At 72.8% G+C, this 57671-nt stretch carries 40 protein-coding genes (1 of these 40 running past the window's edge); 17 read left to right on the top strand and 23 right to left on the bottom strand.

Going from position 1 to position 57671, the window contains the following annotated elements; translation table 11 throughout:
• Both AB0I15_RS46330 and AB0I15_RS46325 read right to left on the bottom strand, forming a co-directional pair.
• On the bottom strand, positions 1-498 hold the 5' portion of the coding sequence (locus AB0I15_RS46330) for a response regulator transcription factor (RefSeq protein ID WP_358111585.1). 159 nt of this gene lie to the left of the window's left edge; 498 of the gene's 657 nt are visible here — the first part of the coding sequence; it begins with the start codon at positions 496-498; its stop codon lies beyond the left edge, outside the window.
• A 37-nt stretch (positions 499-535) separates the two neighbouring features.
• The gene (locus AB0I15_RS46325) at positions 536-1717 is read right to left on the bottom strand and encodes a HAMP domain-containing sensor histidine kinase (RefSeq protein ID WP_358111582.1); all 1182 of its coding nucleotides are present in this window, start codon (positions 1715-1717) and stop codon (positions 536-538) included.
• Between the two features lie 87 nt (positions 1718-1804).
• Between AB0I15_RS46325 and AB0I15_RS46320 the strand changes: the two genes are divergently transcribed.
• The 7 genes from AB0I15_RS46320 to AB0I15_RS46290 all read left to right on the top strand — a co-directional run bounded on the left by AB0I15_RS46320 (position 1805) and on the right by AB0I15_RS46290 (position 15780).
• Entirely contained in the window at positions 1805-2722 is a 918-nt protein-coding gene (locus AB0I15_RS46320; RefSeq protein ID WP_358111579.1) for an ATP-binding cassette domain-containing protein, read from the top strand.
• The gene (locus AB0I15_RS46315) at positions 2719-4233 is read left to right on the top strand and encodes an ABC transporter permease subunit (RefSeq protein WP_358111577.1); all 1515 of its coding nucleotides are present in this window, start codon (positions 2719-2721) and stop codon (positions 4231-4233) included. Before AB0I15_RS46320 ends, AB0I15_RS46315 begins: the two co-directional genes overlap by 4 nt.
• 34 nt (positions 4234-4267) lie before the next feature.
• Positions 4268-5032 carry an ABC transporter permease gene (locus tag AB0I15_RS46310; protein WP_358111574.1) on the top strand — a complete coding sequence of 255 codons (765 nt, stop codon included), beginning with the start codon at positions 4268-4270 and terminating at the stop codon, positions 5030-5032.
• A 79-nt stretch (positions 5033-5111) separates the two neighbouring features.
• Positions 5112-10550, top strand: a complete 5439-nt coding sequence (locus tag AB0I15_RS46305; protein ID WP_358111571.1) for a hypothetical protein — start codon at positions 5112-5114, stop codon at positions 10548-10550.
• A gap of 7 nt (positions 10551-10557) precedes the next feature.
• The gene (locus AB0I15_RS46300; RefSeq protein WP_358111568.1) at positions 10558-10881 is read left to right on the top strand and encodes a hypothetical protein; all 324 of its coding nucleotides are present in this window, start codon (positions 10558-10560) and stop codon (positions 10879-10881) included.
• A 14-nt stretch (positions 10882-10895) separates the two neighbouring features.
• The gene (locus tag AB0I15_RS46295) at positions 10896-14951 is read left to right on the top strand and encodes a papain-like cysteine protease family protein (RefSeq protein ID WP_358111565.1); all 4056 of its coding nucleotides are present in this window, start codon (positions 10896-10898) and stop codon (positions 14949-14951) included.
• A 28-nt stretch (positions 14952-14979) separates the two neighbouring features.
• Positions 14980-15780 (top strand): hypothetical protein, encoded by an 801-nt coding sequence (locus AB0I15_RS46290; protein WP_358111562.1) that lies wholly within the window; start codon positions 14980-14982, stop codon positions 15778-15780.
• A gap of 230 nt (positions 15781-16010) precedes the next feature.
• On the opposite strand, the gene AB0I15_RS46285 is transcribed toward AB0I15_RS46290, so the two are convergent.
• The 6 genes from AB0I15_RS46285 to AB0I15_RS46260 are packed head-to-tail and all read right to left on the bottom strand — an operon-like array spanning position 16011 to position 20802.
• A complete protein-coding gene (locus AB0I15_RS46285) occupies positions 16011-16931 on the bottom strand; it encodes a hypothetical protein (protein WP_358111559.1) in 921 nt (306 codons plus the stop codon).
• Positions 16928-18022 (bottom strand): hypothetical protein, encoded by a 1095-nt coding sequence (locus AB0I15_RS46280; RefSeq protein ID WP_358111556.1) that lies wholly within the window; start codon positions 18020-18022, stop codon positions 16928-16930. Before AB0I15_RS46280 ends, AB0I15_RS46285 begins: the two co-directional genes overlap by 4 nt.
• Positions 18023-18062: 40 nt before the next feature.
• On the bottom strand, positions 18063-18881 hold the full coding sequence (locus AB0I15_RS46275; protein WP_358111553.1) for a hypothetical protein: 819 nt from the start codon (positions 18879-18881) through the stop codon (positions 18063-18065).
• Positions 18878-19087 carry a hypothetical protein gene (locus AB0I15_RS46270; RefSeq protein ID WP_358111550.1) on the bottom strand — a complete coding sequence of 70 codons (210 nt, stop codon included), beginning with the start codon at positions 19085-19087 and terminating at the stop codon, positions 18878-18880. The genes AB0I15_RS46275 and AB0I15_RS46270 overlap by 4 nt, the downstream gene beginning before the upstream one ends.
• On the bottom strand, positions 19042-20292 hold the full coding sequence (locus AB0I15_RS46265) for a hypothetical protein (protein WP_358111547.1): 1251 nt from the start codon (positions 20290-20292) through the stop codon (positions 19042-19044). The genes AB0I15_RS46270 and AB0I15_RS46265 overlap by 46 nt, the downstream gene beginning before the upstream one ends.
• Positions 20293-20802 (bottom strand): hypothetical protein, encoded by a 510-nt coding sequence (locus AB0I15_RS46260; protein ID WP_358111544.1) that lies wholly within the window; start codon positions 20800-20802, stop codon positions 20293-20295.
• Positions 20803-21244: 442 nt separating this feature from the next.
• Here AB0I15_RS46260 and AB0I15_RS46255 point away from each other — a divergent pair, with 442 nt between their 5' ends.
• Positions 21245-24043 (top strand): AAA family ATPase, encoded by a 2799-nt coding sequence (locus AB0I15_RS46255; protein WP_358111541.1) that lies wholly within the window; start codon positions 21245-21247, stop codon positions 24041-24043.
• A 41-nt stretch (positions 24044-24084) separates the two neighbouring features.
• On the opposite strand, the gene AB0I15_RS46250 is transcribed toward AB0I15_RS46255, so the two are convergent.
• The 6 genes from AB0I15_RS46250 to AB0I15_RS46225 form a co-directional block, all read right to left on the bottom strand.
• A complete protein-coding gene (locus AB0I15_RS46250) occupies positions 24085-25083 on the bottom strand; it encodes a Gfo/Idh/MocA family oxidoreductase (RefSeq protein ID WP_358111538.1) in 999 nt (332 codons plus the stop codon).
• Between the two features lie 13 nt (positions 25084-25096).
• Positions 25097-26500 (bottom strand): NDP-hexose 2,3-dehydratase family protein, encoded by a 1404-nt coding sequence (locus AB0I15_RS46245; protein ID WP_358111535.1) that lies wholly within the window; start codon positions 26498-26500, stop codon positions 25097-25099.
• 39 nt (positions 26501-26539) lie between these two features.
• Positions 26540-27850 (bottom strand): lipopolysaccharide biosynthesis protein RfbH, encoded by a 1311-nt coding sequence (gene rfbH, locus AB0I15_RS46240; RefSeq protein WP_358111532.1) that lies wholly within the window; start codon positions 27848-27850, stop codon positions 26540-26542.
• 98 nt (positions 27851-27948) lie between these two features.
• Positions 27949-29085: a DegT/DnrJ/EryC1/StrS family aminotransferase gene (locus AB0I15_RS46235; RefSeq protein WP_358111529.1), complete on the bottom strand. Its 1137-nt coding sequence runs from the start codon at positions 29083-29085 to the stop codon at positions 27949-27951.
• On the bottom strand, positions 29086-32223 hold the full coding sequence (locus AB0I15_RS46230) for an amino acid adenylation domain-containing protein (protein ID WP_358111526.1): 3138 nt from the start codon (positions 32221-32223) through the stop codon (positions 29086-29088). It lies immediately after the preceding gene.
• An 18-nt stretch (positions 32224-32241) separates the two neighbouring features.
• Entirely contained in the window at positions 32242-32889 is a 648-nt protein-coding gene (locus AB0I15_RS46225; protein ID WP_358111523.1) for a hypothetical protein, read from the bottom strand.
• A gap of 440 nt (positions 32890-33329) precedes the next feature.
• Between AB0I15_RS46225 and rfbA the strand changes: the two genes are divergently transcribed.
• The 3 genes from rfbA (at position 33330) to AB0I15_RS46210 (ending at position 36597) form a co-directional block, all read left to right on the top strand.
• Positions 33330-34202: a glucose-1-phosphate thymidylyltransferase RfbA gene (gene rfbA / locus AB0I15_RS46220; RefSeq protein WP_358111520.1), complete on the top strand. Its 873-nt coding sequence runs from the start codon at positions 33330-33332 to the stop codon at positions 34200-34202.
• Between the two features lie 128 nt (positions 34203-34330).
• Positions 34331-35080 (top strand): response regulator transcription factor, encoded by a 750-nt coding sequence (locus AB0I15_RS46215; RefSeq protein ID WP_358111517.1) that lies wholly within the window; start codon positions 34331-34333, stop codon positions 35078-35080.
• Positions 35077-36597 (top strand): HAMP domain-containing sensor histidine kinase, encoded by a 1521-nt coding sequence (locus tag AB0I15_RS46210; protein WP_358111513.1) that lies wholly within the window; start codon positions 35077-35079, stop codon positions 36595-36597. The genes AB0I15_RS46215 and AB0I15_RS46210 overlap by 4 nt, the downstream gene beginning before the upstream one ends.
• Positions 36598-36653: 56 nt before the next feature.
• On the opposite strand, the gene AB0I15_RS46205 is transcribed toward AB0I15_RS46210, so the two are convergent.
• Positions 36654-37829 (bottom strand): nucleotide disphospho-sugar-binding domain-containing protein, encoded by a 1176-nt coding sequence (locus AB0I15_RS46205; protein WP_358111510.1) that lies wholly within the window; start codon positions 37827-37829, stop codon positions 36654-36656.
• A 256-nt stretch (positions 37830-38085) separates the two neighbouring features.
• Here AB0I15_RS46205 and AB0I15_RS46200 point away from each other — a divergent pair, with 256 nt between their 5' ends.
• The 4 genes from AB0I15_RS46200 to rfbB all read left to right on the top strand — a co-directional run bounded on the left by AB0I15_RS46200 (position 38086) and on the right by rfbB (position 46563).
• Entirely contained in the window at positions 38086-41199 is a 3114-nt protein-coding gene (locus AB0I15_RS46200) for a BTAD domain-containing putative transcriptional regulator (protein ID WP_358111507.1), read from the top strand.
• A 30-nt stretch (positions 41200-41229) separates the two neighbouring features.
• Positions 41230-42837, top strand: coding sequence for an MFS transporter (locus AB0I15_RS46195; protein WP_358111504.1), 1608 nt, complete (start codon positions 41230-41232; stop codon positions 42835-42837).
• Positions 42834-45461, top strand: coding sequence for an AAA family ATPase (locus tag AB0I15_RS46190; RefSeq protein ID WP_358111502.1), 2628 nt, complete (start codon positions 42834-42836; stop codon positions 45459-45461). Before AB0I15_RS46195 ends, AB0I15_RS46190 begins: the two co-directional genes overlap by 4 nt.
• Positions 45462-45594: 133 nt before the next feature.
• Positions 45595-46563: a dTDP-glucose 4,6-dehydratase gene (gene rfbB, locus AB0I15_RS46185; protein WP_358111498.1), complete on the top strand. Its 969-nt coding sequence runs from the start codon at positions 45595-45597 to the stop codon at positions 46561-46563.
• Positions 46564-46600: 37 nt separating this feature from the next.
• On the opposite strand, the gene AB0I15_RS46180 is transcribed toward rfbB, so the two are convergent.
• The 6 genes from AB0I15_RS46180 to AB0I15_RS46155 are packed head-to-tail and all read right to left on the bottom strand — an operon-like array spanning position 46601 to position 51293.
• Positions 46601-47203, bottom strand: a complete 603-nt coding sequence (locus AB0I15_RS46180) for a dTDP-4-dehydrorhamnose 3,5-epimerase family protein (protein ID WP_358111495.1) — start codon at positions 47201-47203, stop codon at positions 46601-46603.
• 34 nt (positions 47204-47237) lie between these two features.
• Positions 47238-47930 carry a 4'-phosphopantetheinyl transferase superfamily protein gene (locus AB0I15_RS46175; protein ID WP_358111493.1) on the bottom strand — a complete coding sequence of 231 codons (693 nt, stop codon included), beginning with the start codon at positions 47928-47930 and terminating at the stop codon, positions 47238-47240.
• The gene (locus AB0I15_RS46170; protein WP_358111490.1) at positions 47927-48697 is read right to left on the bottom strand and encodes an AfsR/SARP family transcriptional regulator; all 771 of its coding nucleotides are present in this window, start codon (positions 48695-48697) and stop codon (positions 47927-47929) included. Before AB0I15_RS46170 ends, AB0I15_RS46175 begins: the two co-directional genes overlap by 4 nt.
• Positions 48694-49470, bottom strand: a complete 777-nt coding sequence (locus AB0I15_RS46165; protein ID WP_358111488.1) for an alpha/beta fold hydrolase — start codon at positions 49468-49470, stop codon at positions 48694-48696. The genes AB0I15_RS46170 and AB0I15_RS46165 overlap by 4 nt, the downstream gene beginning before the upstream one ends.
• Before the next feature lie 12 nt (positions 49471-49482).
• Positions 49483-51027 carry a carboxyl transferase domain-containing protein gene (locus AB0I15_RS46160; RefSeq protein WP_358111485.1) on the bottom strand — a complete coding sequence of 515 codons (1545 nt, stop codon included), beginning with the start codon at positions 51025-51027 and terminating at the stop codon, positions 49483-49485.
• Positions 51028-51050: 23 nt separating this feature from the next.
• Positions 51051-51293 (bottom strand): DUF5988 family protein, encoded by a 243-nt coding sequence (locus AB0I15_RS46155; protein ID WP_358111482.1) that lies wholly within the window; start codon positions 51291-51293, stop codon positions 51051-51053.
• A gap of 823 nt (positions 51294-52116) precedes the next feature.
• Between AB0I15_RS46155 and AB0I15_RS46150 the strand changes: the two genes are divergently transcribed.
• Both AB0I15_RS46150 and AB0I15_RS46145 read left to right on the top strand, forming a co-directional pair.
• Positions 52117-53034 (top strand): ABC transporter ATP-binding protein, encoded by a 918-nt coding sequence (locus AB0I15_RS46150; protein ID WP_358111479.1) that lies wholly within the window; start codon positions 52117-52119, stop codon positions 53032-53034.
• Entirely contained in the window at positions 53031-53870 is an 840-nt protein-coding gene (locus AB0I15_RS46145) for an ABC transporter permease (protein WP_358111476.1), read from the top strand. The genes AB0I15_RS46150 and AB0I15_RS46145 overlap by 4 nt, the downstream gene beginning before the upstream one ends.
• 175 nt (positions 53871-54045) lie before the next feature.
• On the opposite strand, the gene AB0I15_RS46140 is transcribed toward AB0I15_RS46145, so the two are convergent.
• Together AB0I15_RS46140 and AB0I15_RS46135 are read right to left on the bottom strand one after the other, a co-directional pair.
• Complete coding sequence (locus AB0I15_RS46140) at positions 54046-55530, bottom strand: FAD-dependent oxidoreductase (RefSeq protein ID WP_358111473.1); 1485 nt, start codon at positions 55528-55530, stop codon at positions 54046-54048.
• A 26-nt stretch (positions 55531-55556) separates the two neighbouring features.
• Positions 55557-57671: KR domain-containing protein (locus AB0I15_RS46135; RefSeq protein ID WP_358111470.1), on the bottom strand; the 2115-nt coding region annotated here is incomplete at its 5' end.

Raw genomic sequence — 57671 nt, 5'->3', positions numbered from 1 at the left:
GGGCGAGGCCCGCAGCAGGGCCTCCAGCAGGGCGAACTCCTTCACCGACAGCTCCAGGTGACGGCCGTCCCGGGTCGCGGTACGGCGGAGCGGGTCGAGCTCGACGCCCGCGGCGCGCAGCGTCCGGGGCCGGGCGGAGGGCTGCCTGCGGGCCAGGGCACGGATGCGCAGCACCAGCTCGGGGAAGTGGAAGGGCTTGGCCAGGTAGTCGTCGGCGCCCAGCGTCAGCCCGGCCACCCGGTCGCCGGGCGAGCCGGCGGCGGTCAGCATCAAGACCATGATCCGGTCGTCGCGTTCGGCGATCATCCGGCAGAGCATGTCGCCGTGGATGCCGGGCAGGTCGCGGTCGAGGACGACCACGTCGTACGCGTTGAGGTCGAGCTTGGCGGCGGCCTCCAGCCCGTCGTGGGCCACGTCAACCGCCATGCCCTGATCGCTCAGCCCCTCGGCCAGCACGGCGGCGAGCGCCCGCGCGTCCTCCACCACGAGCACCCTCACGCCCCCACCTCCACCGGAACGACACCGGCGAGCACTCTCACGCCCCCACTTCCACCGGCGAGGCCGCCAGCGGCAGGGTGACGATGACCAACAGGCCGCCCTCCGGCCGGGCGCGCAGGTCGAGGTCGCCGCCGTGCGCGGCGGCGACGGCCGCGACGATCGACAGGCCCAGCCCCGAGCCGTCGCCCGCCCCGGTACGGTCGGCGCCCAGCCGCTGGAACGGCCGCCCCAGCCGCTCCACCTGCTCCCGGTCCAGCACCGCCCCGCCGGTCTCGACGACGAGCCGGGCCGTGCCGCCGGTGCCGCCGGTGAGGTCGGCGCCGGCGGACAGCCGGATCCAGCCGCCGTGGACGTTGTGGGTGACGGCGTTGTCGATCACGTTGCCGACCATCTGGGCGAGGAGCGTCCCGTTGCCCCGTGTCCACGCGGTGTCGAGCACGGCGTCGGCGTGCACGGTGAGCCCCTTGGCCGCGATGCCGGCGGCGTGGCCGTCGAGCGCGACGCTCAGCAGCCGCCCGAGCGAGAGCGTGACACGGTCCGACAACGCGCCGTGCTCGGCCCTGGCCAGCAGCAGGAACCCTTCGAGCAGCCGGTCCACCTGATCGAGCTCGGTACGCAGCCGCCCCGCCAGCGCCGTGGTCTGCGCCGGCACGGGATCCGGCTTGGCCAAAGCCACGTCCAGGGAGGCCCGCATGGTGGCCAGCGGCGTACGCAGCTCGTGGGAGGCGTTGGCGACGAACCTGCGCTGCGCGGCGAACGAGCCCTCCAGCCGCTCCAGCAGCCCGTCGATGGTGTCGGCCAGATCCTTGACCTCGTCGGCGGGCCCCGCGGCGGCCAGCCGTTCGTGCAGGTTGTCGGCGGAGATCCGGCGGGTGGCCGCGGTGATCGTCCGCAGCGGGCGCAGCACCCGGCCGGCCACGATCCGGCCCAGGATCGCCGACACCACCGCCATGACGGCGAGCGCCACCGCCGAGCCGGCCAGCACCTGACGCGCCTGGGTCTCGTGCGCGCCGGCGAGCTGCGCCTGGAGCAGGGCGATCTGCTCGGCCGCGGCCGGCAACGTGCTCACCTGGCCCGGCCCGGGCGCGGACTGGGTGACCTGCTCGCCACCCAGGCCCACGAGATTGGTGATGGCCAGCAGCCCGACGCCGGACAGCAGGAACAGGGCACCGTACAGGACGGTGAAACGCATCCGGACGGTACGCCGCGGCTTCCTCATGCGTCCCAGCATGCCCTGCCCGGCCTAACAACGATGTGACAGCCTCCGTTCGGCCCGTGTTAGGGCCCGATCCGTAGAACCGACTGCATGCGAGCGACGATCGAAGTCAGCGGCCTGCGCAAACGGTACGGCCCCACCACCGCCCTGGACGGCATGACGTTCACGGTGCCACCCGGACGCGTCACCGGGTTCGTCGGCCCCAACGGGGCGGGCAAGTCCACCACGATGCGGGTGATCCTCGGCCTGGACGCGGCCGACGAAGGGCACGCGCTGGTGGGCGGGCGGGCGTACCGGAGCCTGCGCGACCCGCTCCGCCACGTCGGCGCGCTGCTCGACCCCGGGGCGCTGCAGCCCGGCCGCACCGGCCGCGACCACCTGCTGTGGCTGGCCCACTCCCAGGGACTGGGCGGCGGGCGGGTGGACGAGGTGCTCGAACTGGTCGGGATGCGGCCGGCGGCCAGACGCCGGGCGGGCGGCTACTCACTGGGCATGAAGCAGCGGCTCGGCATCGCGGCCGCGCTGCTCGGCGACCCGCCCGTGCTCCTGCTGGACGAGCCGGTCAACGGCCTGGACCCCGAGGGCATCGTGTGGATGCGCGGCCTGCTGCGCTCACTGGCCCGCGAAGGGCGGGCCGTGCTGATCTCCAGCCATCTCATGAGCGAGCTCGAGGACACCGCCGACCATCTCGTGGTGGTGGGCAGGGGCCGCGTCGTCGCCGACACCGGCGTGGCCGACCTGATCGCCTCCGCCTCGCGCGGCCGGGTCACGCTGCGCAGCACGGAGCCGTCGCGGGCGGCGGGGGCCCTGCACGCGGCCGGAGCCGCCGTGAGCGCCGGCGGCGGGGGCGCGCTCACGGTCTCGGGGCTGCCGCCCGAGCGGGTCGTGGCCGTGCTCAACGCGGGCGCCGTGCCGTTCCACGAGGTGACGGCGCACCGGGTCTCGCTGGAAGAGGCGTACATGGAGCTGACCGGTGACGCGGTCGAGTACCGGGGGGCGGCCCGATGAACCTCCTGCGCGCGGAACTGACCAAGTTCAGGACGGTACGCGGCTGGGTGCTCGCCATGGCCGCATCGGCGCTGATCACCGTGCTGCTCGGGCTCATGTCGGCGGCCGGCAGCCACGCGTCCTGCGGAGCCGGCCCCGTCGAGAGCGCCTGCCCGGGCCCGCTGGTGGGGCCGGGCGGCGAAGCGGTGGACGACAAGTTCTTCTTCGTGCACCGGCGCCTGGCCGGGGACGGCGCCGTCACCGCCCGCCTGACCTCGCTGACCGGGCGGATCCGCAAGCCCGACGTCACCCCCGGCGTGCGGAACGAGGTCGCCGGCGTGGTGCCGTGGGCGAAGGCCGGCGTCATGATCAAGAACGGCACGAAGCAGGGCTCGTCCTACGCGGCCGTGATGATGACCGGCGCGCACGGCGTGCGGATGCAGCACGACTTCACCCACGACGTGGCCGGCCGACCCGGCGGCGTCTCCGGGCGGTCGCCGCGCTGGCTGCGGCTGACCCGCGCGGGCGACACCCTCACCGGGTACGAGTCCGCCGACGGCGCGACCTGGACCCCCGTCGGCGCCGCGACCCTGCCGGACCTGCCGGCGACGGTCGAGATCGGCCTGTTCGCGGCCTCGCCCGGCGACCTCACCGTGACCCAGGGGGACCTCGGCGGATCGGTCTCCGCGGTCCGCTTCACCGAGGCCACCGGCACGTTCGACCAGGTCGAGCTGGACGGCGCGGCCTCCGGCGACTGGCGCAACGACGACATCGGCGCCACCACCGGCCCCGACGGGGCCACCCACCACCCGGGCCGCGCCGCCCGGGCCGGCGAGGGGTTCAGCGTGACCGGCGTCGGCGACATCGCGCCGGCCCTGGACGGCCAGACCCCCGAGGCCCCCCTCAGCGGCGCGCTGACCGGCCTGATCCTGGTCATCGTGGTGTCGGTGCTGTTCATCACCGCCGAGTACCGGCGTGGCCTGATCCGCACCACCCTGCTCGCCGGCCCGCGCCGCGGCCGGACGCTGGCGGCCAAGGCCCTCGCGCTCGGCCTGGTCACCTTCGCCGCCGCCCTGCCCGCCATGGCGATCACGTACACGGCCGGCGGGGCGATCCTGCGCGCCAACGGCAACATGGTCCTCCCGGTGCCCGTGCTCACCGAGGTGCGCGTCGTGGCCGGCATGGCGGCGCTGTTCGCGCTGGCCGCGGTGCTCGCCCTCGCCCTCGGTGCGCTGCTCCGGCGCGGCGTGGCGGCGGTCATCACGGCCGTCGTGCTGATCGTGGTCCCGCACGTCCTCGCGACCACCTCGGTCCTGCCCGACGAGGCCGCCCGATGGCTGCTGCGCCTCACCCCGGCCGCCGGCTTCGCCGTACGGCAGAGCCTGCCCGAGTACGCCCACGTGCTCGGCCACTACGCCCCCATCGGCGGGTACTACCCGCTGCCGCCCTGGGCCGGGCTCGCCGTCCTGGCCGCCTACGCCGCGCTCGCGCTCGGCCTGGCCGCCGTCCTGCTCCGCAGGAGGGACGCGTGAGCCGATCCGCCCCGCCGCTCCCCGGGAGGGACGCATGAGAGAGCTCCTGCACGCGGAGTGGACGAAGCTCCGCACACTGCCGGGCACCGCCTGGCTGCTGCTCACGATCGTCGCGCTCACCGTCGGCGGCGGCGTCGCGGCGGCGTCCGTGGTGTCCTGCGCCCCGGCGGGCTGCGGCTACGACCCCGCCCGGATCGGCCTGTTCGGCGTCCAGGTGAGCCAGGCGGTCGTCGCCGTGCTGGCCGTCCTGACGATCGGCGGCGAATACGGCACCGGCATGATCCGCACCACGTTCACGGCCATGCCGCGCCGGGCCGCCGTCCTGGGCGCCAAGGCGATCCTCCTCGCCGCGCTGACCCTGGCCGCCGGGGGGCTGGCCGTGGCCGCCTCCGTCCCGGTCGCGGGGGCCACCCTGCTCGGCAACGGTTTCCCCGCCGGCGCGCTCGCCCTCACCAGCGGGCCCGTGCTGCGCGCCGCCGTCGGCTCGGTGCTCTACCTGGCGCTGATCGCGCTGCTCAGCCTGGGCATCGCCGTCGCCGTACGCGACTCCGCCGCCGCCGTCGGGACCGTGCTCGGCCTGCTCTACCTCTTCCCCGCCCTCATCCTCATGATCGCCGACGCCGACTGGCAGCGGCTGCTCTGGCGACTGTCCCCGATGAACGCCGGGCTGGCCGTCCAGGCCACCACCGGCCTGGCCGAACTGCCCCTCGATCCATGGGCCGGCCTGGGCGTGGCGGCCGCTTGGGCAGGGGCGGCGCTGCTGGGCGGAGGGGCGCTGCTGCGGGCCAGGGACGCCTGAGCGAGGCCATGCATGTGTGGCTGTCTCGGTGTGGTCGGTGGTGGTAGGAACGTTTTGTCTCGTGGGGATGGGGGCGGACATGCACGCTGTCCATGGGCACGTACGCGCGGCGGGGGAAGCCGACTGGAGCGGTCACCGGGTCGAGCTGTCCTACGGGGAGACCGTGAGCGTCGACCGGGGGCCGGGCCTGCCACCGGAGAAGCTGACCGTGCCGCGCACCACCGGGGCCGTCCTGGCCCCCGACGGCGTCTTCGAACTGCGCGTCGCGGTCCTGGCGAACGTGGTGCCGCCGGTGCGGATCTCGGTGTCCGGGCCGGACGGCGCGTCGCTGGCGGACCGCGACCTGACGGTCAAGGAGCTGGAGGACGAGATCCTGCTCGACGCCGTGCCGCTGCCGCCGCGCGCCATCCGGCCCAGCGGGGTGCCCGCCCTCGGGCGCCGGATCCGGCTGTCCGGCCGGGTGTTCGACGACCTGGGCCGTACGGTGCCCGCCGGGCTGCCGATCCTCATCTCCGGCGTGCCCAAGGGCAAGGACGCGCTGGTGCCGCTGATCGTGACCGAGACCCAGCCGAGCGGCTACTTCGGCGCGGACTGGACCGCCGACGAGCTCGAACGCGCGCAGGCCACGATCGCGGGCGGCACCGAGCTGCCCGTGCGCCTGGACACCGGGCGGCTGCCCGCCAAGCTGATCCTCGTGACCCGGCTGGCGGACACGGCGCTGGACGAGGGCTCCTGCGAGTGCGAGGTCGCCCCGCCGCTCGGCGCGGCGGCCGACGACGTGGCCAACAACCCGCTGGCCTACTCCCAGGACCTGGGCGGCACCTGCCAGGGCCTCACGACGCCGAACCGGGTCGTGGAGGAGTTCTCCTACCACCTCGTCGTACGCACCACCGAACCGCAGATCAGGGGCACCACGCTGGGCGAGCGGCGGGCCGTGCCCGAACGCGTGCTGAGCGACCTGGCCAAGGTCACGGGCGCGGCCCGCGTGGACCTGGCCCTGCCCCCGGGCGACCGGACCGCCACGAACGGCGACTCCGCGCCCAACGGCGACCGCGCGTCCCACGGCGACGACGGCGACGCGGGGACCGGCGGCGAGTCCGCCCACGACGGCGAGTCCGGCTCCCAGACCGGCGGCAACGGCGGCGGTAGTGGTGCTGCCGGTACCGGCAGGGGCGGTGGCGCCGGGATCGCGGCCGCGATCGCGCCGATGGTCGACGCCGCCACCGTGCGCGACCTGCTGCGCCGCCCCGCCGCCCTCACCGTCGACGCCGTCGAGCTGGCCGTGCTCAACAAGGAGCTGCGCCACGTCGTCGACGTGGTGGACGTCGCCCGCCGGGCCGCCCCCGCCCGCGTACCGCTCGACGCCACCACCCCCGTGGACTGGGACGACACCCCGACCCTCTACCAGGCCACCTCCGTCGCCCACGGCCACGTGCTGGGCTTTCGCCAGGTGTGGCGCGCCGACGGATACTCCCTGGGCGACCTGCTGCACTCGGTGCCGCTGGCGCCCGGCCAGCAGCGCCGCATGGCGGTGCTCGACTGGGAGCGCCGCGAGGAGAGCCGCCGCGACGAGACGCTCGAGTTCGAGGAGCAGCTCGAGGCCGTGCTCGACCGCGACCGCGACATCACCGAGATCGCCGGCTCGCGCCTGGCCGAGGAGTCGGCCGGCGGGTCGAGGGCCTCGCAGTGGGGCGTGGCGGGCGGCATCGGCGGCGGGTTCATCGGCAACGGCTGGGGGATCTTCGGCGGCGTGGCCGGCGGGGCGGGCGGCGCGGACGCCGACGCCTGGCAGAACTCCTCGCGCACGCTCAGCGCCAACAGCCTGCAGGCGCTGCGCGACCGCACCACGCAGCGCGCCTCGGCCGTACGCGATCAGCGCTCCACCGTCATCCAGACCGTCGCGCAGGGCGAGAGCGTGCGCGCCGAGACGGAGTTCGTGGCCAACTTCAACCACTGCCACGCCATCACCATCCAGCACTTCGAGGTGCTGCGGCACTTCCTGGTGGACCACGAGCTGGCCGACGTGCGCGAATGCCTGTTCGTGCCGCTGCCCATCACCCTGTTCGACCTGGACAAGGCCAGGCGCTGGCGTGAGTCGCTGCAGCGCCACCTGCGCGACCGTACGCTGCGGGACGCGTTCGACGCGGTCGAGCGGGTCCTGGACGACTGGCAGGGCCACAACCTGCCCCCGCGCCGCTTCTCCGAGGAGGCCCCCGAGGATCTGCTCGGCGAACTGCGGGTCTCGTTCGTCATCCCGCGCCCGCGCGACGCCGAGGACGGCGGCTTCCAGCTCGAGAACTGGCGCCTGCTGCGCCCGCTCCTGAACGTCGACGCGCTCGAACTGTGGACGGCCAGGCTCAACGCCCGCGCCCAGGCCGAGCGCGACCGCGTCTTCCGCGCCGAGGTCGCGCCCGGGCTCGCCGAGCGGCTGGCGCAGCACCTGCGCTTCGCCTACGTGACCCGCTCCGGCGGCGAGGTGCCGATCCCGCTGGACGCCACCCTCGTCTCCCGCTACGCGGAAGGCGTCCCCCTGTACGTCAGCCTCCGCCCGGCCGGCCCGCTGCCGCCGATCCCGCGCGAGGAGATCACCCGCTTCATGATCTCCTACCCCGACGGCGACCTCCCGCCGGACGCCCAGGTGATCGTCCACAGCGGACGCGTCCGCTACCACACCGAGCACCTGCGGCATCTGCTGTTCGACCAGCCCCGGCTGCTCAACGACCTCGGCGGCGCCGACCGCGTGGTCGTGCCCACCCCGCTGTCGCGCATGGAGCTGCGCGACCCGCGCGCCGAGGACCGCAGGCTGGCCGAGCGGCTGATCGCCCACCTCAACGAGCAGATCGAGTGGTACCACCAGGCGATCTGGTCCGGCATGAGCGCCGCCCGCCGCTACCTGCTGCTCGACGGCGTCATCGCCCCCAACGCCGGCGGCCGCAGCGTGGCCGGCGTGGTGGAGAACCGGCTGATCGGGATCTCCGGAAACTGCCTCATCCTGCCCGTCGCGCCCGGCATCCACCTCGACCCCACGCTCGTCCGCGACGACGAGCGCGTCAGCCTCCAGAACGCCTACGCCGCCGCCGCTCCGCCGCCGTTACGCGTGAGCGTGCCCACGCGCGGCGTGTTCGCCGAGGCCGTGGCCGGCAGTTGCAACTCCTGCGAGGTGCCCGACGACACGCGCTTCTGGCGCTGGGACGAGTCGCCGCTGCCGGAGACGCTGACCGCCATCGAGCCGCTCTCCACCGCCAGCCGCGCCGAGCCGCAGGCCGCGCTGACGCCGACCCCGCTGCCCCAGCCGCTGGTCGCCATCCAGAACGCGCCCGAACTGCCCGACCCGCTCGGGCTGCAGGAGGCGCTGAAGGTGCTGGCCCAGGGCAACCTGTTCAAGGACATCACCGGCCTCACCGAGACGCAGAAGAACGCGCTGGCCGCGTTCAAGGGCGCGCTCGACACCGCCCAGTTCTTCGGCAAGCAGGCCGCCGACCTGGCCAAGCAGCACAACCTCGGCCGCAGCGTGGACCGTACGCTGGCGCAGATCCAGCAGGCCCGCACCGACGGCCTGCTCAGCCCCGACCAGGCCCAGAACCTGGCGGTCTCCGCGCTGCGCGCCCTGGTCGGGCGCCCGCAGCAGGGCGACGCGCCGCCGGCCGACGACCCGGCGGTGAAGAAGGTCATCGACGCGGCGGCGCAGGCGGACCAGGCGCAGGTCGCGGTCCGCACGCCCGCGGAGACGGTGGAGGCGACGTTCCAGGGCGTGGTGGGCGCGCCCGGGGCGCTGCTGCCGCGCAGCGACTCGCGCGTGGAGTTCGTGGCCGTGCCGATCCAGCCCGACGACCGCCGGGCCGGCCCGCCGATCACGTTCACCTCCGGCCCTCCCGAGCGGAACATCCTCGCGGTGAAGGCGATGGCGCAGTCGCTGGGCACCGGCAGGGTCGGCCGGTTCGGCAAGGCGCTGTTCGACGCCGGCCTGCTCATCCCCGACCCCGCGGCGCCCGCCTCGTTCCTGGCGCAGATGCGGCTGCGGATCACCTGGCCCACCGACTCCACCGGCGCGGTGGCCGGCACCGCGCGGCTGCCCGTCGTCGTGCTGCTGCACGGCCACAGCGAGTCGTGGACGGTCGTGTGGAAGACCACGCCGACCGGGACCACCGGCGGCGTCGACGTCTTCGACGGAGACCACGTCACCCAGGCCGCCAGCCACGAGGGGTTCGCCTATCTGCAGGACGTGCTGGCCCGGCTGGGCATCGTGTCGGTCTCGGTGGACTGCAACTACGCCAACACGTTCGACTCGTGGGTGGAGACGCGGGCCGACCTGGCGATCGAGGCGCTGCACGCGCTGCGCAGGCTCGACGGCGACCCCGCGCACCGCTTCCACCAGCGGCTCGACTTCGACCGGGTCGGCCTGTTCGGCCACTCGCGCGGGGGTGACGCCGTGGTCCGCGCGGTCAAGAAGAACCGCGCCACGGCCGGGACACCGTACAAGATCGTCGCGGCGTGCTCGCTCGCGCCGACCGACATCACCGGCACCGCCCGCCCGCCGACCGGCGGCGAGATCGGCAGGCAGGACCTGACCGCCGCCGACCTGGGCTTCTACCTCGTCCTGTACGGCGCCCAGGACGGCGACGCGCACACCCTGAACGGCGTGTCCGACCGCATAGGCACCGGTTTCCGGCACTACGACCGGGCCCGCTGCCAGAAGGCGATGGTCTTCCTGGACGGCTGCAACCACAACAGGTTCAACACCACGTGGCCGGTCAACGACCCCTTCCGCGTCGCCGGCGAGATCGTCCGCCCCAACACCGACCACCGCGCGCTGGCCGGCGAATACGTCGGCGGCCTGTTCGCCTGGCAGCTCGCCGGCCGCACCCAGTTCCGCCCGCTGTTCAACGGCACGCAGGCCAACGGCAGGGGCGTGCCCGCCTCGATCCAGTGGGCCTTCGGCACGCAGGTCTCCCTGCTGGACGACTTCGAGGCCGCCACTCCGGCCGGCGCCACCAGGACCGTCGGCGCCGCGGCGGAGGTCAAGGCGTTCGGCGACATCTCCATCGGCGGCAGCCTCGGCCCGCGCGTCGGCCACCAGACCCGGGTCCTGCACGGCGACGTGACCGGCGGCGCGAGCAGGTGCCTCGAACTGGGCTTCGCCGCGGCGCGCGACCTGAGCGGGTTCACCGACCTGATGCTCTCCCTGACCGGCCACTTCGACCTCGCCACCAAGGCCACGATCGCGGCGGGCCCGCTGCCGAACCTGAAGGTCTCGCTGGTGGACGAGGCGGGCAAGTCCGCTTCGGTCACCCGGACGGCCTTCCGGCCGCGCTCGGTGCCCGGCCGGCCCGCCTTCCACGAGGTGGACGAGGGAGCCGGCAAGGTGTCGGTCACCGTGCTGCGCCTGGAGACGGCGAGCGTCGCGCTCGGCTCGTTCACCGGTGTGGACCTGAAGCGCGTGCGGAAGGTGATCGTCGAGTCCGTCGCGGGCACCGCCCCGCACGTGTTCGTGGACGACCTCCGGGTCAGCAGGATGTGAGGACGCCATGGAACCGCTGGTCACCGCTTCCGCCCTGTTCCTACGAGTCGCGGAGGGCATGCACCCGCAGTGGAAGGTGCAACTGCTCGTCTCCGGCTCCGGCTTCCGCGCGACCGGCCGGGGCCTGAGCGCCACGGTCGGCGGCCAGCCGGTCGAGGGCATCACCCTCGGCTCGGCGGGCTCGGGGTTCGCCGGATTCCTGCGGGCCGAGCCCGCCAGGGGCGACCGGCTCTCGGTGGGCTACGGCGGGCGGCCGACCGCCACCGACGTGACCTACCGGGGCCCGTTGCACGATCCGATCCAGTTGGACGATGAGGGCCCGGTCGCATAGGGGGAGTGGTGGCGATGGCAGCGCTGACGGGGAACCTGGTCGCGCCCGAGCCGGCGGATTTCACCGGCTGGCGGCTGAGCGCCGACTTCGAGGAGGTCACCGGCGCCGAACCGGCCGTCATCCCCGCCCACCGCTCGGCCGGTGTCGCGCCCGGCGGCGCCTTCACCCTGGAGCTGCCCGAGGGCTGGCGCGAGCCCGTGGCGGTGACCGCCTCGACGCCCAGCGGGTTCGTGGCGGGCCGGGCCAGGCTGAGCGCGCAGGAGGTCGGCCAGCCGGTGCGGCTGGAGGTGACGGCGGCCCCGCCGGTGCCCATCGAGGAGTCCGACGACCCCGCGCTCGGCCGCCGGCTCCGCTACACCGGCCGGGTGCTCGACACGTTCGGCACCGGGGCGCAGGCCGACCTGCTCGTGGTGCTGTGGGGGGTACCGCAGGGCGGCGGCGACGCCTACCCGCTGTCGGTCACCCGTACGGCCGTCGACGGCTACTTCTCCGACCTGTGGCCGGCGGATCTGCTGGACAGCGCGTACGGCGTCGTCCAGGGCGGCGCGCGGACGCCGATCCCGCTCGCCGCCGGGCGGCTGCCGGACCGGATCCTCCTGGTGCTGCCCGAACTGCCCGTCCCCGTGGCGGCCGAGTCGCCCGACGACTGTGCCTGCCTGCCGGCCCCGCCGCGCGTGCCGGACGCCGTCGATCTGGCCGCCAACCCGGCCGGCTACGCGGCCGACCTGGGCGGCTGCTCCGACGTCACCGTGCCCAACCGCACCGTCGAGGAGGTCACCTTCCACGCGGTCGTGCGCACCAGCGAGCCGGAGGTCAAGGGCGTCACCGCGCCTGACCCGGTGGAGCTGTCCAAGCCGCTGGCCGCGTACGTGGCCACGCTGGTCGTCGAGCGGGAGAAGCTCGCCGACGGGAAGCCCCGGCTCTCGGCCACCGCCGCGCGGCCGGTCACCGCGCAGGCGACCGAGCTGATGTCGGCGCGGCTGGCCGACGGCAACGGCCCCGACCTGCGGCTGGACCCGGCCATCCTGAGCGCGGTGGCGCGCCGCCCCGACCAGTTGCGCTCGCTCGACCTGATCCGCGCCGAGCACCTGACGCTCAGGAAGCAGATCGGCGAGGCCGTGCTCCCGCTGGCCCGGCCGCACCCCGGTCGCGTCACGCTGGACGCCGACCACGAGATCGACTGGGACGAGACGCCCACCACCTACCAGGCCACCACCATCGCCCACGGCCACCTGCTGACGCTCAAGCAGGTGTGGCGGGCCGACGGCTACTCCCTCGGCGACCTGCTGTACTCGCTGCCGCTGGCCCCCGGGCAGCGCAAGCGGGTGGCGATCGTGGACTGGCGGCGCGAGGAGGTCGCCTCCAGGAGCGCCCAGCGCAGGGAGAGCGAGCGGCTCGGCGCACAGCTCGTCCACGACCGCGACATCTCCCAGGTCGTCGACACGGCGCTGCGGGAGAACGTGCGCGGCCACTCGGAGTCGTCGGTCGGCGCGGTCGGCGGCGGCATCGCCGGGTTCATCGGCGCGGTCGTCTTCGGCGTCGGGGGCGGCTACGCCTCCAGCTCCTCCTCGGCCTGGCAGTCCTCGGCCCGCTCGGTCACGGCCACCTCGCTGAGCAACATGCGCGACCGCACCCTTCAGGCGGCCAGCGCCGTGCGCAGCCAGCGCGCCACGGTCGTGCAGGGAGCCCGGGTGGGCGAGTCCGTACGCGCCCAGACCGAGGTCCTGGCCAACCACAACCACTGCCACGCGATCACCGTCGAGTACTTCGAGGTGCTGCGCCACTTCCAGGTCACCAACGAGATCGCCGACGTCCAGGAGTGCCTGTTCATCCCGCTGGAGATCACGCCGTTCACGCCCGAGAAGGCGCTGCGCCACCGCCGGGTGCTGGAGGGCTCCCTGCGCCGCGCCGACCTGGCCGGCTCCTTCGCCGCCCTCGAACGCGTCGTCACCGGCTGGGAGCACGCCGGCGTCCCCGCCGGCCGTAACGCCGACCAGGTGATCACCGACCTCGACGGCGAGCTGTGGCTCTCCTTCACCCTGCTGCGCCCGCGCGACGCCGCCGACGACGGCTTCGACGGGACCGACTGGGACGCCTACGTCCCCTTCCTGCCCCAGACCCCGGGCGTGCCGCCCGGCGAGCTGGCCGAGCACGTCTGGCGCACCTACCTGGGCGTCGCCCGGCGCGCGGACCGCGACCGCTTCTGGAACACCCGCATCGCGCCGCGCGTGGCCCGCAGGATCGCCGACACGCTCACGCTCGAACTGCTCAAGGCCGACGGGACGGCCGTGGGCCCGATCACCATCGACCCCACGCTCGTCACGCCGTTCGCCCAGGACCGGCCGCTCCTGGTCACCCTCCGGCTGGACCAGGCGCCGCCCGGCGCGACCCGCGCCGCCGTGGCCCGTGTGCGCCTGAGGTTCGGCGCCGCCCTGCCGGGCCTGGCCAGGGTGCTGGCCACCACGGCCAGGATGACGTACCGGACCGACTACGCCACCCGGCCGCTGGTCAACGACTGGCGCCTGGACAACGACCTGTCGCACTCCGACGACGTCGTCATCCCGACACCGCTGGACTCCTGGGAGCGGCGCAACCCGCGCGAGGAGGACACCCGCCGCGCCACCGCCCTGCTCGGCCACCTCAACGACCACATCGAGCACTACCACCACGCGATCTGGTGGAACATGGACCCCGGCCGCCGCCACCTGCTCCTCGACGGCTATCTCGCCCCCAACACCGGCCGCAGCGTGGCCGGCGCGGTCGAGAACCGGCTGATCACCATCGTCGGCAACTGCCTGGTGATGCCGGTCGCGCCCGGCCTGCACCTCGACCCCGGCTACCAGGCGAACGGGACGGGCCTGCTGGACGCGTACGCGACCCCGCCCACGCCGCCGCTGCGGGTCAGCGTGCCCACGCCGGGCGTGTTCGCCGAGGCCATGCCGGGCGCGTGCAACTCCTGCGAGGTCATCGACGACACCCGGTTCTGGCGGTGGGAGGAGGCGCCCATCCCCGGCGAGCCCGCCGACATCCTGCCGCTGTCCACGCTCACGCGCCGCACCGCCCCCGCGGGCGTCACGGCCGACGACTTCCCGGCCCCGATCGTGCGCATGCAGAGCACCCCGCGGGCCCCCGACCCGACCGGGCTGGCGGCGGCGCTCAGCCTCATCGGCACGCCCAACCTGTTCCGCGACATCACCGGCCTCGACCTGACCCAGGCCAACGTGGCCGAGGCGTTCAAGAGCACGATGAACGCCGCCAAGGAGTTCGGGAGCCAGGCCGCCGGCCTGGCGCAGCAGCGTTTCCAGGCGACCGAGAGCGAGCGCAACCTGGAGCGGATCAAGCAGGCGCGCAAGAGCGGGCTCATCACCGAGCAGCAGGCGGGCGAGCTCGCCGCGGCGGCACTCGGCGGGGCCGCCGGGCAGGCGCCCACGGGCGGGCGGCCGGTGGACAACCCCTCGGTCCAGAAGGTGCTGGACCGCGCCGCGAGCAGCCCCGACAGCCACGTCAAGATCACGCGGTCGAGCGGCGAGGTGGACGTCCGCACCGGCGCGCGGGCCGACGGCAGGATGGACTTCGCCGTCACGCCGCCCGTCGCGCCGCGCAAGCAGAGCAAACCGCTCAACTGCTGGGCCGCGGTGGGCGCCATGATGCTGGGCTGGCGCGACCGCGTCTCGATCACCGAGGAGGCCGCGGCCGAGCGGGCGGCCCCCGAATGGCTGGCCAAACAGCGGGCCGGCACCGGCCTGGAGTCCGGCGAGGTGTCCGCCTACACCGCCGCCCTCGGGCTGCGCCACGAGAATCCGCAGAGCTACCTGCCCAGGGGCATCTTCATGCTGCTGGAGGCGCACGGGCCGCTGTGGGTGATCGGCGACGTCGGCTTCGAGAACGACCGGTTGTCCCACGCCATGATCGTCACCGGCATCCGCGGTGACGGCACAGCCGAGGGCACCCGGGTCACGCTCGTCGATCCCGCCCTGGGGGCCGCCAGGGAGGACACGTACGCGAACTTCGCCAGGGCCATGGAGGCCCAGGACGCCGTGCGCCTCGGGCTCGGCATCTTCCACTGGTGAAGGCAGGAGAGGACGTCAAAATCACGGCATGACGGTTGTCATCGCGGCCATCGCCCGTGACGGGGGCGACGCCGGACGGCTCGTGGAACAGGCGGTGACCCGCGCGGGCCTCTGGGAGGCGCTCCCGGCCGACCCCGCGCGCACCGACGCCACCGCCGCCCGGGTGGACATCGGCCGCGTCATCTCGTACATGAACGACTCCCTGGGCGGCTGCGTCGTCCCCGTCGCCACCGACGACGACGGGCGGGTGCGGTGGCAGGCCGAGCGCAACCTGTACCTGCCGCAGCCGAACCACCTGGCCATGTTCGGCGGCGACGTCATCGACGTGTGCAAGCTGGAGAGCGTCCGCCACGAGCCCGATCGGCGGAGGACCACCTGGCGGACGGTCCGCAGCCCGAACGGCTCGGCGCTGTACGACGACGGCTCGGTCACCTTCGCCGCCGCCGACGACGGCCGGCGCACCACCATCACCGTACGCGTCCGCCAGCGCTTCACCCTGCCCCTGTTCTGGCAGGTGGTCGACCTGGACGCCTGGCCCGAGCTGAAGGCTGCCCTGGTCGCCGACGCCTACCGGCAGTTCCTCCCCGCCACCATGGACAACTTCGAGGCCCGCTACGAGGGCAGGGAGTTCCGCATCGGCCGGCCGCCGCAGCGCGTGCCCGGCCCGCCGACCGAGCGCCTGGCCCTGCTGCTCGACCTCGCCGCCCAGGCCGCCGGGACCGCCCGCGAGCGGCTGAGCGCCCCCGCCGAGAAGGTCGGCGACGACGGGTTCGCGCACTTCGAGGCGGGCACCGGCCACCCCCGCGTGAGCGGGTCTCCGGTCCCGTAGCGGACTACCTGCGCGGGCTCAGAGCGTCCATCGCCCGCGATCTGGGCGGCAGGCGGTGAAGGTGCCGGTGACGGGGGCAGCGACAGGGGCGGTGAACGCGGCGGTGGCGGGAACGTCCGCCACCTGGCGTGGGCAGGATCGGTGCGCCCGCCCAGAGGCCACGGCCGGGAGACGAGCCGGACGGGTGCGGTCGGCGCTTCGAGGTCGCCGGACAGGCGCCCGCTCAGGCGTCATGGCCGGGGGACGAGCTGGATCCGGGCGCTGCCGTCGTACGGCACCACGATCGTCTGGTCGCGGCCGAGCCGCCAGGTCGAGCCGACCAGGAAGAGCCGGCCGCCGGCGGCCAGCAGCAGGCGGAACCCGCGGTAGCGGTGGGCGAAGGCGGGGTCCTTGGCGGTGCCGGGAATGGGGGAGTAGGCGATGCCCGACGGGACGCCCTGGAGGGGTTCCTTGAGGTCGAGGACGACCTCGGGCTGCCGGGCCAGCTCGCGGACGTCCTGTTCCCCTCTGCCAGTGCCGTACGCCCAGGCGACGGTTGCCGAGGTCCACATCACGCCCGCCATGAACAGGCCGATGACGCTGATGGCGCCCTGCCGGGCCAGGCGCGGTGAGAGCAGCGGGCGGCCCCGGTTCCTGCCCTGGAGGTGGACCGCGTACGCGACGAGGACCGGCCCGCAGGCCAGCGCCGGCGGGGTGAGGTTGATCGTCACGCTGGTGCTGGAGTCGCCGAGGAAGACGCCGATCAGGGCACGACCGATGAGGAGCGTGCCGGCCAGCCCGATGCCCGCCGCGAGGAAGGTGTTGGCCACGTCGCCCGGGCGGCGGGTGATCTGCCCGGTGACGGCGGTGTGGACGAGGATGACCAGGAGGGCGGCCAGGCACATCATGGCGGCGGGGATGTGCACGACCTCGGTGCCGCGCAGGAGCAGGTCGTGGTTGGACATGCCGGCCATCTCCAGGGAGATGCCGAAATAGTGGTAGCGGGCGCGGGTGGCGATGTAGCCGAAGTAGATCAGCAGGGCGGTGGCGAGGGTGGTCGGGCCGGCGGCCTCGGTGAGCTGCCGCATCCGCGCCGAGACCGGCTCCTGGTCGGCATGGGCCGGTTCCTGGTCGTCCCGGGCTTCCGGCGGGGTGCCCACGTCGGCCGTCATCCCTTCTCCGACGCCGGGACGGCACTCTCGCCGGACATGTCCTCGCCCGACACACCTTCGTCGGTCGTGTGTTGGCCGGTCGCGCTCGGGCCGGTCGCGTCTTGGCCGGTCGTGCGTTGGTCGTTCGTGTCCTGGTCGTTCGTGCCCTTGCCGGTCGTGTCCTCGTCGGACGTGCTCTGGTCGGTGGTGCTCTGGTCGGACGTGCTCTGGTCGGTCGAGTCCTGGCCGGTTGTGTCCTCGTCGGACGTGCCTTCGTCGGGTGTGTCCGGCTGCTGCTGGTCGCTGTCGTCGGGGCTCGGTTCCGGGGACTGCGCGGGGGACTCCTCGGCCGGCGGGTTCTCCGCTTCGTCCGGGTCGCCGATGAACGCCCCGATGCGTGGCACGTCGGTGGTGGTGCCGGTGAGCAGGACCGGTGCCGCGGCCGTCGGAGGCGGGCCGCCCCAGTCGCCGACCTCGTCGCAGGGCGAGTCCTCCGTGTTGACGCACACGTACCGGTAGCGGACGTGCGCCATCAGCGTGTACTCGCCCGCGGCGCCCCCGCCGAGAACCGCTCCCGCCAGGCACTGGCTGCCGGCCCGCAGCATGATCCCCTGGCAGGGACGATCGCCCTCGCAGTGCCCGGCGCCCGGCCGGACGGCAGGCCGCCCCGGCCCCGACACGACGGAGAAGGACACCGACTCGATCACGCCCGGGGTCGACGTCTTGTTGATGACCTTGAGGCAGCCCTCGCCGCCACTGCCGTCGAGGTGGATGCCGTTCCAGTTGACGCTGCGCCCACCGCCGTGCCGATCGTCGCTCCCCTCGGAGGACCCGCCGCCGGGCGTCGTCCGCGTCTCTTCGTGATCACCGGTCGTGTCCGGGTCGCTGCTCGTGTCCGGGTCACTGTCCGGGTCACTGTCCGGGTCACTGTCCGGGCCACTGTCCGGGTCGGACCCCTCCTCGCCCGAGCCCGCCGGGGCCTCGGACCGCTGACCGGCGAGTGGCCCGTCGCCGCCGCCCGTCGCGACCCCCACCAGCCAGGCGACCCCGAGGACCGCCACGACGGCCAGCACCCCCGCCATGATGAGCACACGTGCCCGCGTCGAAGTCATACCGCTCATCCCAGAAACGTCGCCGAGTCCTGTCTCGGTCTCAGGATCCGTGCCCCGTGGGCGTACGGGATGAGTAGCCCGTACTCAACCGCCCGAGCCGGTCGAGGAGCACCCGGGCGTGCTCGGCCGACCACTCGTCGAGACGCGTGGCCGCGTCGGCGAACCCGGCGAGCGCCGCCGGGCTGAGGTCGTCGTCCTCGGTCACCGGCTCGATGCGCGTCCTGACCAGCTCGGCGCGCTCGGGATCGCACAGGCGCAGCGTCCGGTGGAAGAACGGGTCCCGCTCCAGCGCCGCCACGACGGCCGGGTGCCGGGGCCGGTCCGCGTCCCGGTCCAGCGCGAACGCGGTCAGCGCCTGCTCGTGCCTGGGCCAGGGATCGTTCGGCCAGCGGGCCGCGACCGCCGTGTAGACCTCCAGCGCGGCGGCGTGGTCTCCGCGCTCGTACGCGGCCAGGCCGGGCTCCATGGCCGCCGCCAGCTCCCCGCCCCGCCAGGTCACCTCGTCGAACAGCTCGCCCAGCACGTCCATGGTGTCCGCGTCGGCGAAGGGGCGTACGAACCGGATGAGCAGCTCGCCCCGCTGGTGCAGCCCCCTGCCGAGCAGCAGGCAGGCCAGCGCCACCTGGCCGGCGACCGACGTCGTCAGGTCGCCGTGGATCAGGCAGGCCCAGTATGCACCGTCGGCGCGCACGTCCGGCCACCACTGCTCGAACGGCCGCCCGTCGCCGCGCAGCTCGCTCAACCGGCGGGCGAGCAGGTTGCCCGCCGCGCCCGTGAGCGCCACCTGCGAGGCCGCCTGCCGGAAGCACGCCTCGTCCAGCGGCCGCCCGCCCTGCCACGCGACTTCGGCTCGCGTCATGGGCCCGTCTCCTCGTGCGCCGGTTCCAGCGGCACCCCTCGCCGCGCGCGGTCCAGCGCCTCCTCGTGGCCGTCGCCCAGCTCGAGATGGCCGACGTAGCCGGCGAGCGCGCCGGGCGGCAGGAGCCGCCGTACGTATCCGACGAGGATCGCCGCACAGCTCAGCGCCCCCTCGCTCTCCGCGGCCCCGTCGAAGAAGGCGAGCATGCGATCCACCTGCTCCGGCGCCGTACGGTCCGCGCCCAGCTCGAAGAGGAACCGCACGGAGCCGGGCGCCTGCTCCGGCGGGCGGCGCGTGAACGGGAGCAGCAGGTGCATGGCCGCGGTCGGCACCCCCCGGCGGACCGGCACGCGAACCCCGTCGCGCACGAAAGCCGCCCCGGAGGCGGGCGCGTCGCGGGCCCATCGGTGGATCGCGGCGGCGACCTCGTCGCACAGCGCCTCACCGAGCACCACGTGGGCCACACGCCCGGACCGGTGGCCGGGCTCGCTCCCCGGCAGGTCCGCCATGGCGAAGCGCGCGAACGCCGCCGCCTGGTCGAGACCTTGGCACTCGGCGTGGATCGGCGCCGCGAACGGCCCGAACTCCTCCTCCCACTCCGCCCCGCCGTCCAGCCGGGCCAGCAGTCCCGCCGCTCCGCCTCGCCCAGCGCCGATCGCGACGCGAGGCGTTCGAGGGCGGGCCGGTCCCCGCTGAGCCGGGCCACCGTGAACCTGGCCGCCGCGACGGCGGGCAGGCGGTCGTAGGCCGGGGCGATGCGCGTCAGCGCCGCGTTCGCCGTGCCGAGCAGCTCCTCCTCCTGCGGCAGCCCGGCCTTCAGCAGGTCGAGACAGCGTTCGGTGATCATCAGGTCGTACGAGCGCCGTACGTCCAGCGGCATGCGCGCCTCGTGCAGGGCGTCGCCGGCCGCGCCGAAGTACTCCAGCGCCTGCAGCCGGTACGCGTCCGCGGCCAGCCCGTCCCCGACCGCCCAGAGCAGCTCGCCGGCCAGGTTGTCGAGCAGCGGGTTGCGCTCGGCCTCCGGGTCCAGCACGAAGGCGGCCCCGAGGTTGGCCAGCGCCATGACCTCCTCCAGCTCATCGAGCTCGCCGTGCAGGCGCAGGCATTCGAGCAGCGCCTGGAACCGCTCGGTGAACTCGGGCAGCTCGTAGGTGACACCGGGCTCGGGCAGCGTGGGCCGCAGCCCGGCCAGCCGCCGGGGGTGCTCCTCCCGCCTGGCCGCCCGCCGCTCCTCGAACTCCCGCAGGGCGACCGCCTCCAGGACGTCGAGCACGTCCGGGACGGTGAGCCAGGTGACCGGCTCCAGCGCGCCGGGGTCGCCGACCACGTCGAGGGCGCCCGTCACCGTACGGCACCGCTCCTCGAGCTCCGCCCGCGCCCGCAGGCCGCCCAGAAGCGTCGGCCGGGCCATCTACATGCCCCTGAGCAGCACGAGGAAGGAGCAGACGCGCTCACCCTCGTCCGCCGACGGTCCGGGGGCGATGTCGAGCGAGCACTCCCAGAGCCCGCTGACCGCCGCCTCGACGAAGAGGTCGAAGCCGTGCCGGGCGCCGGGCCGCAGCGTGCGGCGGCTGCCGCCGACGGCCACCGCGCAGCCCTCCGTGCCCGGCGCGGTGAGCCGCACCCGGCATCCCGCGCCCTCCAGCGGCAGGCGCGCGTCGCCGAGCCCGGCCTCCAGCCGGTCGTAACGCAGGTGCGGGGGACAGCCCTCCGGGCCGCGCCGGCCCACGACGATCAGCCCGGGGAACTCGGCCACCTCGCCGGACCCGTTGACGACGGCGATCGGCAGCCTGATGCCGCGCCCGTGCACCGTCACCCCGCCGACGCTGCCCGCGTGCCCGTAGATCCGGCGCGCGGATCCCTCGACGGCCCAGAACAGGCGCGGCGCGCCGACACTGACCTCGATGGGGGAGGGGGCCATATCAGCGTTGTACCGCACGCGCCAGCGGGTGTCCCCTTCCATGCGGACCGAAATTCCGAAAATGTATGGCACATTAATCGCCGGTGATCAGATAAGACGATCAGGGCGGGATTGGAACGTCACATAAGAAGGAAAGCATCACGGGGCTCTCATGTCCTGAAATGTTTACATAAGGAGGGGTCGCTGTCGCAGGCCCGAGGAGTAGGATCAAGGCGGAAAAAGCACAAAGGACGGGGACGGCCACGCGTGGCATCAACGGGAGGAACCACACGATTTAGGTAGGCCCGCTCCGCGGCCTCTGCGCTGGTTCTGGCGACATGAACCGATCTTGAGGCTGCGCTTTCCACGAGCACTCTCTTGTCGGCTTCGACGATCACTGTGCGTCAGCTCGCCTGACCCACGGGGGTCTGCCGTGTGGTTTGGAGTCGGGGGCTCGCAAGAAATGTTCTTGATCGAACGTACCAAAGAAAAGAAGTTCTTCGAAAAAAGTCTCAAAGACAGCGAGCGCGGTCGCGGAAGCGTCCTGTTGGTCACGGGGGCCGACGGGTGCGGAAAGACCGAGCTGCTGCACCAGTTCGCCGATCACGCGCGATCGGAGCAGCTTGTCACGCTCATGGCGACCTGCTTCCAGTCGGAGCGGGAGTTCCCGCTCAGCGTCATGGAGCAACTGCTCACGCAGTCGGAGTTACCGCTGCCGCTGACGGACGAGGCCAACACGCTCCTGGAATCCGGGAAAGACATCATCGAGGCCAATTTCCTGGCGCTCTCGGCCCGGTTCTCCGAGGGATTCCACAAGCTGTTCACCAGGCTCAGCAAGTATTACCCGCTGATGCTCTGCATCGACGACGTCCACAACATCGACCGGGTCTCGCTGCAGTGCCTGCTCTATCTGATCCGCCGCATCCGCGCCGAGCGCATGGTCATCATCCTGACCGAGCGCGAGGACATGACGCCGGGACACTCGCTCATCCTCGGCGACCTGCTGCGCCAGCCGCACGTGGGCCAGTTCCGCCTGGCCCCGCTGGGCCGCGGCGGCACCGACCGGCTGCTGGCCCACCACTTGGGCGCGACCCCGCCGAAAGAGCTGGCCGCGGACTTCTTCCAGCTCACCGGCGGCAACCCGATGCTGCTCCACACACTCATCCAGGACCTGCAGAAACGGCAGCCCATCGGCGGCGCGCCCCTCGACGGCGCCGTCGTCCCCGGCATGGCCTACCACCAGGCCGTCGTCGCGCTGCTGCGCCGCCACGAGCCGCACGTCCTGCAGATGGCGCAGGGGCTGGCGCTGTTCTCCGGAGCGAGCCCCAACCGGCTGCTGGAGCAGTTGTTCGACGCCGGCCCCGGCGCGGCCGACCACGCGCTGCGCATCCTCACCCACATCGGCCTGGTCGAGGACGGCGACTTCCGCCACCCGCAGATCTGCGCCGCCCTGCTGGCCGACCTGTCCCCCGAGGAGCGCGCCGTCCTGCACCAGCGCGCCGCCGAGCTGCTGTACGAGCAGGGCGCGCCCCCAGTGGAGGTCGCCCACCACCTCATCGCCGGCGGCCACACCGAGACGCCGTGGAGCGTCCCGCTGCTGGAGGAGGCCGTGGACCAGGCGCTCGCCGAGAACGACAGCGCCTTCGCCCGGCAGGCCCTCGAATACGCCGCCAAGATGTTCACCGACAAGGGCCTCAACTCCGCCATCCGGGCCAAGCTCCTGGAGCACACCTGGGGCGCCAGCCCCGAGGCCACCGTGCGCCACCTGGCCCCCCTCGTCGCCGACCTGCGCGCGGGCCACCTGCCCGCCCGCTACGCCTTCTCCCTGGCCCGCACCCTCGTCTGGTACGCCCAGGGCGCCAAGGCCGACGACGTTCTCGACGCGCTCGACTCCCGGGAGACGACCCCGGACCGGCAGGCCGCCTCGGAGGCGGAGGTCATCCGCGCCTGGCTCTCGGTGATCCAGCCGTCCTCGGTGCTGCCGAGAACCACGCAGCCGGGCACCGCGCCGGCGGGTTCGCCACCACCGGCCGAGCCCCGTGCCGGGATGGGCGCGCCGCAGGCGGGCGACGTGCGGCTGCGGGCGTTCGCCCTGCTCAAGTCCGCCCTGCGCGACGGCGTGGAGCCCACGGCGCTGACCGAGGCCGAGCAGATCCTGCGTTACACCGAGTTCAACACGCAGACGTTCGAGGCCGTGTTCAGCATGATCACCCTGCTGATCCACTCGGAGCAGATCCACAAGGCGATCACGTGGTGCGACAAGCTGGAACGCGAGGTCGTGACCGCGCAGCGCCCCGAGCTGCGGGCCCAGATCCTCGCGCTGCGCGCGCAGGCGCTGCTGCGGCAGAGCGACCTGCTGGCCGCCTACCACAACGCCCACCAGAGCATCAGCCTGCTGCCGCCGCCCGCCTGGGGCGTGGCCGTCGGCTTCCCGCTGTCGATCCTGGTCGAGGCGTGCACCGAGATGCGGCGCGAGGAGGAGGTCCTCACCTACATCGACCACCCGGTCCCGCAGGAGATGTACAACACCCGCTACGGGCTGCCCTTCCTCTACGCCCGCGGCCTGTACAACCTCGCCTGCGACCAGGTCGAGGCGGCCTCCGCCGACTTCGGCACGTGCGGCGGGCTCATGGAGCTGTGGGAGCTCGACTCGCCCACGTTCATCCCGTGGCGCATCGGCGCGGCCGAGGCCAGGCGGCGTTCCGGCGACCACGACGCCGCCCGGGGCCTCATCTCCGACCAGCTCGCCCGCCTGAGCAGGGACCAGCCGCGCATGTGGGGCGTCAGCCTCAGCGCCATGGCCGAGCTGACCGAGCCGGCCGAGCGGCACGCCGTGCTGACGGAGGCCACCGACATGCTCGACAGGTCCGGCGACCACCTGGAGCTGGCCCGCGCGCTGACCAAGCTCGGCCACACCTACGAGCAGCTCGGCGAGGACGGGTCGGCGGCCACGATGTTCCAGCGGGCCCAGCAGGCGGTCAAGGAGTACGACTCCGACCCGCTCACCGGCACCTGGCCGCCGCAGGAGCAGGCCATGGCCTCCTACGACGCGTCCGGCGTGGACGACCCGGTCCTGCCCGCGCTGAGCTACGCCGAGCAGCGGGTCGCGGTGCTCGCGGCACAGGGGTACACGAACCGGCAGATCTCGGCCCGGCTGCACATCACGGTCAGCACCGTGGAACAGCACCTGACCAGGATCTACCGCAAGCTCGGCGTCAAGGACCGCAAGAACCTGGCGGACCTGGTCCGCTCACAGTCGTGAGCGGACGGTCCGGCCGGTCAAGGAGGGGCGAGCCCGCCGGGTCATGAAGGGGCGAGCCCGCCGGGCCGGTCAGCCGTGGGTGGCGTGGTGGCGTGGTGGCGGACCGCCGTCAGGAGCGCGGCCAGTTCGAGGCTGGCGTCGTGCGTGGGGGAGACCCCCTCGCGTACGGCGGCGACGAACGCGCTCACCGTGTTGACCACCTGGTCGTCGGGGTCCAGCGAGATCTCCTCGACGCCCGCCCGCCGCTCCAGCCGCAGCACCGGCCGGTGGTCGGCGGGTGGGGTGAAGGCCCGCTCGACGGTGATGCGCCCGTCGGCGCCCCACAGCTCGTACATCGACCGGTAGGCGTGCTCGAAGCCGAACGTGAGCTGGGCCGCGACCCCGCCGGGCGCCCTCAGCAGCGCCGCCCCGGAGACGTCGACGTCGTGCCCGCCGGAGGAGAGCGTCGCCCCGGCCACCTCGAGCCCCGGCCCCAGGAACAGCGACGCCGCGCGCAGCGGATAGACGCCCACGTCCCACAGCGCCCCTCCGCCCAGGTCGGCCCGGTAGCGGATGTCGCCCCCCGGCAGCGGCGGGATCGTGAACGCGGAGTGCAAGGCCCGCACCCGCCCGATCGCCCCCTCGGCGACCAGCCGCCGGACCACGGCGTGCTGGGCGTGGTGGACGAACATGACGTTCTCCATCAGGACCAGGCCGGAGCTGCGGGCCAGGTCGAGCAGCGCCCGCGTCGTGGCGTGGTCCGTGGTCAGCGGCTTCTCGGCCAGCACGTGCTTGCCGGCCCGCAGCGCGGCCTCCACCCATGGGGCGTGCAGGGCGGCGGGAAGGGGGACGTACACCGCCTGGACGTCCTCCCGCGCCAGCAGCGCGTCGTAGCCGTGCACCGCGCGGCAGCCGTACAGGCCGGCCACCTCGGCGGCCTTGCCCGGGTCCCGGCTCGCGACCGCCGCGATCTCGGCCCCCGGCGTACGCGCGAAGGCCGGCAGCAGGCGGCGCCTGGCGATCTCCGCGCAGCCCAGGACACCGATCCGCAGCGCGTCCATCACACGGCACCCGTCATGCGGCGGCCGACATGGCGTTGAGGCAGGCCAGCAGTGTCCGGGCCTGCACGTTGACGTAGTGGCTGTGCCTGACCAGCGAGGTGAGCTGGCCGTGCGACACCCAGCGGAAGCCGGGCGGCGGGGTGAGCGGCGTCTGGCCGTCGTCGGTCTCGATCACCAGGTAGCGGCTCTCGGCGTTCAGGAAGCGGCCGCCCTCCTCGGAGTGCACGGCCTCGTACCGGATGCGGGCCGGGTCGGCCGTCTCCACCAGGTCGAGGAAGGGCGGCCGGGCGCCGGGCTGGTCGGTGTAGTTGCTGGGCACGCACTGGACGGTCGGGCCCAGCTCGATGGTGTCCAGGAAGCCGCCCTCGACGCGAGCCTGCACCAGGACGTGCGGCACCCCGCCCAGCCGCCGGGTCAGGAATGCCGCCACGCCGTGCCCGCGCGGCTCGATGAGCGGCTGCGTCCAGGACGTGACCTCGCGGTTGGCGGCGTGCACCGACACGGCGACCACGCTGAAGTACAGACCCTCCTCGTGGTCGATCGAGAACGGCCGGTTCACCCAGCCGGGCAGCGTGGCCAGCGGCACCAGCTCGGTCCGCACGTCGTGGCGGGAGCGTTCGGCGGTGATCCACGACAGCAGGTCGATGTCGGAGTCGAGGGCGTCCTCGTCCGCGCCGGGCGTGGGGGCGCAGGACAGGACGGTGCGCGAGTCCATGTTGACGAGGTTGTCGTCGTGCAGGAGCGCACCGATCTGGCCGAGCGTCAGCCAGTGGAAGTCCTCGTGCGGCGGCACGTCGTCGGCCGCCTCGACGATCATGTTGCGGTTGGCCTTGCGGTAGAACCAGGAGCCGTGCTCCGACTGCAGCACGTCGGCGACGACCCGGCCGCGCCCGGTCGCGGTGAAGTATTCGAGATAGCGCACGTCCGAGCCCTGGTGCACCTTCATGTAGTTGCTCCGCGTGGCCTGCACCGTGGGCGAGAGCTGTACCAGGTTCGGGTTGCCCGGCTCCATCTTGGCCTGCATGAGGAAGTGCAGGACACCGTCGAACTCCTTCACCAGGATGCCGAGGATGCCGACCTCCGGCTGCTTGATGATCGGCTGGTGCCACTCGCGGAACGGGCCGTGGTCCACGGTGGCGTGCAGGCCCTCCAGGGTGAAGAAACGGCCGCTGCTGTGGACGAGGTTGCCGGTGGTCGCCTCGAACGACCACCGGTCCAGCTCGGCGAACGGGATGCGGTCCACCCGGTAACGATGGGCCGCCGCGCGTTCGGCGAACCACCGGCGGAAGTCCTCGGTACTCCCGTGCGCGCCCTCCCGCGCGGCGGCCGAGCGCGCCAGCCGCTCGGCCAGGGCGGCGTCCTGCCTCGGCCGCAACCGGGACGCCGCGGCGGGTACGTCCTGCACATTGGACAGCATGAAACCACTCCTGGTGCTGAGTTCGACGGATCCTCGGTCTCAACTTCTGTGGCGCGCCCGCACGAACTCAGTGATCGACGAGACGACGTAGTCGAGCATCTCGTCGGTCAGCGAGGGGTAGACGCCGACCCAGAAGGTCTGGTCGGTGATGATGTCGCTGTTGGCCAGGTCCTCGGCCACGCGGTGCGGCTGGTCGATGTAGGCGGGATGACGCGTCAGGTTGCCGGCGAACAGCCGCCGCGTGCCGATCTTGCGGGCCTCGAGGAAGTCGACGAGCTCCGCCCGGCTGAAGGGCGCCTCGGGATCGACGGTCAGCACGAAACCGAACCAGCTCGGGTCGCTGCCCGGGGTGGGCTCCGGCAGCAGCAGCCACGGCAGGCCGTCCAGCCCGTCCTTGAGCCGCCGCCAGTTGCGCCGCCGCGCCGCGCAGAAGCCGTCCAGCTTCGCGAGCTGGGTCAGGCCGAGCGCCGCCTGCAGGTCCGTCGACTTCAGGTTGTATCCGACGTGGGAGAAGATGTACTTGTGGTCGTACCCCTCGGGCAGGGTGCCCATCTGGTACGAGAACCGCTTGAAACACGTGTTGCTCTCACCCGGCTCGCACCAGCAGTCCCTGCCCCAGTCCCGCAGTGACTCCACGATCCGGGCCAGCGCCAGGTTCGAGGTGAGCACGCAACCGCCCTCGCCCATCGTCAGGTGGTGCGCCGGATAGAAGCTGACCGTGGCCAGCTCGCCGAACGTCCCGGTGAGCCGCCCCCGGTAGGTGGAGCCCACGGCGTCGCAGTTGTCCTCGATGAGGAACAGGTCGTGCTCGTCGGCCAGCGCGGCCACCTCGGCGACCTCGAAGGGGTTGCCCAGGGCGTGCGCGATCATGATGGCCTTCGTCCGCGGCCCGATCGCCCGCGCCACCCGGTCCGCGGTGGTGTTGTAGGTCCCCAGCTCCACGTCCACGAACACCGGCACCAGGCCGTTCTGCAGGATCGGGTTGACCGTCGTCGGGAAGCCCGCCGCCACGGTGATCACCTCGTCGCCGGGCCGCAGGCGGCGGTCCTCGAGCAGGTGCGAGGTGAGCGAGCTCATCGCGAGCAGGTTCGCCGAGGAGCCCGAGTTCGTCAGGTGGGCCTTGCGCCGCCGCATCCAGCGCGCGAACGCGGACTCGAACGCCCGCGAGCTGCGGCCGGCCGCGATGCGCATCTCGAGCGCGGCCTCCACCAGCGCCACCCGGTCGTCCTCGTCCAGCGTCGCCCCGGAGGGCCAGATCTCGGTGACACCCGGCACGAACCCCCGGCCGTCCTGCTGCTCCTGGTGGTATTTCCGGACCTCGTCGAGAGCCAGCGCCTTGTGATCGCTCACGTCATCACTCCTGTCCCTCCCGATGCTCGGCCGAGCCGGAGGTCGTGGGATGGCGGAAAGGAGGCGACCCGCCCTCGTGTGCCTCCTTTCCGCCTGGTCTACGGGCCGTGGTGCTCGACCAGCCTGGTCAGCTCGTCGGCCACGGTCTTCACGTCCGAGTCGTCCAGGCCGTGGTGCAGCGGCAGCAGGAGCGTGTTCTCGGACACCTCGTCGGTGGCGGGCAGGACGCCGCCGGCCCGGAAGGCGGGCACCTTGTGCAGCGGGGGATAGCGGAACGTCGTGTAGACGCCCCGCGCGAGCAGATCGGCGGCCACCGCGTCGCGGATCCGCGGATCGAGCTGGACCCAGTAGAAGTAGTAGGAGGAGGTGTGCCCGGCGGGCAGCGGGGGCGGCAGGGTGATGCCCGGCAGGTCGCCGAGCAGCCGGTCGTACTGGTCGGCGATCTCCTGGCGCCTGCGGATGGCCCGGCCCAGGCCGCGCAACTGCACGCTGCCGATGGCCCCGGTCATGTCGTTGCCGATGAGGCGGCGGCCGAAGTCGCGCACGTTCAGCTCCCACCAGCGGTCGGACACCTTGGCGGCGGAGAAGCCGGTGGCCTGCTCCAGGCCGTGGTAGGCCAGCCGCCTGGCCCGGCGGGCGAGCTCCTCGTCACGCGCGTACAGCATGCCGCCGTCGCCGGTGACCAGGACCTTCATCGCGTCGAAGCTCCACATCGCGAGGTCGCCGAAGGTGCCGCACGCCTTGCCGTCCACCCGGGAGCCGACCGCGCAGGCCGCGTCCTCGATGAGCACGATTCCGCGCTCCCGGCAGAACGCCGCGATCGCGGCGATGTCGCCCGGGTGGCCGCCGTAGTGCAGCACCAGGACGGCCTTCGTCCGCGGTGTCACCGCGCGCTCGACGTCCCGTACGGACGGGTTGAGCGTGCGCGGGTCCACGTCGCAGAACACCGTCCGGGCGCCGGTCGCGGCCACGGCGTTCCCGGCGGCCACGAAGCTGATCGACGGGAGCACCACGTCGTCCTGGGGCCCGAGCCCCAGCAGCTCCGTGGCCAGGAACAGCCCGGCGGTGCCCGAGTTCAGGAACAACATGTGCTGGGGCGCCACCCCCGCATGGGCGGCGAACTCGGCCTCGAAGCCCTTGGCGCGGGCGCCGTAGCCCAGCCAGTTGCTCTCGAAGACCTCCCTGACGGCCTCGAGCTCCTCCTCGCCCAGGCACGGCTGGAAAACGTTGATCATTCATTCCTCCGGGGAAGGGCTGGACGAGCCGGGCTCGACGCCGGCGGCGACGAGGTGCTGCGCGAGCAGCCGCGGTGTCGGGTGCTCGAACACGCCCGACAGCTTGATCCGTACGCCCGTCATCCGCTCGATGCGCTGGACGAGCTGCGCGGCCAGCACCGAGTGGCCGCCGTGGGAGAAGAAGTTGGCGTCGGCGTCCAGGTCGTGGCGGTCGAGCAGCTCCCGCCACAGCGTGACCAGCGCGCCGGCCAGCCCGTCGCGCGGCCCGGCCGCACCCGTCGCGGACGCGGCCCGGCGCCGGTGCTCGGCCGCCAGGCGGGCCAGCGCGGGGTGGTCCACCTTGTTGCTGCCCGTCTTCGGGAAGGAGGCGACGAAGACGAAGTCGCTCGGCACGGCCGCGGCGGGCAGCCGGCCGGAGGCGTGCTCCCACAGCCGGTCGGGCAGATCGGGCAGCGCCTCACCTTCGAGGCAGGCGACCAGCACCCCGCCAGCGGCCGCGTCCGGCACCACCACGGCCGCCACCGCCCGCACCTGCGGATGCTCGCGCAGCACGGACTCGACCTCGGGCAGCTCGATCCGGTTGCCGCGCAGCTTGACCTGCCGGTCGTTGCGGCCGAACAGCTCGATCGTGCCGTCCGGCTGCCAGCGGGCCACGTCGCCGGTGCGGTAGTAGCGGCCGTACCAGGGGTGGCGCAGGAACCGCTGCGCGGTCAGGTCGGGCCGGTCGTGGTAGCCCAGAGTGACCCCCGCGCCCGCCACGCACAGCTCGCCGCGCACGCCGACCGGCAGCGCCACGCCCTCGGGGGTGGCGATGAAGACCTGTGTGTTGCCGATCGGCCGGCCGATGTCCACCGGGCCGCCGTCCATCAGGCCCATGGTCGAGTAGACCGTGGTCTCCGTGGGCGCGTAGGCGTTCCACACCTCGCCCGAGACCGCCGTCATGCGGCGCGAGAGGTCCTCGGTCAGCGGCTCGCCGCCGCTGATCAGGCGGCAGGACGCCAGCGCCGGGCCCGCCTCGTGAAGGACCAGCCGCCACGTCGTCGGCGTGGCCTGCACCAGGTTCACGCGGTGGCGCTCCAGCGCGCCGAGCAGCGCCTTGCCGTCGGTGCGGACCTCGTCGGAGGCCACCACCACCCGGCCCCCGCACAGCAGCGGCAGGAACAGCTCCAGCGAGGAGATGTCGAAGGAGAACGTGGTCATCCAGAGGAAGCCCTCGTCCGGCGTCATCCGCAGCGCCTCGCGGAAGTGCGACATGAGGTTGGCCAGGTTGCTGTGGGTGACCCACGTGCCCTTCGGCAGGCCCGTCGAGCCGGAGGTGTAGATGAGGAACGCGGGCGACCCGGAGATCCCCGGCAGGCCGGGCTCGTCGCGGCGCGGCTTGAGCTCGGCGACCGTCTCCATCATGAGCACCGGGATCGTGCCGCCGGGCGGCAGCCGCCCGGGGTCGGTCGTCAGCACGGCCCTGGCCGCCGAGTCCGACAGCAGGTACGCGATCCGCTCCGCCGGATGATCGGGATCGACCGGCAGGTACGCGGCCCCGGTCAGCCAGATCCCCAGCACCGCCGCCACCAGCTCGGGGCCGCGCGGCGCCGCCACCGCGACCACGTCCCCCGAGCCGATGCCCGCCGCCCGCAGCAGGTCGTCGGTGGCGCACGCGGTGTCCCACAGCCGCCGGTAGGTGACCTGGTCGTCGCCGTGCTCGACGGCGATCTCGTCAGGCCGGGCCCGCACCTGCCGCTGCACGCCCTCCAGCACGGTCGCCAGCTCCACCGGGCGGGCCGTGTCGTTGGCCGTGTCGATCACCACCCGGTCCAGCGCGCACCACACCTCCAGCCCGCCGACCAGGCGGTCGACGTCGGAGGCGAGCCGCACCAGCAGCTCGTCGAACCGCCGCACCAGCGACTCGACGTCGGCGCGGTCGAACACCTCCACGCAGTACGCCGCCCGCACCCGCAGGCTCTCGGCCGCGGAGAGCACGAAGAACTCCAGGTCGAAACGGCTCGAGCCGTTCTCAAGAAGCAGCTGCTCGGCATGGTCCCCACCGATCTCGAACGGGGTCAGCTCGCTGGCCGGCACGTAGTTCATGACGTGCCTGAACAGGGCGTCGCGCCAGGACGAGCCCTTGCGGGGGATGAGGTTGGTCAGGTGTTCCACCGGGACGTCGGCGTGGGTCAGGCCGTTGAAGAAGACCGTGCGCACCGTACGGGTGAAGTCCCTGAAGCTCTGCCGCTCCGGCACCTCGACGCGGAGCGGGACGACGTTGACGTGGAAGCCGATCGCCTTCGTGCCGTCGTGGCCGCGGGTGTTGACCGGGAAGCCGACCGTCATGTCCGGGCCGGCGCCGTGCTTGGCCAGCAGCACGTAGTACGCGGCCAGCAGGACGACCGCCTCCGGCGCGCTCAGCTCCCGCTGCATGGCGCGCACGGCCGCCCTGGCCTCGTCGGAGAGTTCGTACATGACCTGGTCGCCGCGGAGCGTCGGGTCGGCGACGCCGGGCGAGCCGATCCACAGCTCCAGGGAGTCGGGGTCGAGCCCGCGCAGCGTCTCGCGCCAGTAGGCGAGGCTGGACTCGCTCGGCGCCCGCTCCGCCAGCGGCCTGACCGGCTCCGCCTCCGGCGCCCGCCCGCCAGAGGCGACGGTGTCGTAGGCGGCCACGAACTCGTCGCGCAGGATCGTGGTGGAGAGCGTGTCGAAGATGACGTGGTGGATGACCAGACAGAAGAAGTCACCCTTGCTGTCGCCCCCGCGCACGTGCGCCGCCCGCAGCAGCGGGCTCCCGTCCAGGGCGAACGGCCGCGCCACGAACGCGGAAAGGACCTCGACCGGGTCGCCGCCGTCGAGGTCCATGGTCTCGATCTCGATGTCCACCTGGGGGAGCACCTGTTTGGCCAGGGCCGCCGCGCCCGCGTAGAAGACGGTCCGCAGGATCTCGTGCCGCCGTGTCACGGCCGCCAGCGCCGCCCGCAGCGTGGCCGTGTCGAGCCGGCCGGAGGTGGCGAACCCGAAGGACAGGTTGTTGACCGCGCTGCCCGGGACCATCTTCTCCAGCAGCCAGAGCGCCTCCTCCTTGCGGGCGGCCGGGACGGGTCCCGGTACGGCCCGCGCCGTCCCGCCCGCCGTGCTCTCTGAAAGTCGCATCTGGGCCCTCTCCCGTCCCTAGCCGTTCAGCAGATCGGAGACCGCCGCCGCCACGTCCGGGGAGCGCAGCAGGTCGATGTGGTCGGTCGCGAACCGGAGCTCCTTCGCCACCAGGGGACCGACGGCGCCCTGGCTGTAGGCGCGGATGGCGTTCAGCCCGTTGCCCGGGCTGGAGGAGCTCAGCGCCGTCGCCTCGCGCCACGCGGGGAACGGGTCGAACCGCCCGGCCATGGTCAGGTACGTCATGAAGGCGACGAACGTGCCCGTCAGCTCGCGGCGGCTGATCTCGTCGAGCCCCGCCTGGCTGAGCGCCTCGGTGCTGAGCCCCTCGAATATCTTGATCAGTTCCGCCGCCAGGGTGTCCATGTCGCCGCTGCCGTCGTGGGCGAGGCGGCCGGCCTGGTGCGCCACCGCGATCCGCTCGGCCGGGACCAGCGTGCCCATGAGGTTCAGGACGTTGTGGAACTGCGAGTACAGGGACAACTGCACGGCCGGCTCCGGGTCGAGCAGCACGAGCGCGGGCGGCTCCGGCTGCCACCGGGCGATCCGCCCGGCCGCCTCGGCCGCGTACACCGCGCCGACGCAGTAACCGAGGACCGCCTTGACCTCCACACCGGAAGAACGCGGCCCCGCCAGCCATCTATCGAGATATCCGGCCGCGTCCATGTCTTTTCCTTCGGGCGCTTCCGGAGGAAGGGACAGCCAGATCGAATAATCTGTTTTGAGATTGGCCGTCAGATCCGAGAATCCGGCCTGCGGCCGTCCGGTGACGTCGAAGTCCATGGTGAGCACGACTTCCGTCCGGATTCCTGCGGAAAGAACCTTCCAGGCATCTCCCTGCGACATCGCTGAGTCTCCCGCCAGCTGATTGTTCGTCTTCGACGCATCGGATCCGCCGGGGCCGGCCCCGCAGGCCGGTCGACGTGCCGCTCGCTCCGGTCAGGCTCGACGACCGCCCTAGTGGGAGGCTTAACGCGGGCTAAAGTCACGGGCCCGGGCGGGCATGAGGGGAGTTAGGGGGTGCTAGGGGTTGAGCCTAAGGGGGACTCCGGAATTAATGTGCAAGCGTTGTATTCATTTCTTGACGGGATATACCAGGTGTTTCCATGAAAGGCATAGTGCTGGCCGGTGGAAAAGGCACCCGGCTCTCACCGCTGACCCAGGTCATCAGCAAGCAACTGCTGCCCATCTATGACAAGCCGCTGATCTACTATCCGTTGTCCGTGCTCATGCTCGCGGATATCCGCGATATTTTGATCGTGTCCACCCCGCAGTCGCTGCCCGCGTTCCGGCGCCTGTTCGGCGACGGCTCGCACCTGGGGCTGAACATCGGCTACGCGCGGCAGGACGAGGCCCGCGGCATCGCGCACGGCCTGCTGATCGGCGCCGACCACGCCGGCGACGGCCAGGTGGCGCTCGTGCTCGGCGACAACATCTTCCACGGCACGGGCTTCTCCGAGGTCCTGGCCAAGGCCAGGCAGTCGCTCGACGGCTGCGTCCTGTTCGGCTACCCGGTCACCGACCCCCACCGGTACGGCATCGCCGAGGTCGACGACGACGGACGGCTGGTCTCCGTGGAGGAGAAGCCCAGCCGGCCCAAGTCCGACCGCGCCGTCACCGGCCTGTACTTCTACGACAACGACGTCTTCGACATCGCCAGGAGCATCCGTCCCTCCGACCGCGGCGAACTCGAGATCACCGACGTCAACCGCGTGTACGTCGAGCAGAACCGCGGCCACCTCGAGGACCTCGGCCGCGGCTTCGCCTGGCTCGACGCCGGCACCCACCAGTCGCTGCTGGAGGCGGGCGAGTACGTCCGCGTCCTGGAGTCCCGGCAGGGCGTCCGGATCGCCTGCCTGGAGGAGATCGCGCTGCGCATGGGCTTCATCGACAGCGACTCCTGCTACGACCTGGGCCGGGGAATGATCGACTCCTCCTACGGCCGCTACGTGATGGAGGTCGCCAGCATGCTGGCCTGACCCGGCGAACGGCCCTCGGAAGAGGCGGGGCGCGCTCGGCGGGGGTCTCGGTATGCTCGATCGGGAGGGGATTGCACCACTTCTGTCCTCCTGTCAACTGAGGCGCACGACTACGGACGGCAGACGACATGGAACCGACCGTGCGGTCCCGGGCGGGGGCGAATGCAGAGGTCAAGCTGCTCGTCGTGGACGACGAGCCCATCGTGCGCGAGCTCCTGTCGGCCAGCCTGCGCTTCGCCGGCTTCACCGTCGCCACCGCCGCCAAGGGCAGCGAGGCCCTCGACGCCGCGCTCCGCGAACAGCCCGACCTGGTCGTGCTCGACGTCATGCTCCCCGACATGGACGGCTTCGAGGTGGTCCGCCGGCTGAGGGAACGCACCCGGCCGGCCGGCGGCAGCGGCTACGTGCCCATCCTCTTCCTCACCGCGCGCGACGGCACCGCCGACAAGATCGACGGCCTGCGGGTGGGCGGCGACGACTACGTGACCAAGCCGTTCAGCCTGGAGGAGCTCATCGCCCGGATCCAGGCCATCCTGCGGCGCACCGGCGGCGGCCCGGACGGGCCGACCATCCGCGTGGGCGACCTGGCCCTCGACACCGACAGCCGCCAGGTCGCGCGCGGCGGCCGGCCGCTGCAACTGTCGCCCACCGAGTTCAAGCTCCTGCACTACCTGATGGACAACGCCGACCGCGTCGTCTCCAAGATCCAGATCCTGGACCACGTCTGGCAGTACGACTTCAACGGCGACATCAGCATCGTCGAGTCCTACATCAGCTACCTGCGCCGCAAGGTGGACATCGCCGAGCCCAAGCTCATCCACACCGTGCGCGGAGTGGGCTACGTGCTGCGCAGCCCGCACGCCGCCCCCCGCACATGAGCGGCAACGGCGCCGACGCCGCGCCCTCGCGCCTGGCCCGCATGTCCCTGCAGAGTCGGCTGCTCCTGCTCACCGTCCTGCTGCTGGCGGTCGGGCTGAGCATCGGCGGCCTGGTCGTGCTCGTCGTCGTGAGCCGCTCCCTGGAGAACCAGGTCGACAGCCAGATGTCCCCGCTGACCGAGGTCGTCGCCACGCTGCCGCCCAGCGCCGCGCACTACGACGCCGAGACCTACTCGCCCAACAGCACCGACCCCGAGCTGATCTCCGACCTCTACATCGCCTACCTCGGGCCGGACGGCAGGGTCCAGGGGGTGCTGCGCCAGGCGGAGCGCGGGACGGGCCCGGTGCTGCCGGCCCTGAGCGGGAGCGCGTTCTCCCAGAAGGTGGGCGGGCCGATCGAGGTGGCCGACAAGCGCACCGCCGACCGCTGGCGGGTGTTCGTCGGGCCCAGGATCGTCGCGGGGCAGCCGGCCGGGGGCGTGGTCGTGGCCGTGTCGATGCGGCAGGCGTACCAGCGGGTCAGGGGGGTCGGCTCGCTCTACCTGTTCGCCGAGGTCGTCCTGCTCGTCCTGCTCGCCGCGGCGGGCTGGTTCGCCATCAGGGCGGGCCTGCGGCCGCTGGAACGCATCGAGGAGACGGCGGTGTCCATCGCCGCGGGCGACCTGTCGCACCGGGTGCCGGACGTGGCGGCGCCGCACACCGAGGTGGGCCGGCTGTCCGCGGCGCTGAACGGGATGCTGGCCCAGATCGAGGCCGGCTTCGCCGCCCGTACGGAGTCGGAGGCCACCATGCGCCGCTTCGTCGCCAACGTCAGCCACGAGCTGCGCACGCCCCTGTTCGGCATCCGGGGCTCCATCGAGCTCTACCGCATGGGCGCCCTGCCCGAGCCGGCCGACGTCGACCGCACCATGCAGCGCGTCGAGAGCGAGTCGGCCCGGCTGGCCCGGCTCGTCGAGGACCTCATGCTGCTGGCCCGCCTGGACGAGCCCGGCGCGACGGCGGCCTCCGGCAACGTCCTGCTCCAGATGGCGCCCATGGACCTGCGCACCCTGGCCGCCGACGCCCTGCACGACGTACGCGCGCTGGACGCGACCCGGCCGGTGGCCCTGACCGGGCTCGACGGCGGCCCGCCCGTGCCCGCGCCCGTCCTCGGCGACGAGGCCCGCCTGCGCCAGGTCGTGACCAACCTGGTCGGCAACGCCACCAGCCACACCCCGTCGGGCACGCCGGTTCGCATCAAGGTGGGCACCGAGGACGAACACGCCGTGCTCGAGATCGAGGACGAGGGCCCCGGGCTGACGCCGGAGCAGGCGCGGCGGGTGTTCGAGCGCTTCTACCGGGTCGACGGCTCCCGCAGCCGGACCGGGGGCGGCGGCGCCGGGCTGGGGCTGTCGATCGCGAAGTCCCTGACGGCGGCGCACGGCGGCGAGCTCGGCCTGCGCACCGAGCCCGGCAAGGGGGCGGCCTTCCGCGTCGTGCTCCCCGCCGCCGCCGACTCGGCCCCTGAGCCCGACTGAGCCTCGCTGGGCCCGCCGTGCCGCCCGGCCGCGCTCCGGCCGCGGGCGAGCCCGGCTCAGCGCGCCATGCGCTCGAGGCGGGCGACCACGTCGGCGGGCGTCGGCGTGGAGAGGATCTCCTGCTGCAGGCGGCGTACGCCCTCCTGCGCCGTGTCCGTCAGCACCGTGCCGATCGCGTTCTTGATGCCGTCCACGCTCTCGTCCGGATTCAGGCAGACCCCGGCGTTGCTGTCGGCCAGCGGCCCGGTCAGCAGGGCGGAGGCGATGGCGTCAGGGACGACGACCACCTGGGGCACGCCGTAGACGGCCGCGGTGAACATCGTGCCGCCGCCGCCGTGGTGCACGACCGCCGCGCACGTCGGCAGCAGCAGTTGCAGCGGCAGCTCCTCCACCACGCGTACGTCCCCGGGCAGGTCGCCCAGCACCTCCCGGTCGGCCTTGGCCACGGTCACGACGATCTCCACGTCGAAGCCGGCCAGCGCCGCCACCACGTCCGGCAGCCGGGAGCCCTGGCCGCCGGCCGCGGCGGTGTGCACGTATCCCCAGGACACGCAGACCCGGGGCCGCTCGGCGGGGCCGCGCAGCCAGCCGGGCACCGGGCCGGAGCCGTTGTAGGGGACGTACCGGACGGGGATGCGGTTGGGGACCTTGGCGCTCTGCAGGCTGTCGGGGCACGGGTCGACCGTGTGGGCGACGTACTCCTCGTGGATCTTCAGGCCGAAGCGCTCGTACAGGCGGACGAGCTCGTCCGGCCACATCTCCAGCGGCAGCCCCAGCCCCGGATAGCCGAGATGCCTGGCCACGTCGGGACCCCATAGGTGGTGGATCAGCGGCACGCCCAGAGGCTCGGAGGCCAGCGGGCCCGCCAGGTTCAGCGGGTCGGCCACCACGAGGTCCGGCTGCCACGACCGGGCGAAGGCGGACAGGTCATCGGAGATGGCGTCGGCCATCGCCACGAACTGCCGCGTCCGGATGTCGCGCAGCCGCGCCAGCCTCTCCTGCGGCGGCAGCGCCGCCAGGGCGTCCATGTCCAGCTTCAGCCACTCCCGGTCGCCGGGCTGGGCGGCCTCGTTCAGCGGGACCGAGGTCAGACCCGAGCGCGTGATGACGTCGGTGATGGCGGGCTGGCTGGCGACCCGCACCTCGTGGCCGGCCGCGCGGCAGGCCCACGCCAGCGGCACCATGTGGAAGTAGTGGCTGACCGCGGCCAATGGGGCGAAGAGAATGCGCATGAGTCCTCCCGGCGTGCTGACGTGGTGAGACGGACGGCGCGGGAGCGGCTCTGGCAGGCCGTCTGCGTGCCGGTCACCAGCGCATCAGGAGGCGCTGAAGAACGGCTGAGGCGAGGCTAAATCCGCCAAGTGATCTTTGCCTCCGATCATGGCAGACTGAGGGTCGAGCAGGCCGAAGGAGGTCACGCCGCCGCGGGGAAGAACGGTACCGCGACACGCCATTATGAATACTGTGCGCTTCTGCATTCTCGGGCCCATGGAGCTACGCCTCCATGACGGGCGCGCGGTCACCGTACGGGGGGCTCGGCTGCGCACCCTGCTGGCGTTGCTGCTGCTCAACACCGGGCGAGTGGTCTCCGCCGAGAAGCTGATCGACGAGCTCTACGGCTCCTCGCCGCCCGTCGGCGTGGCCAACGCGCTGCAGCGCCAGATCTCCCGGCTCCGCGGCGCCCTCGACGCGCCCATCGAGTACGACGGCACCGGCTACCGGCTGGCGGCCGACCCCCTCGAAGTCGACGCCTACCTGTTCGAGCGCATCGCGTCCGAGGGCAGCCAGGCGCTGGCCGGCGGCGACCACTCCAGCGCCGTCGCGCTGCTCGACCGGGCTCTCGGCCTGTGGCGCGGCCCCGCGCTGGCCGGCGCCGACGCCGCCCCGTCCGCCTCGGCCCACGCCGTGGGTCTCGAAGAGCTGCGCGTCACCGCCGCCGAAGACCTCGCCGAGGCCGAGCTGGCCCTCGGCGAGCACACCAAGCCGGTCGGCGCGCTGAAGGAGCTGGTCGCCGCGCACCCGCTGCGCGAGCGGGCGTGCGCCCTGCTCATGCGCGCCCTCTACGCCGGCGGGCGGCAGGCCGACGCGCTCGCCGTGTTCGAACGCACCCGGCAGGCCCTGGCCGAGCGGCTCGGCGCCAACCCGTCGGCCGACCTGGCCAAGGTCCACATGGCGGTGCTGGCCGGCGACGCGTCCGTCACGGTCTCGGCGCCGTCCCCGCCCCTGCGGGCGGGCGGCCTGCCAGCGCAGCTCACCAGCTTCGTCGGCAGGGAAGACGACGTACGCGGCGTGCTCCGGCTGCTCAACGAGACCCGCCTGGTCACGCTGACCGGGCCGGGCGGCTCCGGCAAGACGCGGCTGGCCATCGAGGTGGGCCGGCTGGAGGCCGACGCCTGCCTGGTCGAGCTGGCCCGGCTGCGCGACGGCGCCGACGTGCCGTGGGCGGTGCTCGGCGCCCTCGGGCTGCGCGAGACCGGGCTGCTGCACGTCCCTCACGCCGTCACGGCCGACCTCGCCGACCGGCTGGCGGCCGCCCTGGCCGACCGCCGGATGCTGCTCGTCCTCGACAACTGCGAGCACGTCGTCGAGGCCGCCGCCCACCTCGCCGACCGCCTGCTCAGCGCCTGCCCCGGCCTGCGCATCCTGGCCACCGGGCGCGAGGCGCTGGGCATCACCGGCGAGATGCTCTACCCCGTGCGGCCCCTGGCCCTGCCGCCGCCCCAGGTCCCGCCCGCCGAGGCGCTGACCTACCCGGCGATCCGGCTGTTCGCCGACCGGGCCGCCGCCGTGCAGCCGGGCTTCGAGGTGGACGACGCCGTCCTGCGCATCTGCCGCGCCCTCGACGGGCTGCCCCTGGCCATCGAGCTGGCGGCGGCCCGCCTGCGCTCGCTGCCCGCGGCCGAGGTCGCCGCCCGGCTCGACGACCGGTTCGCCCTGCTGTCCCAGGGCAGCCGGACGGCCTCGCCGCGCCACCGGACGCTGCGCGCCGTGGTCGAGTGGAGCTGGGACCTGCTCAGCGACGACGAGCGCACCGCCGCGCGCAGGCTGGCCGTCTTCGCCGGGGCCGTCACGCTGGAGGCCGTGGAGCAGGTGTGCGGCACGCCCGTCGACGTGCTCACCGGGCTGGCCGACAAGTCGCTGGTGGAGGCGGCCGGTGGCCGCTACCGCATGCTGGAGACCGTACGCGCCTTCTGCGCCGAGCTGCTCACCAGGACCGAGGAGGAGGACCTGCTGCGGCGGGCGCACGCCGAATACTTCCTGCGGCTGGCCCGGCAGACCGAGCCGCGCCTGCGCAGCGCCGGGCAGCGCCACTGGCTCGACGTCTTCGCCGCCGAGGACGACGACACCAACGCCGCCGTACGCTGGGCCGTCGCCAACGACACCGGGCTGGCCATGCGGCTGGTGGCGGCGCTGACGACCTACTGGCTGATGCGCGGGATGCTCGGCGAGGGCGGCTGGGCCGGCGAGATCCTCGACCGGACCGGCACCACCGGCCCGCCCGGGCTGGAGGAGGAATACGTCATGTGCGTGATCGGCGGCGCCATGGGCGGGGCCGCCGACCGCGACCTGCATCCGCACATCCTGCAGGCCCAGCGGATCCTCGACCGCCTCGACCGGGCGCCGCACTACCCGCTCATCACCATGTTCTGGCCGAGCATCGCCCGGCTGACCGAGAACCCCGACGCCGCCGCCGCGCTCATCCGCCACAGCCGCGCCAGCCAGGACCCCTGGACACTCGCGGCGGCACGGGCCAGCCAGGGGTTCGCGGCCATGGCCGTCGGCCGGCTCGACGAGGCCGAGCCCGAGCTGACGGCCGCGCTGGAGACGTTCAGGTCGCTGGGCGAACGCCTCGGGATGGCGCCCACGCTCACCTTCCTGGGGATGCTGCTGAGCTGGCGCGGCGATCACGCCCGCGGCGTGGCGCTGACCGGCGAGGCCATCGAGCTGGTCGGCCAGATGGGCGCCACCGCGGACATGGCCGACCTGCTGTGCGAGCGTGGCGAGGAGTGGGTGCGCGCCGGCGACCTGGCCGCCGCCAGGGCCGACTTCGACCGGGCCGCCGAGGTGGCCAGGCGCGCCGGCTCGCCCCACGCCCTGGCCGCCGCCCGGCACGGCCTCGGAGAGGTCGCCCGCCTGTCGGGCGACCTGGAGGAGGCCCGCCGGTGGCTGGAGTCGGCGCTGTCGTCGATGCCGGCCACCGCCTGGACGGAGGACGACATCCGCATGCGCGTCCTCATCGCGCTGGCGCGCGTCTGCGAGGCCGAGGGCGACTCCGCCGGCGCCCGCGAGCGGCTCGAGGAGGCGGTGGTCGTCGGGGCGCGCAACGGCGAGTTCGACGACCTGGCCAAGGCGGCCGAGGCGCTGGCCGGGGTGGCGCTGATGGAGGGCGGGGGCGAGCGCGCCGCCCTGCTCCTCGGCGCGGGCGTGGCCCTGCGGGGCGCGGCGCGGGCCGGTGATCCCGACACCGCCCGGGTGTCGGCCGCGGCGATCGGCCTCATCGGTCACACCCTGTTCGGGGAGATCCGCCAGAAGGGCGAGACGATGTCCCCGGAAGAGGCGCTGACCCTGCTCATGACCCTCCGGTCAGCGGGCGGTCCGTGAAAGGTCAGCGCCGGAGGCCATACTGCGGGCATGAACCAGCCTCGTAAGTGGGCCGTCGTGGCGATCACGTGTCTGGCGATGATGCTCCTGGCCATCGACCTGACCGTGCTGCACCTCGCCATACCGGCGCTGACGGTGGAGCTGCGGCCGACGGCGACCGAGATTCTCTGGATCGCCGACTCCTACACCTTCGCGCTCGCCGGGCTGCTGATCACCATGGGCAACATCGGCGACCGGATCGGCCGCAAGAAGCTGCTGCTCATCGGCACGACGATCTTCGGCATAGCCTCCGTCCTGGTGGCCTACGCCCCCAACCCCGAGCTGCTCATCGCCGCGCGGGCGGCGCAGGGCTTCGCGGCCGCGACCGTGATGCCCTCGACGCTGTCGATCGTGCGCAACGTGTTCACCGATCCCAAGGAGCGCACCGCCGCCGTCGGCGTCTGGAGCGCGGTGGGCGCGGGCGGAGCCGCACTCGGGCCGGTCGTCGGCGGGGTCCTGCTCGACCACTTCTTCTGGGGCTCGGTCTTCCTGATCAACGTGCCGGTCGTCCTGCTGATCCTGATCGGCGGCCTGATCGTGCTGCCCGAGTCGCGCAACCCGCGGCCCGGCCGCATCGACGTCGCCAGCGTGGCGCTGTCCATCGCCGGCGTCGTGGCCCTCGTCTACGCGATGAAGGAGGCCCCGCTGTCCGGCCTCACCCGGCCGGCGGTGATCGTGGCCGCGATCCTCGGCATCGGGCTGATCACGGTGTTCGTCCGGCGGCAGAAGCGCCTGGCGCATCCGTTCATGGACGTCCGGCTGTTCCGCTATCCCGCCTTCTCGGCCTCCATCGGCGCGAACCTCGTGACCGTGTTCACCCTGGTCGTGCTCTCGTTCGCGTTCTCCCAGCTACTCCAGTTCGTCTGGGGCTGGTCCCCGTGGGCCACCGGGCTGGCGTTCCTGCCGATCGTCGTCGGCATCACGGTCGGCGCCACGATGGGCGGGACGCTGATCCCGAAGCTGGGGCGCGGCGGCGTGGTCGCGACGGGGCTGGGCCTGTCGGCGGCCGGGTTCCTGGTCTTCGTCCTGATCGGCGTGGCCCCCGCACTCGGGCTGCTGATCACGGCGGGGGTGGTCCTGGGTTGCGGCCTGGGCGTGGCCATGGCCGTCACCACCGACAACATCGTGGCCAGCGCCCCGAAGGAGCGCGCGGGGGCGGCCTCCGCGATCGCCGAGACCGCGCAGGAGCTCGGCGGCGCGCTGGGCATCGCGATCCTGGGCACCCTGCTCAGCGCCTCCTACCGGGCCGGCCTGGAGGTGCCCGCGGGCACCCCTGCGGGGGCCGTGCGCGCCATCGAGGAGTCCATCGGCAACGCGATGGAGACGGCCGCCCGGCTACCGGGTGAGGCCGGGCAGGCCGTGGCCGCGGCCGCCCGGGAGGCGTTCGTCTCAGGGGTGCACGTGACCGCCATCACCGGCGCGGTGCTGCTGGCGATCGCCGGAGTGGCGGCGTTGATGACCATGCGGGGGATCCCCGATGTAATCTTGGATCAGCACGACCTCTCCGAAGTCTTTGACGGGGAAGACAAGGACGACGTGCCGCCCGGGAAAGATATCGATTCCCGAAGCGGCTCATACTCGACCGAGGGCGGCTCATGACGCTTGTGGACCGGGCCGGGGAGCTCGCGGTTCTCAATGATGCGTTCACCGATTGTCTGGAATCCAAGGGCGGCGTCGTCGTGGTCAGCGGGGCCCCGGCGAGCGGGAAGACCGCCCTGCTGCAGGCGTTCACCCGCCAGGCCGGCACGGCCGGCGCCGTCATCCTCGACACGATCGCCGCGCCGGGGGAGCGCTCCCAGCCGTTGGGAGTGATCAGTCAGCTGCTCGGCGGCGCCAGGCTGCCGGCCGCCGACTCCGCGCGCGTCGTGCGGCTGCTCGACGACGGCGTCCGGTTCGCCGGGGAGGCGCTCGAACCGGAGGCCGCCGACGGCATCCCGCCGCACATCCTGCGCGGCTTCCACGACGTGCTGCTCGAACTGGCCGCACGGGGGCCGCTGGTGATCGTCATCGACGACGCCCACCACAGCGACCCGTTCTCGCTGGAGTGCCTGCTGCACTCCGTCCGGCGGCTGCGCCCGTCCGGCGTGATGATGGTCTTCACCGAGACCGCGCGCCTGCCACAGGACTATCTGCGCTTCCGCGCGGAGCTGTCCCGCACGCCCTTCTGCCGGCACGTCCGGCTGGACCTGCTGTCCCAGGACGGCGTGGCGGGCATGCTGGCCGGCGCCCTGGGCCCGTCGGCGGGCCTGTCGCTCGCCCCTTCCTGCTACACGATCAGCGGTGGCAACCCGCTGCTGGTCAAGGCCCTGATCGAGGACTACCAGGCGTCCTCGCCGCCGCCCGCCCCCGGCGACGCCTTCCGGCTGGCCGTGTCGAGCTGCCTCTACCGCTGCGACGCGGCGGCGCTGGCGTTCGCCCGGGCGCTGGCGATCCTCGGGGAGGACGTGCACGCCTCCGCCCGCGAAGACTCGCACGCCGGCGTGATGGCCGAGCTGCTCGACCTCGACGCCGAGTCCGTCGGCCAGGCCGTCAGCGTGCTCAACAGGATCGGCATGCTGGACGGCTACCGCTTCCGCCACGACGCCGCCCGCACCGCCGTGCTCGACGCGATGCTCCACGGGGAGCGCGCGGCCCTGCACGGCCGGGCGGCCCGCGTCCTGCACGACTACGGCGCGTCGGCGATCGTCGTGGCGCGGCATCTCGTCGCCGCCGACGGCGCCGACTGGCCGTGGGCCGTCCAGGTCCTGGAGGAGGCCTCCGAGCAGGCGGTGGCCTACGGCGAGGCGGACCAGGCGGTCGGCTTCCTGCGCCGGGCCCACGACGCCTGCGCCGACGACACGCAGCGCGCCCGGCTCACCACGGCGCTGGCCCGCGTCGAGTGGCGCTTCGCCCCGTCCAGGGTCCTGCGCTACCTGCCCGACCTCGTCGTGCACGCCCGGGAGGGCCGGCTGGCCTGGCCCGACGTGTCCGCGCTGTGCCGCTATCTGACCTGGCACGGGCGCATCGACGAGATCATGGGCGTGCTCGACGCCGTCGAGCGGCACGGCGGCCAGGCCGGGACGTGGGACGAGGCGTCCAGCGGGCTCGGGATGACCCGCCTGTGGCTGTTCGTGCTCTTCCCGGAGCTGCCCGAGCGCCTGCGCCCCGCCGGTGCCGACTTCCAGAGCGGCGACGTCGCCGCGCGCACGCTCGACCACCGGTGGACGATCGACATGCTGACCGGCGTGCTGAGCGGCAACGTCGACGAGGGCATGCTGACCAAGGCCGAGCAGATCCTCCAGGAGGCCCTGCTGCGCGACGAGGCCGAGCTGGGCTCGACCGCGGCCGTGGTGGCCTCGCTGATCTACGTCGGCAAGCTCGAGCACGCGGCGGTCTGGTGCCACACGCTGATCAAGGAGGCGGCCCACCGGCACGCGCCGACGTGGCAGGCGCTGCTCATGGCGCTGCAGGCGTTCATCCAGGTCCGGCAGGGCCGGATGGCGGAGGCCGAGGAGTCGGCGCGCGAGGCGCTGACGCTGGTCCCGGCCAGGGGCTGGGGCGTCTTCGTCGGCCTGCCGCTGACCGCGATGCTGCTGGCGACCACCGCGATGGGCAAATACGAGGAGACCTCCCGCTATTTACGGGTGGCCGTGCCCGACGTGATGTTCCGCAGCATTTTCGGTCTGCACTATCTGCAGGCCCGTGGCCGCTACTACCTGGCCACAGAGCGTCACCACGCCGCCCTCGCCGACTTCCAGACGTGCGGCAAGCTCATGGCCACGTGGGAGCTCGACCTGCCCACCGTCGTGCCCTGGCGGACCGACGCCGCCCAGGCGCTCATCGCACTCGGCAAGATGCACGAGGCGCGCGACCTGGTCTATGAGCAACTGATGCGGCCCCGGCTCGAATACTGCAACATCCGCGGCGTTTCCCTGCGTATTCTCGCGGTCACCCGGGCGCCCGCCGAGCGGCTGCCGCTGCTGCGCGAATCCAAGGAGACCCTGCAGCGCAACGGCGACCGCTACGAATTGACGCTGACGGTGGCCGAATTGGCCCGCGCGCACCGCGAGCTCGGCGACGAGGCCAAGGCCCAGGAATTGCTGACGAGAGCGCATCGGCTGGCCGTCGAATGCGGCATCGCGCCACCGGTCGCGCAATCGCGCAGGGCGGTCGTCCCGCACCAATGCGGTTCGCCCGGCCGGGATCCGCGCGACAGCAAATGCCCGGACGCGGTGGCCTCCTGACTTTTCACCCCCCTATCCCGTCCCCTAACCTCACCGGCCCCCGGCCTTTCCCGGGGGCGGTGAAACCTATACTCGGCGGGGAGGCGATTTCCTCCCACGCCGTTTTCCGTCACGCTCGATGGGCTGATCCGAGATGAAGATTCTCGTTACCGGGGGCGCCGGTTTCATCGGCTCCCACTACGCACGGACACTGCTCGGCCGCGACGGCGCCGACCAGGTCACGGTGCTGGACAAGCTCACCTACGCGGGAAACCCGGCCAACCTCGACGAGGTCCGCGGGAGCGGCCGCTTCCAGTTCGTCCAGGGCGACATCTGCGACGCCGGCCTGGTCGGCGGGCTCGTCGCCGAGCACGACCAGGTCGTGCACTTCGCGGCAGAGTCGCACGTCGACCGGTCGATCGCCAGCGCCGCCGAGTTCGTCCGCACCAACGTCGCCGGCACCCAGACGCTGCTGGACGCGGCGCTGCGGGCCGGGCTGGAGACCTTCGTGCACGTCTCCACCGACGAGGTCTACGGCTCGGTCCCCGAGGGCTCCTCGCGTGAGGCCGACCCGCTGCGGCCGACCTCCCCGTACGCCGCCTCCAAGGCCGCCAGCGACCTCATCGCGCTGTCCTACCACCACACCCACGGCCTCGACGTGCGCGTCACCCGCTGCTCCAACAACTACGGGCACCACCACTACCCCGAGAAGGTCATCCCGCTGTTCATCACCAACCTGCTCGACCGGCGCAAGGTGCCCCTCTACGGCGACGGCCGCAACGTGCGCGACTGGCTGCACATCGACGACCACGTCCAGGGCATCGAGCTCGTCCGCACCGGGGGCCGCCCCGGCGAGGTGTACAACATCGGCGGCGGCACCGAGCTCACCAACCGGCGCCTGACCGAGCTGCTGCTCGAGGCGTGCGGCGCCGGATGGGACATGGTCGAGCACGTCGAAGACCGCAAAGGGCACGACCTGCGCTACTCGGTCGACTGGGGCAAGATCCGGGGCGAGCTGGGCTACGAGCCGCGCAAGGACTTCGAGCAGGGCCTGGCCGAGACCGTCAAGTGGTACCTGGACAACCGCGCCTGGTGGGAACCCCTGAAGGCGCCCGCCACCTGAGGAGCCGGCCCCAGGGCCCCGGCTCCTCGGGTGGGCCTCAGTCGTGGAATCGCAGCTCGGCCTTCAGGCAGGCCGCGTAGTCCGGCAGCAGGCCCAGCTTCCCGGCCTGCTCCAGCGTCGGCGCCAGCCGGTCGCGCTCGGACCGCAGCGGAGCGGGCCCGGCGGGCATCGGGAGCCCGATGGCGGGGTCGAAGGGGGAGATCGCCAGCTCGTTCTCCCGGACGTACCGCTCCGACAGCAGGTACGTGATCACGGTGTCGTCCTCGAGCGTGACGAAGGCGTGCCCCACCCCGGGCGGGAAGTAGACCGACCGGTAGCCCTCGCCGTCCAGCTCGGTCTGCTCCCACGCCCCGAACGTCGGCGACCCCACCCGCAGGTCGACCGCGAAGTCCAGCACGCTGCCCCGGGTGCAGCAGACGTACTTGGCCGTGCCCGGCGGGGCGAGCGTGTAGTGCACGCCCCGGATCACCCCGCGCCGGGACGAGCTCTGGCTGGTCTGCGCGACCGGGAACAGGCGGTGCCCCACGACCTCGGCGAACACCGCCTCCTGGAACGGGGAGACGAAGACGCCGCGCGGGTCGGGGAACACCTCGGGGGTGAACGCGAACGCGCCGGCGACCGACAGCGGACGTGCTTTCACAGCGTGATCCTCACTCAGCGGTAGGGGAACGGGTTCATCGGGGCACCGCGATCGCCGTCATCACCAACCCGCGCACCACGCGCCAGCGGCCCGTGAAGCGGACCGGCGCGCCGTCCACGGGCGGGACCCGCAGGACCGCCCAGAACACGCCCTCGCCGGCCAGGGTGATGAGCGCGTCCTCGAAGCCGAGCCGGCGCCGCGTCAGCGGGAACCACGCCTTGTAGACGGACTCCTTGGCGCTGAACAGCAGCCGGTCCCAGTGCACCTCGGGCGAGACGGCGGCCAGGATCTCGAGGTGGCGCCGCTCGGCGGGCAGCGAGACGACCTCGAGCACGCCGTCGGGCAGGGGCGCGTGCGGCTCTGCGTCGATCCCGAGCGTGCGCATCACCGAGGTACGCGCCACCGCCGCCCCCCGGTAGCCCTCGCAGTGCGTCATGCTCCCCACGACGCCGGCCGGCCAGCGCGGGGCGCCGCGCTCGCCGGGCACGATCGGCACGGGCGGATGGCCGAGCCGGTCCAGCGCCCGCCGCGCGCACGCGCGTACCGTCGTGAACTCGCGACGGCGCTTGGCCACCGCCGGCCGGATCGCCTCCTCCTCTTCGGGGAAGAGCGCGATCGGCTCGTCGCCGGTCGACTCCGCGCAGGCCACCCCCGGCGGCAGCATCGCCTCGAGCGCCGGGGCCAGGGTGGTCGAGGCGGCCGGGAACGTGCCGGTCCCGGTGGTCACACGGACGCCAGCAGGTCGAGGTGGCGGGCGGAGGTCAGGATCGCCTGCTGCAGGTCGCGCAGCGCCCGGCAGGGCTCCACGCCCAGCTCGTGCCGCAGCGTGCGCCGCGCCGTCTGGTAGACGTGCAGGGCGTCCGCCTGCCGCTCCGAGCGGTACAGCGCCAGCATGAGCTGCCGGTAGAACGTCTCCCGCAGCGGATGCTCGGTGATCAGCGAGTAGAGCCGGGCCACCAGCTCCCGGTGCCGGCCGAGCTGGAGCTGGCAGTCGGCCAGCAGCTCCAGGCACTCCAGCCGCGACTCCATCAGCCACGCCACGAAGCCGTCGATGATCGGGCCGTTGCCCAGGTCGCGCAGCACCGGGCCGCGCCACAGGCTCAGCGCCCGCTCCAGGCAGTCGGCCGCCTCCTCGTAGCGCTCCTCCCGCGCCAGGCACCGGCCCTCCTCGGTGAGCCGCAGGAAGTCCCTGAAGTCCAGCTCGTCCACCCCCATCCGCAGCAGGTAGCCGGGCGGATGGGTGACCACGGGATTGTCGTCGCGCTCCGGGCGGTGCAGGAACTTACGGAGCTGCGAGATGTACACGTGGATCCCCGCGGCCACGCGCCGGGGCGGCGAATCACCCCAAAGCTCCATCACGAGCTGGTCGAAGGCCACCACGTGGTCGGCGCGGATCAGCAGCACGGCCAGCGTGCTCTCCACCTTGCGAGCGCTGATGAACGAGTAGTCGTTGCCGTCCACGACGCGCAGCGGTCCCAGGATCTCGTATCTCACGTTGCTCTCCCCTTGAGCTGATCGGTACGGCACGCCGCCCCCAGGCCGGCGCTGACGATCTCGGCGATGTTCGCCCATGCGGTGTCCAGATAGAAGTGGCCTCCGGAGAAGGTGATGAGGTCGAACCCCTGGGTGCAGTGCCTGCCCCAGGCCGACGCCTCGTCCAGGGTGGTCTTCGGGTCGGCGTCGCCGGTGAGCGCCGTGATCGGGCAGCGCAGCGGCGGGCCGGGCGTCCAGGAGTAGGTCTCGATGGCGCGGTAGTCGTTGCGCGCCACCCGTACGATGTCGGCCAGCAGTTCCTCGTCTCGCAGCAGCCGCGGGTCGGTGCCCCCGGCGGCGACCATGTCGGCGATCAGCCCGGCGTCGTCCCGCAGGTGGAGCAGGTCGGTCCGGTGCGTCGAGGGCGCCCGCCGGCCCGAGGCGAACAACCGCAGCGGCAGCGGCTCGCCGCGGTCCTGGAGGCGGCGGGCCACCTCATAGGCGATGACGGCTCCCATGCTGTGGCCGAAGAAGGCGAAGGGCCGGTCGGTCAGCCCGCCGATCGCGGTGTGGACGTGCTCGGTCAGCTCGGCGATGGTGGTGACGCACGGCTCGCGCCGGCGGTCGTGCCGGCCGGGATACTGCACCGCCAGCACCTCGATCCGCGGTTCGAGCTGCCGCGACAGCGTGAAGTAGTGGCTGGCCGCGCCGCCCGCGTGCGGGAAGCAGATCAGCCGCGGCGCGTCGTCGGGGCAGGGCCGGAACCGCCGGATCCACAGGTGTTCCTCGCTCATGTCGCCTCTCGCTCACAAAGGGATGTTGCCGTGGCCACCGCGGCGGGCCGGGGCCTGGGCCAGCGCCTCGGCCAGGCGCCCGCGGGTGGCGGCCGGTTCGACGACCTCGTGGACCGCGCCGATGGCCACGGCGCGGTCCACGCCACCCACCTCCAGGTTGTGCTCATGGACCAGCCGGGCCCGCAGCGACGCGCGGTCGTCGTCGGGGCAGGCGGCCAGTCGTCTGCGGTGCAGGATCCCGACGGCGGCCTCGGCGCCCATGACGGCGACCTCCGCCTCGGGCCAGGCGAACACGGCGGTCGCGCCCAGCACCCGCGAGTTCATCGCGATGTACGCGCCGCCGTACGACTTGCGGGTGATCAGCGTGACGCGCGGCACCACGGACTCGGCGAACGCGTGCAGCAGCTTGGCCCCGCGGCGGACCACGCCCGCCCACTCCTCGCCGACCCCCGGCAGGTAGCCGGGCACGTCCACGAGCACGACCAGCGGGATGCCGAAGGCATCGCACATGCGGACGAACCGCGCGGCCTTCTCCGCGCTGAGCGAGTCCAGGCAGCCACCCTTGCGCAGCGGGTTGTTGGCCAGCACGCCGACGGTGTGGCCGGTCAGCCGGCCCAGCCCGACCACCATGTTCGGCGCCCAGCGGGGCTGCAGCTCCTCGAACCCGCCCACCGGGTCGAGGAGGGCGCGGACGAGCGGGCGCACGTCGTACGCGCGGCGCGGCGAGGCCGGCAGCAGCGCCCGCAGGTCCGGCGGCTGCTCCTGGGCTCCCGGGGCGTTCAGGGCTTCCGGGACTTCCGGGACTTCCGGGACTTCCGGGACTTCCGGGACTTCCGGGACTTCCTGGGCTTCCGGGACTTCCGGGGTTTCCGGGTTGAAGGAGCCCCGCTGCGTGAACAGTTCGGTCAGGCGGCGGGCGGTGGCCAGGGCCTCGCCGTCCGAGCCGGTCACGATGTGGGCGACACCGGACTTCGTGCCGTGCGCCACGGGGCCGCCCAGGCCCTCCATGTCGATCCGCTCACCGGTGACCGAACGGACCACCTCGGGGCCGGTCACGAAGATGCGGCCGGACTCGGACATGATCACGATGTCGGTCAGCGCCGGCCCGTACGCGGCCCCGCCGGCCGCCGGGCCGAGCACCACCGAGATCTGCGGCACCACCCCGGAGGCGCGCACCATGGCGGCGAACACGCTGCCCACGCCGTCGAGCGCGGTCACGCCTTCGGCCAGGCGGGCGCCGCCCGAGTGCCACACGCCGATGACGGGGCTGCCCTCGCGCGCCGCCGTGTCGATGGCGCTCACGATCTGCTCACAGCCCGCCGCGCCCATGGCGCCGCCCATCAGGCGGGCGTCCGTGCAGTAGGCGATCACCTTGGTCCCGCCGATGCTGCCGCGCACCGCGCGCACACCGTGACCGGCGTCGTCGTGCAGCGCGGTCGGCGACCCCCGGTCGAGCAGGGCGGCCAGGCGCGCCTCCGGGTCCCGCGGGTCGGCGGGCCTGTCGCCCGCGTCCCCCGTCTGCCGCCGGGCCGTGCGGCCGGACGTCTCCGTCACCATCTGCGAACTCCCCCGGGCAGGTGCTACTCAGCGATCTTCGTCCGCATCGTCCACTGGAAGACGAGCGGTGCCGTACGGCCGCCGTCGTGCACGGCCTCCACCAGTTCGAAGTGCTCGTATCCGCCGCGGTGCGGAATCTTGATCTTCGTGTCGCCGACATCGTCGACGCGCCGCGTCCGAGTCGTTTCCGGAAGGTCCGCCGGGCCGCCCACGAGCGTCACGTCGATCGTGGAAGCCTCGCCTGTCCTGCCACTGAGCCAGTTCATCCAGTACCTCCGTCCGGGAGACCGGGCCGTCGTCTTGGTAATGACTCGCGGCTCCACCGTAAGAACAACCCCGGCGTTGAGGAACCCCGGAAAGAAAAGGGGGTGATGACAACCGGGACCACTACCGGTGCCCCTTAGACACCCCTATCGGCCTTCCGCTTCCCCGGGGTCGATGGTCTTTTCCGAAGCCATGGCCTATTTCCCGCCGGCGGTTATGGGCCCGCACGCGGACACGCCGGTGGAAAATGCGCCGCCGCGTGTTACCGGGATGCTACGGCCGGGGCTGTACGCAGGAAGAATGCCTGTGTTAAACAGTACGAGATCCCAGGGGGGAGGTAGACGGCATGATGGACGAGAACCAGCACGAGCGCAAGCCCTGCGAGACTCCGGCGCTCTCCGGTAATGCGGCTCGTCTGAATTGAGAAAACCTCTTGAAATATAGCCGGTCGGCCCCGCGTGCCAATTCCCGGGCCGGTCGCGTCACGCCCGGCGGCACGCACACCCTCCGTCACCCTCTCGGGGCGGCCCCTCCTCCCCGCCGTACTTCCGGACAGCCGGATCCAGACCGGCGAAGCGGAAAAACCCACCTCGCCGCGCCGGTCGCACCGGAACTGAACGCTTCCTCCAAATCCCCTGGGTACGATCCCAGATTTCTCGCCTTCTTCGGGGTGTCCGACGGCGTTTTCCCAGCTGAACGCGGCCCGCGATATCAGGAAACTCCCAGACTTCTGCCAGGGGGCGGTCAGCGCAGGACGGCACCGTGGCCGAAGAATGGAGATCTGACAGGAGATCTCGTGAGCGGAACATATGCCAAGGAGGCCAAATGATCGAGGCTCATGGCCTCACCAAAAGGTACGGCGCCACGACGGTCGTCAACGACCTGAGCTTCACTGTCGAGCCAGGCGTGGTGACCGGCTTCCTGGGCCCGAACGGGGCCGGGAAGACCACCACGATGAGCATGATTCTGGGACTCACCCGGCCGACGAGCGGAACCGTCACCGTGAACGGGCGCCGCTACGTCGACCTGCCCGCGCCGATGCGCGAGGTGGGAGCCCTGATCGACGCTCGCGCGGTGCACGGCGGCCGTACCGCATATCAGCACCTCCTCTGCCTGGCCCGCAGCAACGGCATTCCGCGGCGGCGGGTGGACGAGGTGCTCGGCGTGGTCGGGCTGGAGAAGGTCGCGGGCCGGCGCGTCGGCAAGTTCTCGCTCGGCATGTTCCAGCGGCTCGGCATCGCCGCCGCACTGCTGGGCGACCCCGAGATCCTCATGTTCGACGAGCCCGTCAACGGCCTGGACCCCGAGGGCATCCTGTGGATCCGCAACCTCATGCGGGGCCTGGCACAGGAGGGGCGTACGGTGCTCGTGTCCAGCCACCTGATGAGCGAGATGGCACTGACGGCCGACAACCTGGTCGTCATCGGCCGCGGCGAACTGATCGCGCAGACCAGCGTCACCGACTTCGTCCGGGCCAACTCCCAGCGCAAGGTCCTGGTCCGCACCCCGCACGCGGAGGTCTTCGCCCGCCGCCTGACCGAGGCGGGGGCGACGGTCACCCCCGGCTCCGGAGGAGTGCTGGAGGTGACCGGCATGTACAGCGAGGCCATCGGCAAGCTCGCCGCCGCCAACGGCGTCGTCCTGTACGAACTCACTTCCCGTCAGGCCTCCCTGGAGGAGGCCTTCATGGAGTTGACGCGGGAGAGCGTGGAGTTCGGCGTACCCGAGGGGGTCATGCAATGAGCCACACCGCGACGGCGCCCGGCACCTCGCTCAGGAGCCTGCAGCGACGCCCGGCGACGTTCGGCCACGCGCTGCGGTCGGAGTGGGGCAAGCTGGCCAGCCTCTGGTCCTTCTGGTACACGCTGCTGGCCATGGCCGTGATCGGCGTGGGCATCGGCGCGCTCGCCAGCTCGGACGCGGTCGGCGTCTACAACGAGGGCACCGCCCAGGACCGCGCCGCCTTCGACCCCGCCCACGAGAGCCTGTTCACCGGGCTCATCTTCGCCGAACTCGCCATGGTCGTCCTCGGGGTGCTCGTCATGACCTCCGAGTACGCCACCGGCATGATCCGCACCAGCCTGTCCGTGGTGCCGCGGCGCGGGCGGCTGCTGGCGGCCAAGGCCGTCGTCCTGACCGTCGTCAGCCTGGCCGTCGGCATCCCCGTCGGCTTCGCGATGTTCTTCGCCGGCCAGGCAGTGTTCGCCGCCGGGAACATCCCCTACGCGACGCTCTCCGACCCCGGCGTGCTGCGCGCGGTCCTCGGCGTCGGCCTCGTGCTGACGGCGACCGCGCTGTTCAGCCTGGGGGTGGGCACGCTCATCCGGGCCACGGCGGGCGGCATCGCGATCATGTTCACGGTGACGCTGCTGGTGCCCACGGCGATCCTCCCGAGCCTGCCCGACTGGCTCGGCGACCCCCTGCTCAAGTACTGGCCCAGCGCCGCCGGGATGCAGGTCCTGTCGGTGCAGCCGGATCCCGGCGCTCTGCCACCGCTGGGCGGGCTGGCCTGGATGTACGCCGTCGTGGTGGTGGTCATGGCGGCGACGTTCGTGGTGTTCCGCTCACGGGACATCTGAGGCGACCGTTCCAGGGACGAGCGAGCGCCCGGTTCCCAGGGTCCGGGGCGAGGCGGCCCTGACGTCCCTGGAACGGTGGTACGAGCGCCGGCGGCCACAGTCGCCCGCGGCGGCCGGCGCTCCATCATCACGACCCGGCCCGCTCCGACGCCGGCCGCTTTCGTGTCGGCCTGGTTCAGTGCTGGATCGCCGGTTCGCCGAACCAGCTTCGTAGCGCGCTGCGGAGGCCCGCGTCGTCGGCGCCCGTCGAGTCCGCCCACGCCACGAAGCCGTCCGGCCGCAGCAGCAGCGCCGCCGCCGGGATCTCCATGGTCGGCTCCGCCGTCACCACGTTTACCCGATCCCCCCAGCCGGCGACGCCCTCCAGGCTGAAGGTGCCCTTGGACAGGTCGAGCACCACGCCCCGCCCCTCCCGCAGCAGCCCGCCGACGTCCCCTTCCCCGGCCGGCGTAGTCACCGGAACGTGCGCCGGCCGCCGCCCCAGTAGCGGATGCGAGCTGTCCCGGCCGAGCGGATACCGCACGTCCAGGTTCCCCTGGATCCTGACCAGGTGCTCGTTGACGTCGGGGAACCGGATCAGCTCGTCGAGCAGCTCCCGTACCGGGGCGATCTGCTCCAGCGGGTGCATGAGCGCCACCTGGGCGCGCGTCGTCAGGCACGCGCGCGCCCCCACGGGATGCCGCTCACTCTCGTACGTCGTCAGCAACCCCGGAGGCGCCCACCCGTGGACGTCGGCCGCGAGCTTCCAGCCCAGGTTGACCGCGTCCTCGATCCCGGTCGCCAGGGCCTGGCCGCCCAGGGGGAAGTGCACGTGCGCGGCGTCCCCCGCCAGGAACACCCGGCCCACCCGGTAGCGCTCGGCCTGCCGGGTGGCGTTGTCCCAGCGGCTCAGCCAGCACAGCTCGCCGGTGGGCCGCCAGTCCACGCCGGTGAGCCGCCGTACGGTCTCGCGCAGCTCGTCCAGCGTGGGCGGCGCGTCGGGATCGGCCGGCGAGCCGCCGAACTCGCCGGTCACCACGCGTATCCGCCCCTGGGCCGAGGGCACCGCCATGAGGATGCCGTCGTCCGACAGCCGGGTGCCGATCCACTGCGTCACCTCGTCGCCGGGCTCGTGGGTCACGTCACCGGCCAGGCCGCTGAAGGGCGTCTCACCGCCCGGGAAATCGATACCGGCCAGCCTGCGTACCGTGCTGCGGGTTCCGTCGCAGCCCACCAGGTAGCGGCACTGCACGGTCCCGGTGCCGGACTCGCCGCGCGTCTGCACCACGACGCCGCTCTCGTCCTGGCCGAAGCCGACGATCTCCTGCCCGCGGCGGATGGTGACGCCGAGTTCGAGGGCCCGCTCCTCCAGGCGGCGGGCGAGTTGCGTGTGGGGGATGACGAATCCGTACACGTGCTTCTCACTCACCCTGGACGGATCCAGCCATAACAGGGCGAAACGCGCCTGCGGCAGCTCGATGCCGTCCGAGCGGAGCGCGTCCATGATGCCCCGCTGGGCGAGCAGTTCGATGACGGTGGCGTTGATGGCGATGCCGGGCGCGTCCTCGCGCGGCTCGGCCCGCTGCTCCAGTACGAGTGTCTCCACTCCCAGCAGGCCCAGCTCACAGGCCAGCATCAGGCCGACCGGGCCTCCACCGGCGATGACGACTGAGTGGCTCATGCCGACTCCTTTTCTTGATCGGGACCTCATGAGGTCTGGTCACCCTCCGGCCCCGGAACCCGGCCCGACTGCGCCAGCTCCGAGTAGAGGTGTTTGGCCAGCGCGGCCGGGGTGGGGCTGTCGTACATGGCGGCCGGGGAGAGTTCGATGTCGCGCAGGCGAAGCTGCTTGCTGAACTCGACCGCGGCGAGTGACGTGAACCCGAGATCCAGGAAGTTCGCGTCGGGGTCGACGGGGTCGGACGGGGCCAGGTTCAGGACCACGGCCGTGGTGGCGCGGATCAGGTCGAGCAGGATGTCCAGGCGCTCGGCCTCGGACGTCGCCGCCGCCAGGCGGTCATGCAGGTCGGGGGCCGGGATCGGGGGGTCCTCGGGTGGGGCAGGGGTCGTACCGGCCACCGCCCGGAACAGGGCGCCGTGCTCGCCCGCGGCCAGCCGTTCCCAGTCGGCGTCGGCGATCACCACACTCTCACCGCGCCCTTGGAACGCCCGGCCGAGCACGCCCATCGCATGCCGTGGGGACAGGGGCCGCAGCAGCGCGTCGTCCGTCTCCTCCCCGGCCGTGCCGACGTCCTCCGCCCATGGACCCCAGGCCACGTGCAGGACCGGAGCCCCCCGCCGCCTGCGCCGATGCGCCAGCGCCTCCAGGTACGCCTGCTCGGGAGCCGCGTCCGCCTCCCCTCCCGCCGTGCCGATCGTGCCCGCCACGGAAGAGAAGATCACGAACGCCGCCGCCAGGTCTCGGGTCGACTCGTCCAGCGCCGCGGCCGCCTCCAGATCGTCGGCACTCGTGCCCTGCAGCGGGGGCACGTGCACGACGACCGAGAGGGGACGATCGGCCGGGATGCCGTCGAGCACCTCAGTCAGGAAGGCCCGGTCACGTACGTCGCCCCGCGCCACCTTGACCCTGGCCCCCCGTCCGGCCAGCTCAGCCTGGAGCCCCTTAAGCTCCTCCCCGACCTCGGCCCCGGACAGCAGGATCAGTCGTTCGATCCCGTGATCGGCCAGCCACCTCGCGGCCTGTCCGGCCAGCGGGTTCCCGCCCCCGGTGACCAGCGCCGTCGCCCCTGGCGGCAGGGGGAGGGCGTCCTGCTCGCCCGGGCCTTCAGGGAGGCGTACGAGCCGGCGTACGTAGGCGCCGGAAGCCCGCAACGCGACCTGATCCTCACCGCCCGCCCCGGCCAGCACCCGCGCCAGCCGCTCCCGCATCCGCGCGTCGAGCACCTCCGGCACATCGACGAGCCCACCCCACCGTCCGGGCGTCCGCCAGCCGATCGCCCGCCCCAGCCCCCACATCCGCGCCTGTACGGGGTCGGCCGGCGGATCGGACTCCTCGACCGGCATCGCTCCGCAGGTGACCGCCCATACGGGGGCGTCGACTCCGGCGTCGTCGAGCGCCCGCATGAGGTGGGCGGTCGTCGCCTCCACCGGTTCCGACCCGAGAGCGAGCAACGACAGCACGCCGCGTACGGTTGTGCCACCCGGGCCCTCTGCGCCGGAGCCCAGCATCATGGGGATGGGGTCGAGGCCGTGCTCGGTCAGCGCATCGAGGACCGCCTTCGTGAACCCGTCCTCCGCCCGACCGTCGGCGACCGCCACCAGCCATGTGCCCGTAGGGGGCGGTCCGTAGGTGTCGGGGAGCAGGTTCCAGGTGATCCGGTACTGGCAGTCCAGGTGTCGGCGCCAGGTCGACAACAACGGCAACAGCGTCTTCAAGGCGGAACGCTGGTCGTCCGTGGCCATCAGGGTGCTGGAAAGGGTCTTCAGGTCACCCTTCAGCACCGCATCCCAGAGCCGGCCTTCCTGGTCCTTATCGTTCCTCGCCTGCTTCTTGGCCGGGCCTGCGTCCAGCCAGTAGTGGCGGCGTTGGAAGGGGTAGGTGGGGAGGGTTGTGGGTTGGGGGTTGTGGGGTGCTAGGAGGGTGTTGGTCCAGGGGTGGCCGTGGAGGTGTGCTTGGGCGAGGGTGGTGGTGATGGTGTGGGTTTCGGGGTGTTTGGGGTGGAGGGTGGGGGTGATGAGGGCGTTGTTGTCGAGGATGCTCTTGGTCAGGGTGGTGAGGGTGGTGTCGGGGCCGAGTTCGATGTAGGTGGTGGTGCCGAGGTTGTGGAGGGTTTTGATGCCTTGGGTGTAGTTGATGGGTTG

The sequence above is a fragment of the Nonomuraea sp. NPDC050643 genome, assembly GCF_040654715.1.
GTDB lineage: Bacteria > Actinomycetota > Actinomycetes > Streptosporangiales > Streptosporangiaceae > Nonomuraea.
The sequence above is the reverse complement of the archived record's forward strand: the minus strand, read 5'-3'. Positions and strand labels throughout refer to the sequence as shown.

What these genes read in the sequence shown, in the direction of transcription:
- AB0I15_RS46145 (WP_358111476.1), top strand. Translation starts at nt 53,031, where the DNA reads ATGAGCCACACCGCGACGGCGCCCGGCACCTCGCTCAGGAGCCTGCAG.
- AB0I15_RS46255 (WP_358111541.1), top strand. Translation starts at nt 21,245, where the DNA reads ATGTTCTTGATCGAACGTACCAAAGAAAAGAAGTTCTTCGAAAAAAGT.
- AB0I15_RS46315 (WP_358111577.1), top strand. Translation starts at nt 2,719, where the DNA reads ATGAACCTCCTGCGCGCGGAACTGACCAAGTTCAGGACGGTACGCGGC.
- rfbB (WP_358111498.1), top strand. Translation starts at nt 45,595, where the DNA reads ATGAAGATTCTCGTTACCGGGGGCGCCGGTTTCATCGGCTCCCACTAC.
- AB0I15_RS46285 (WP_358111559.1), bottom strand. Translation starts at nt 16,931, where the DNA reads ATGACGGCCGACGTGGGCACCCCGCCGGAAGCCCGGGACGACCAGGAA.
- AB0I15_RS46275 (WP_358111553.1), bottom strand. Translation starts at nt 18,881, where the DNA reads ATGACGCGAGCCGAAGTCGCGTGGCAGGGCGGGCGGCCGCTGGACGAG.
- AB0I15_RS46155 (WP_358111482.1), bottom strand. Translation starts at nt 51,293, where the DNA reads ATGAACTGGCTCAGTGGCAGGACAGGCGAGGCTTCCACGATCGACGTG.
- AB0I15_RS46210 (WP_358111513.1), top strand. Translation starts at nt 35,077, where the DNA reads ATGAGCGGCAACGGCGCCGACGCCGCGCCCTCGCGCCTGGCCCGCATG.
- AB0I15_RS46305 (WP_358111571.1), top strand. Translation starts at nt 5,112, where the DNA reads ATGCACGCTGTCCATGGGCACGTACGCGCGGCGGGGGAAGCCGACTGG.
- AB0I15_RS46165 (WP_358111488.1), bottom strand. Translation starts at nt 49,470, where the DNA reads ATGAGCGAGGAACACCTGTGGATCCGGCGGTTCCGGCCCTGCCCCGAC.
- AB0I15_RS46295 (WP_358111565.1), top strand. Translation starts at nt 10,896, where the DNA reads ATGGCAGCGCTGACGGGGAACCTGGTCGCGCCCGAGCCGGCGGATTTC.
- AB0I15_RS46140 (WP_358111473.1), bottom strand. Translation starts at nt 55,530, where the DNA reads ATGAGCCACTCAGTCGTCATCGCCGGTGGAGGCCCGGTCGGCCTGATG.
- AB0I15_RS46310 (WP_358111574.1), top strand. Translation starts at nt 4,268, where the DNA reads ATGAGAGAGCTCCTGCACGCGGAGTGGACGAAGCTCCGCACACTGCCG.
- AB0I15_RS46225 (WP_358111523.1), bottom strand. Translation starts at nt 32,889, where the DNA reads ATGGACGCGGCCGGATATCTCGATAGATGGCTGGCGGGGCCGCGTTCT.
- AB0I15_RS46195 (WP_358111504.1), top strand. Translation starts at nt 41,230, where the DNA reads ATGAACCAGCCTCGTAAGTGGGCCGTCGTGGCGATCACGTGTCTGGCG.
- AB0I15_RS46290 (WP_358111562.1), top strand. Translation starts at nt 14,980, where the DNA reads ATGACGGTTGTCATCGCGGCCATCGCCCGTGACGGGGGCGACGCCGGA.
- AB0I15_RS46250 (WP_358111538.1), bottom strand. Translation starts at nt 25,083, where the DNA reads ATGGACGCGCTGCGGATCGGTGTCCTGGGCTGCGCGGAGATCGCCAGG.
- AB0I15_RS46190 (WP_358111502.1), top strand. Translation starts at nt 42,834, where the DNA reads ATGACGCTTGTGGACCGGGCCGGGGAGCTCGCGGTTCTCAATGATGCG.
- AB0I15_RS46265 (WP_358111547.1), bottom strand. Translation starts at nt 20,292, where the DNA reads ATGGCCCGGCCGACGCTTCTGGGCGGCCTGCGGGCGCGGGCGGAGCTC.
- rfbA (WP_358111520.1), top strand. Translation starts at nt 33,330, where the DNA reads ATGAAAGGCATAGTGCTGGCCGGTGGAAAAGGCACCCGGCTCTCACCG.
- AB0I15_RS46270 (WP_358111550.1), bottom strand. Translation starts at nt 19,087, where the DNA reads ATGCTCGCCTTCTTCGACGGGGCCGCGGAGAGCGAGGGGGCGCTGAGC.
- AB0I15_RS46150 (WP_358111479.1), top strand. Translation starts at nt 52,117, where the DNA reads ATGATCGAGGCTCATGGCCTCACCAAAAGGTACGGCGCCACGACGGTC.
- AB0I15_RS46325 (WP_358111582.1), bottom strand. Translation starts at nt 1,717, where the DNA reads ATGAGGAAGCCGCGGCGTACCGTCCGGATGCGTTTCACCGTCCTGTAC.
- AB0I15_RS46300 (WP_358111568.1), top strand. Translation starts at nt 10,558, where the DNA reads ATGGAACCGCTGGTCACCGCTTCCGCCCTGTTCCTACGAGTCGCGGAG.
- AB0I15_RS46280 (WP_358111556.1), bottom strand. Translation starts at nt 18,022, where the DNA reads ATGACTTCGACGCGGGCACGTGTGCTCATCATGGCGGGGGTGCTGGCC.
- AB0I15_RS46230 (WP_358111526.1), bottom strand. Translation starts at nt 32,223, where the DNA reads ATGCGACTTTCAGAGAGCACGGCGGGCGGGACGGCGCGGGCCGTACCG.
- AB0I15_RS46235 (WP_358111529.1), bottom strand. Translation starts at nt 29,085, where the DNA reads ATGATCAACGTTTTCCAGCCGTGCCTGGGCGAGGAGGAGCTCGAGGCC.
- AB0I15_RS46205 (WP_358111510.1), bottom strand. Translation starts at nt 37,829, where the DNA reads ATGCGCATTCTCTTCGCCCCATTGGCCGCGGTCAGCCACTACTTCCAC.
- AB0I15_RS46200 (WP_358111507.1), top strand. Translation starts at nt 38,086, where the DNA reads ATGGAGCTACGCCTCCATGACGGGCGCGCGGTCACCGTACGGGGGGCT.
- AB0I15_RS46245 (WP_358111535.1), bottom strand. Translation starts at nt 26,500, where the DNA reads ATGCTGTCCAATGTGCAGGACGTACCCGCCGCGGCGTCCCGGTTGCGG.
- AB0I15_RS46320 (WP_358111579.1), top strand. Translation starts at nt 1,805, where the DNA reads ATGCGAGCGACGATCGAAGTCAGCGGCCTGCGCAAACGGTACGGCCCC.
- AB0I15_RS46215 (WP_358111517.1), top strand. Translation starts at nt 34,331, where the DNA reads ATGGAACCGACCGTGCGGTCCCGGGCGGGGGCGAATGCAGAGGTCAAG.
- AB0I15_RS46160 (WP_358111485.1), bottom strand. Translation starts at nt 51,027, where the DNA reads ATGGTGACGGAGACGTCCGGCCGCACGGCCCGGCGGCAGACGGGGGAC.
- AB0I15_RS46260 (WP_358111544.1), bottom strand. Translation starts at nt 20,802, where the DNA reads ATGGCCCCCTCCCCCATCGAGGTCAGTGTCGGCGCGCCGCGCCTGTTC.